The following is a 57,671-nucleotide window of genomic DNA, read 5'->3' as shown; positions in this document are numbered from 1 at the left end:
GAACGAAGCTCGTGTCCAAAATTAAGCAAATTGGACTTGCCTTTGGAAGCGGCCGCATTGATCAGTTCGCACTCAAGCAACGCAATGCGATCTCGCATCTGCTGAGCTTCAGCCAGCCGTATGCTTTTAATCCAACCTAGCCCACGCATATTCAGTCGTCACCGTCCATGCAGCGCGGGGTAGCATCTGAAAACTAACCCCGGCCGATTCGAAAAACTCGAATTTTAACCGTCGCTAAAATTCACCCCTCTGTCGGTCATGTTTGCTCGATGGCTTGTCCGCTACCTTGCTCTTCGAGATAATTTTAATCGACGTGGTGACGGCCTGTTCAGCGCGCATGTCTAAGGAAACGATATGACGCCGCGCACCAAGCGTATTGTAGGTAAATCACTGGTCGTGACGATCATTGCGATCGTCGCGACCTTTGGCCTGTCGTTTACGGCAAGACTTGCCCTGCAGATGCCGATCGACTGGCTGAGTTGGGTGGAATGTACCTTCATTCCCATTCTGATCGGAATGCCGGTCAGTGCCTACATCTTCACCCAGTCGGAAATGATCCAGGATAGTTGTGGCAAGTTGGAGAAGTCCCATGCAGCCCTGACAGAGGCGCATGACCGGCTCAGCTTCGTAACCAGCCATGATCCAATGACGGGACTCCTTAGTCGCGGTGGGTTCATGGCCAGGATGGACAGAAGCCGCGACGAAGAAGAATGTGACACACTTCTTCTGATCGATCCGGATCACTTCTCTTCCATCAACGAGGCATGGACACTCCAAGGGCGACGAGGTTCTGGTTCGGATTGCAAAGGCGCTCGTCTATGCGACGCGCCCAGGGGACTCGGTTGGACGGCTTGGCGGGAAAGAGTTCGGCGTCTTGTTACGCGGCGTGCGCAAGGAGCAGGCAGGTACGATTGCGGAGAACATCCGTCGACTTATTGAAGGCCTTCCTCGGGTCAAAGGGCAACAAGACGGCGTGAAGGTGACTGTCAGTATCGGAGGCGCAGAGGTCGCTCGCGATGCAGACACTCAGGATGTCCTGCGCACTGCCGGACGCTGCCTTTTTGAAGCGAAACAACTCGGGCGGAACCGCGTTTCGTTCGACTATGAAGCAGCCAAGTTGCGGGTCGTGACACCGTAGCCGGCCGCGTGGGGGCAGGCGGAAAATGCACCCGGCAGGCTGTTTGCGCCGACAGTGGGGCGGCTTCTAGTGGCGCGCGGGTGCCGGGAGAGGAAGAGGGCGGGCGGGTTGCGGTGGCGGGTAAAGGTCCGGGAGAGAGTCTTCCGGCGCCCGCCGAGGAGCGACACCCATGACCCAGATGGAAATTCACACGCCAAAGCGCAACGAGCGTGCCGGTTACAAGGTCGACGTCAGCCGCGGCCAGCGCATCGGCCGCGTGTCGTCAGAATGGTTCAACCGGCCGGCGGACGAGCGATAGGAACCAAACGCGAAGGCCGGAGAGGTCCAGGTCGACGATTATTGGCAGCGCGATTGTGCACGTTTGGCAGTTGGCCTCAGAGAGAGCTGTCACTTCTTGTTCGTTGCGCGGCGTTCCGACCTCGGGTCTGAAGGAATTGTTATAGAGCATGCAAGCCGGTCGAAGGGAGATTCGACCACGCCGAAGATAGTGATGCCTGGATCAGTTGTCGTGACTTTGTACAGCCGACGTAGGGTCGGATAACCGTTTGGGATCTCGAATATGTCTTCGATTTTTCCGGCAGCTGGCGCTGCATCGATAATAATACGAGTGTTCACGATTCCGATCGCATGTCGCTCTAGCGCGTCAGTTACGAAACGCTCGCCGAACTCCTCGACGATGGCGTCGTCAATGTCCGACGATAGATAAGTGGCATCATACATAATAGGTAGATTGTCGGCCAGGATCATCTTCCGCACGCAAAGCATGGCTGCGTCGGGCGGGCTAAACACACTCATTGTCGGATCTGATATTCTTTCCCTGGTGATGGACAGCAGCCGCATGCTTGGCGTGAAACCAAGGACGCGAGCGTTGTCCATCGAGGACAACCAGACATCGAGTTCGCGCAGGAATCGTCTTTGTTCCTTAACGAACGTGCCTTTGCCTGCGATTGCGATCAGTGCTCCTGCAGTTTGCAAATCGCGTAACGCCCGCTTGATAGTAATCGGACTGACGCCGAATTGTTCACTAAGCGTCGCCGTGGAGGGGATCGGATCGCCTGACGGGTAAGTGCCATCTTTGATGCGCTTGAGAAGCTCTTGGCGCACCGACTCATGTAGGGACGACGCCCCGCGCAGCCGTAAATTGTTCAAAGCCTTCTCCTTATTGGGGGCCGCCCGAAACTAATACCGTCTGATCCGTCCCGGCTCTTGGCAGCGGCTGACCTTACGTCGGCCATTGACTCACTGGATATACCTAGTATAAGTACCTTTGATTGTCAACTGATGGGGAGGTCGGAATGAGGAGGTCGGAATTCAGCAAAACAACGGCATCGGCTCGCGGCGTGGCCGCTAGGTTCGACGACCAGAGCTCGTGCCCTGAAAGCTGGTAAAGGAGCGAAGTGAATGAGCTTCCTTGACATCATGCGGGGAATATACAGCGGATTTGGAGTTACTCTGAGCGTTACCATTCTCGCGCTCATGTACGCAATCCCATTCGCTCTCGTTGCGGGTGTCCTGCAGCATTTCTCAACCGGTACCTACCGGCGAATCGTTACCGCCATCATCGAATTCTGGCGGAGTTCGCCGGTCATCGTTCTCCTCTACGCGTTTTACTATTCCCTTCCTGCGTTCGATATCTATTTGTCTGGGTTTGCTGTTGGGGCCTTAGTGCTTGGTCTCAACGCCGGCGCGTATGGCAGCCAATCGGTTCGTGCGGCGTTGCAAGCTCTTGATCGTGGGCAAGGTGAGGCTGGATTGGCTCTAGGGCTGAGCCGCTTCGACGTGCTTCGTATGATTGAGTTGCCTCAGGCAATTGTGGCGATGATCCCAACATTTATAAATGAGGCGATCCAACTTATTAAAGGGACATCTCTGGTTTCTCTGTTAACTCTCTCAGATATGACCGACAGAGCAGGAAAGTTGTTTGCACTTACATATGACCCAGTTGGGATTTACGGCGGTCTCTTGCTGGCTTATTTGCTAATATGTTATCCCGTAACTATTCTCGGGCGATATCTGGAACAAACGTTTGCCAAAGGGCGGGGAGCGTCACATGAATTTTGATGTTCATTTCGCGTTGCAGATTGTGCCTCGAATTCTACAGGGCATTGGGATCACAATCACGGTCGCCGTTTTGAGTTTTATCTGCGCGACCTCTTTGGGTTTCATATGGGAGATGCTACGACGTTCTCACCGTCTAGCGCGCCTGCTAACGCAATTTTTGATCGATGGGATACGATCGACACCAGTGTTGGTTCAGGTTTATTTTTTATTTTTCGTTCTGCCTTATTATGGTGTCAAACTGCCAGCGATGTTCGTAGGCATCTTCGGGCTAAGCGTTTACTATTCGGGGTACATCGCTGAGGTCTTTAAAGCCGGGATAGACGCAATACCGTCCGGGCAAAGTGAAGCTGCCCGAAGTCTTGGTCTTAAATGGTTTGATAGGGTGGCGTTCGTGACGGCGCCCCAGATGCTTCGAAACGTAGCAGCACCGCTTGGCGCTTATTCTGTTTCCATCCTAAAGGCCACACCGTTGCTTGCCGTCCTTGGCGTAAGCGAGATGCTAGGCCGCGCGTTTGATGTGGCAGCGGAGACCTATCGTTACGCCGAGCCCACCTTCGTGTCCGGGGTTCTCTTCCTAATTCTAGCGCTGGTCGTTGTGTTTTTCATCGGGCGCCTCGAGCGGTTCCTGGGGATTGGCACTCCGCGGGCGTGATTAGAATATGGAGGTGGTTGCAGCGCCATGCCTACACAATGCAGCTCCATCCCTTGACGCGTAAATCCGCCCCGCTGTCCTTATTTGAAAGCTACCCGAAGTAGGCGGCTGGTAAGTTGATATCTGATCTGTTGGGTAGCACGACAGGGCACAAGACGGGGTCAGGTGGATGGAGTTCGCCGGAGTTTCAGGTGACAATTTAGGAAAAGGTAAACCTCGCTATTGACGGACAAGGTATACATGGTATGGTTGGTAGCTTGTCGCATTTCATGGGAGAGACTAGAATGAATGAAATCACGAGACGAACCATAATCGGTGTTGCCAGCATGATGTTCGCATTTAGTTGGGCCGGGTCGCCTTCCTCTGCCGCCCAGACAACCCTTGAGAGGATTGTGTCTGAGGGGAAGGTCACAGTTGGGATCGTCAACGATAGAACCTGGGGCTACGTGGACGAAAGCGGAAATGTTACCGGGTTTGACCCTGACCTGGTTCGGGCTGCGCTGGAACCGCTGGGGCTCAAGAAGATCGACTTTGTAGTCTCCGAGTTTCCCGCACTTATTTCTTCCCTCCAATCAAAGCGGTTCGATATTATCGGCGCCGGGATGTGGATCACGCCCACCCGCTGCGCGGCGGTCGGCTTTAGTGACCCCGATGTGATCGAAAAGGATGGCCTCCTCGTCATGAAGGGAAATCCACTCAACATTCATAGCTACGCGGATATAGCTGCTAACCCTAAGCTGCTGATAGCGGCCGATCGCGGCAGTGCCGCCATTGAACACGCCAAATCTGCAGGTGTGCCGGATGCCCAGATCTTGCAGCTCACAGACTACAACGCCGCTATAGCTGCTTTGACGGGTGGTCGCGCTAATGGATTGCCGGCAGCAGCGTCTAGTGTAGCAGTAACGGTTAAAGATCCGAACCTTGCGGGCGTAGTCGAGATTGCCTCTCCATTTACTGGATACGTTGCGAAAAATGGAGTCGAGGCAGGTGGCGCGTCCGCGCTAGGATTTCGGCTGGAGGACAAGGACCTCCGCGAGGCTTACAACAAGCGTCTTGCGGAAATGAAGGCCGATGGCACGTTTGAGAAGCTTAAGCAAAAGTATGGTATCGCGACTGAGACGGCGACAGTCACCGCAGAGCAGCTCTGCAGCCTCAAGTAGAGCTTGGCATTGCAAGCGGGCAGCAGCCGTTTGATGGTAGATGGACGTACCGCCCCGCCTCTCGTGGCGTTACAGAACTCGTTCCTCTCCTGATGCCCCTTGCTATGTCTGCGCACAGAATGCGTGAATTGTTTGGGATGGAAGCAAACTTGCGCGTATCGGGCACTTACTAGGAGGCCTGAAAGGATGGAGCCAAAGATGGAGCCCAAGCCCGCGGTGCAGATTAGTCGCCTGTCTAAGTGGTTCGGTGCGTTTCAGGTTCTGAGAGACGTTAGCCTCACGGTCCGGAACGGCGAGCGGATCGTTATCTGCGGTCCATCGGGGTCGGGCAAGTCGACGCTCATCCGCTGCATCAATCATCTCGAGTCGCATCAAGAAGGCAAGGTCGTTGTCAATGGTGTCGAACTGGCGGCCGGTATGCCGAATCTCCCCGCTCTCCGCCGCGACATTGGAATGGTTTTCCAACAGTTCAACCTCTTTCCGCATCTGACTGTTGTTCAGAATTGCACCCTCGCACTTACCCGTGTGAAGAAGATGGACAAAGCGGAAGCGCGGGAGGTCGCCATGCGCAACCTTGAGAAAGTCCGTATTCCCGAGCAAGCTGATAAATATCCGGCGCAGCTTTCGGGCGGTCAGCAGCAGCGCGTGGCGATCGCCCGCGCGCTCTGCATGGCGCCAAAGATCATGCTGTTCGATGAGCCCACATCAGCACTCGATCCAGAGATGATCAAAGAAGTTCTTGATGTGATGTCCCGTCTCGCAAAGGACGGAATGACGATGATCTGCGTCACGCACGAGATGGGCTTCGCCCGCGAGGTAGCCGACAGGGTCATCTTCATGGACGGAGGCGAAATCGTGGAGGAAGCGCCGCCGCAGAAATTCTTTCGCGCACCCGAGGCGGAACGTACCCGCCGCTTCCTCGATCAAATCCTGCATTAAAGAACAGAGCACGTGCACAGGCAGAGCGCGGTTGAAGGACTGCGGACTGTTGGCTGAGAAGCGCCGTGCCACTTTCCATCAGCTACGAGCGAGTGCGGACTGTCGATGGCTATCCGGGCATCGTTGTGACCAGAAGAGCAAGGGAGGTCTCATTGCAAGCCATGCAGGCAGACTCTAGACGCATACTGCGCGAGATCGAGCGGAAGGTTTTGTGGCTATCCTGCTGGCTTATCGCTCAGGCAAACCGGCGTGAGAAGGTGGATGGTGTCAAGGTTGGCGGCCATCAGGCCTCCTGCGCGTCGATGGTCTCGATAATGACCTCGCTCTATTGCGACGTACTGAGACCCGAGGACCGTGTGGCAGTCAAACCGCACGCCTCACCGGTGTTCCACGCGCTGCAATACCTGGCCGGCAATCAAACCCGCGAGAAACTGGACAACTTCCGAGGCTTCGGTGGGGCGCAGTCCTACCCGAGCCGCACCAAGGATGTCGATGACGTCGATTTTTCGACCGGCTCGGTCGGCCTTGGGGTCGGGATCACCGCATTCGCTTCAATCGTGCAGGACTATGTGCATGCAAGGGGCTGGGCAGCGACCGGGCGGCCGAAGGGACGCATGGTGGCATTGGTCGGTGATGCTGAGCTCGACGAGGGCAATATTTATGAATGCCTCCAGGAGGGTTGGAAGCACGATCTTCGCAACACCTGGTGGATCATCGACTATAACCGGCAGAGTCTGGATGGGGTGGTGCGTGAGGGGCTCTATGACCGCATTGAGACGGTATTCAGGGCGTTCGGCTGGGAGGTCGTGACGCTCAAATATGGCGCGCTTCAGCGCGCCGCCTTCGATGAGCCAGGCGGCGCGGCGCTAAAGGGCTGGATCGACCGATGCCCTAACCAACTCTATTCCGCGCTGACGTTTCAGGGCGGCGCGGCTTGGCGCAAGCGTCTGATGGACGAGATCGGCGACCGAGGCGAGGTCAGCGCACTTCTGGACCGGCGCACAGACGAGGAGCTAGGAGCCGTGATGGAGAATCTCGGCGGGCACTGCCTTACGAGCCTGACCGACACGTTCAACGCCATCGACCACGACCGCCCAACCGTCTTCATTGCCTATACGGTCAAGGGCTGGGGAACGCCGCTTGCTGGGCACAAGGACAACCATGCAGGGCTGATGACCGAGCCTCAGATGAAAGCATTCAAAAAACGCATGAACATCCGCGACGGGCATGAGTGGGATCCGGCCGAAGGGCTTCACTTGGACGGGAAAGCGTTGAATGCCTTCATTGCCGGCACACCGTTCTTTGCTGGTGGCCGCCGGCGCCATCGAACTGCACCTGTTGCAGTCCTGCCCGATGCGGTGCCAACGCCGGCAAGCCCGCGCGAGATAATCTCCACACAAACAGCGTTCGGCAAGATTCTGGATGCCATCGGAAAATCGGACAGCGAGCTTGCAAACCACATTGTCACGACCTCTCCGGACGTGACTGTTTCGACCAACCTCGGACCGTGGGTCAACCGGCGGCAATTGTTCGCTCGCACCGAATTGACAGACACATTTCGCGACGAGCGGGTGCCGAGCGCCCAGAAATGGAGTTTCACGCCGCAAGGCCAGCACATCGAACTCGGGATCGCTGAGATGAACCTGTTCTTGTTGCTCGGCGCGATGGGGCTATCTCACTCGCTGTTTGGCGAACGTTTGATCCCGATCGGAACGGTCTATGACCCGTTTGTCTCGCGCGGCCTCGATGCACTCAATTATGCCTGCTACCAAGATGCGCGCTTCATGATCGTCGGCACCCCGTCGGGGGTGACGTTAGCGCCGGAAGGCGGCGCGCACCAGTCGATTGCATCCCCCCTGATCGGCATGAGTCAGGACGGGCTTGCCAGTTTCGAGCCGGCATTCGCCGACGAGTTGGCAGTCATCATGAGCTGGGCGTTCGACTACATGCAACGCGACGGTGAGGGAGATCCCGACGAGCGAACCTGGCTGCGCGACGAGACCGGTGGAGCAGTCTATCTGCGCCTATCGACGCGTCAGCTCGAGCAACCCAATCGGGCGCGCGACGCCGCCTTCGAACAGGGCGTGGTTGACGGGGCCTACTGGCTGCGAAAGCCAGGTCCGAACTGTGACCTTGTCATTGCCTATCAGGGGACAGTAGCAAGTGAGGCGATCGCTGCCGCCGGAATGCTGGCCGATCGGCGCCGCGACCTCGGCGTGCTCGCAGTGACCTCCGCCGATCGGCTCAACGCCGGCTGGCAGGCCGCGATGCGGGCCCGCGCCCGCGGCCAGGTTGGTGCGACCGGCCATATCGAACGGCTGCTGGCGGAGCTGCCACGCCACACGGCGATCGTCACGGTGATCGACGGCCACCCCGCAACGTTGTCATGGCTTGGCGGCGTCATCGGCCACCGCACCCACAGTCTGGGTGTCGAACATTTTGGCCAGACGGGAACCGTCGCCGACCTCTATCGCCATTACGGCCTGGATGCCATAAATATCGCCGAGATCGCTTCAAACCTTACACCTGGGCGCAAAGTCGGTTGGGCTGCGTAGAACTTGCAATTCAGACCGCCATACCCGCGTCGAACACAGATTGCTCCGCGACTCCAAGGCTATTGATGGAGGGGGAAGGTGGATCGGTTACTTCATCGAATGTTGCCGGACAATTGATCCGGCGACGCGGCTATAGGTGGCCTTTCCAAGCACCACAACCGCTCGCTCGATGGAACTACCCTCACACTCTTCCTTGCTACTTGTCTGAGACCGCGCCGAAACTGTCAAATAGCCGCTTACCTGGATATGCGCTTCAGTGCCTAGCCGCGGGGACCCACACTGGCTCCAGAGAAGCGGTGCGCACGGGGACCAGGCATGTATTGACAGACCATGTATGCCTAGCATATCTAGACATAGGAACTATCGGAAGCGAACGCCCCAGGGCTCCGTAATCCCTTGGTGAAAGGTGAACTCGCTGCTGCGCTGCTGCTCGAGACGAGCCGGTTTCCCGGCCCGACGCACGGCTCCCGCGCAGCATAAGCGCGCAATGACTCGGGTCGATCGATAATGAGGAGGGATCAGACCGTGACCAGCGAAAAGCCAGGCAACGCAACTTTCGAGACGCAAGCTCTGCTCAATGAAATCAGAAGCTGGGTCGAAATTGAAACGCCATCGGCCGATGCTGCGGCGGTAAACCGACTGGTCGACAAGATTGAATCCGATGGTAAAGCTGCCGGTGCCAAGACGAAGCGTATCCCAGGTCGCGACGGCTACGGCGACCTGCTCCTTGTTACTTCGCCCTGGGCCGGCGACGAGCCTGGCCTTCTCGTGGTGAGCCATATCGACACAGTGCATCCAGTGGGCACGCTAGCAGGCGATCTCCCCTTCCGGGTCGAGGGCGACGCCGCCTATGGACCCGGCATCTACGACATGAAGGGCGGAGCCGTGATCGCATTCGCCGCTCTTTGCCATCTAATCCGTGCCGGCGGACCAGCGAAGCTCCAGGTTCGCCATCTGTTTGTCTCGGACGAGGAAGTTGGAAGCCCCACCTCGCGCGCACTGATCGAGGAGGAGGCCGGCCGTGCGCGTTACGCATTGGTGACAGAGCCCGCGCGCGACGGCGGCAAGATCGTCACTTCGCGTAAGGGCGGCACGGCGAGCTTCGACCTGCAAGTAACCGGCCGGTCCGCGCACTCACTGGGCCCACAAGACGGACGCAGCGCCGTCCTTGAACTCGCGCGGCAAATTATCGATCTCGAGTCAATGAATGACTACGATAGGGGCCTCACCGTCAACGTTGGAATCGTCGGGGGAGGGACCAGTACAGGTATCGTGCCAGAGAATGCTTTCGCCAAGATCAGCATGAGCTCACCCGACGCGGAGCTCGCCGAGAAAGTCATCGCGCGCGTCCTCGCGCTCAAGTCTTACGACCCGGAGGTGACGATCGAGGTGACCGCCAGGAGGGGTCGCCGTCCTGGTTACGAGAAAACCCCTGAGATCGGGGCGCTCTTTCAGCATGCACACAAGCTTGCGGCCGAAATCGGCTTCGAGCTGGTCGGCGTCAATGGTCCGATTGGCGGGGACGCCAATTTCACGGCCCAGTTTGCACCCACACTCGATGGGATGGGGCCTGACGGCCGGGGAGCACACAGTCATCAGGAGCAAATCGTCATTTCATCCCTCGTCCCACGCGCCACGCTGTTGTTGCGGCTTTTCGAGACGCTAGGGCGGTAGCCACACCCAATGTCACCACCAAGCTGGAGGCTGGTTTAGTAGGACGGACGAATGACGGGACGGCGTTATGCCTTGCAAGCCGGCGACCGTCGGCAGCCCACAACCGCTTCACAAAAGCGCCGAGTGCAACCGCTCGATCGCTTCAGATACGAGAGTTCCGAAATCCAACAGATTAGTAAGACACGGACGCATTCGGCAGATGGAAAACATCCATGCACCCTGAATTAGAGCTGCGCCGCGCGACAGCGGTCGACATTCCATTCGTGATGGCCACCGAGCGAGGCGAAGGTTACGGCGAGTTGGTCGGCCGATGGACCGAGGATCAGCATGCTGCCGCTCTCGCTGACCCGCGTTTCGCTTATTTCGTGGCCTGTTCAGGCGACCAGCCGGTGGGTTTTGCGATACTGAGAGATTGGGCCTCGACCAGTCAAGTCACGTTGGTTTTCCGTGCTGCCGTCGCCCAGCCCGGTTCAGGCTTTGGCAAGGGCATGATGCGTCTTGTAGTGGACGCGGCTTTCCTTGAGACGGATGTCTATCGCTTATGGATCGGCTGTCTTCATGACCATGAGCAGGCCCGGAGAGCCTACGAAGCAGTGGGATTCAGAGCGGAGGGCATCGCACGCGGCAGTTGGGTTATGAACGGGAAGCGCTGCGATGAGCTTGTCCTCGCAATAGTGCGACCCGATTGGGAGTCAGAGCACGCGAAATGAGCCACCCGTCGATGCCATGGGGTAACCATGGACTGCATTGGTCAAACCTTGCTCAAAAAAATCGCGAATTAGGAGGCCGCAAGTGGGGTCTGACGCGAGATCGATCAGGTGCTGATCGCGGCCAACGCCAAAGGAGCGGAGCGCCTGGAGACGGTTTGCGGACGGCCCCGCAGTGTGCTGCGGCCGGATGGTCAACATCCGTTACCTGCCCCACGGTCCGGTCCGGCGAAGTCGGCCCGCCAATATTATGTGAATTATTGAGGCGCCAAGTACATAGCAACTTAACACAAACGTGGCGCTCTTGGTTCATCGCAGGCTAAGGAGCCAATGGTTCAGCCTGGCTATGGGCTAAGCGGCAGGGAAAGCTAATGTCGACAGAAAGAAACTCCGCGTTCGACCATGAAACGAATGCAGCCAACTTGTTTGAACACATTCTATTTCCCCGTGACCCAATTCACGCCCCCGCCGGCCAATTGGCGCGCTTCCTCACTGATCTGCGATATGACAACATCCCTGATGACGTTCAGCATAAGGCCAAACTCATTACCCTTGATACGATTGGTTGTATCATCGCCGGTGCGAACACGTCCCTGGGCGAAAAAATTCTGGATGCATACGAAAGCGGAAACAAGACAAGCGGCTGTTGCGTTCCTGGCACGTCGCGCCAGTTGGCGCCTTCCTTGGCCGCTAAGGTAAACGCCTGGCTGGCTGATGTCCTCGACTATGAGGATGTCGCCGTTGGCCATCCAAGCGCAACCGTCATACCTGCAGCCTTAGCGATGGCGGAAGATCTGAACGCGTCGCCCAAGCAGTTTCTCGCGGGAGTTGTCGCGGGCTATGAGGCGGGTATCCGGGTGCACGATGCAACTCTCGCAAGTCCTGAAGTTTATCGCCGATTCGCTGTCTATCACGCCTGGCATGGTATAGCGGCCGGGGCAGCTGCTATGGTGGTGTCCGGAGGGACCGAAGAGCAATTCCGATCTGCGCTAGGCCATGCAGCCGCCAACACCTCCGTCCCTCTGTGGTACGTTCAGTACGGTCGGCCAGCGCATGCCCTCAAAGCGAATTATGGTCAAATGGCACTAGGCGGAATCGACGCTGCTATTTGCGCTCGTCGAGATATCATTGGTCCTTTTGCGATGGTGAGCGACGCCGAAAGGGGCTTTGCAAGAATAATTGGATCCGACAAGTTTGATCCCACTCAGCTGTCAAACGGCCTAACGCAAGTGTGGCGCACAAGGGAGTCGTCTCTTAAAGCATTTCCATGCTGCGGTTTTCTTCATACGACAATCGACGCTATTTCCACTCTGGTGAGTGCACACGAGATTGACCACGAGAATGTCGATCGGGTCCAGATCCGTTGTTTCGCAAGAATTTCCGAATGGTTTTCTGACAGCGCACCTGCCACCGATATCGATGCTCAGCTTTCAGTCCAATACGTATCAGCTATGGCTCTACTGTCTAAGGAGCCGGGCAGGGAGTGGTACTCGCCCTCATTAATGAAAAGCCCCACTGTAACCGGGTTGGCGAAGAAAATTGAGATCGAGATTGATCCGGTCGCCGAACAAGCATTCTGGAATGATCGACAGTATCTATCTTCAGTCACCGTTCTGATGAATGACGGTCAATCTTACAGTGCGACCGTGATGTTCCCGCCGGGACACTGGCGTAGACCGTTGAACGAATCAGATGTTGAGAAAAAATTCTTGCGAAACGTTCGTGGAACGCCACTCGAAAAAGATGGAACAAACATTGTCGAAATGGCGATGAATATGGAACGGCTGAGCTCTCTAAATGAAATGATTAAGCTACTGAAGTGTCCGTGACCAGCATCGGTGCTTAATATCCGACCTGATTAGCTTGTATTTAGTCAGTAAAAGGTTCGGCGCCCGCTTAGCTTTTTGGCGATACAAGCCATCTTTGGGCCGGATCGTCGAGAGCATCGCCGTCGGCGAGAGCCGCGGCGAACACAGACAAGATAAAAGCGGGCAGGTTCGATCAAGCCTGCACTAGCGCAACCATCAGATCGGAAGTCGAGATCGTTGCCATAGTGAGCACATGAGAAGATGCGCATCCCTGCCTGCGGTGAAGTCGTGTGTTTGCCTAATTGAAACTCAAATCTCTGTGGTAGGTTTCTTATTGCACGCGGGGCGAACACCGCACCATTCTGCCGCGAATAGAGCAATTGTCTTAGTCACCCGTCGCAAAGATGATAGGGACACTCGCTCGTCCACCGCGTGGATGTTCTCCGCGATGGGGCCGTAAACCAGCGACGGAATCCCTGCGTGGACGGCATAGAGGGCCGCATCCAGATAGCAAGCCATGACGTATGTCTTTAAGGGAGGACCTTTGGGTGCGTTGGCAGCAATGTGCGCCTCCGCAAGAACAGATTCCGCTTCCGTTCCGGGCGCAAGAGTATAGCCCGCTTGCACGACGCCGACCCATTGCACAACGGGTTCTGGGCAGCGCTGAACCAATGGATCCCCGGCAGCCACGGTGGCGACAAAGGCTTCGAACTCCTTCATCCGCTCCCGAGGGCTGTCGCCAGGATAAAAGCCGATGCGCCCCTCGAAGCAACAGGATGATGGAACAGACGCAATCCACTCGCCACCTTTGATGGTCCCTATCGTCAGAGCGGCCGGATTTTCCACGTTTCCGAAGAATGGTTTCATCACCCGCTCCCCATTCCAGCGTGCCTCAAGTTTACGCAAGTGATCGATGATCCGGATGGCTGCTTCGAGGGCGCTCACGCCGCTGCTGACTTCGCGCGGATGGGCCGGCTTTCCGTCAACCGCGATGGCAAATTTGATCACCCCGGAATTTGCGCGAACAAGCTTTTCATCGGTCGGCTCTGGAATTAGCACCGCGTCAGCGACAAGTCCGCTCGCCAACGCCATTGCAGCTCCGTTACCGGTGATCTCCTCCTCCACGACGGAATGGATTTGCACGGGCGCTGTCAGTTCAAGGCCCGCAGCGTTAATTGCGTCTATGGCAAAAATCGCTGCAGACAAGCCTGCCTTCATGTCGCCGGAACCGCGGCCGTAAACCCAGTCACCACGTCTGGTTGGTTTGAAGGGTGGCTCTTGCCAACGGTTCGGATCGCCTGTGGGCACAATATCGACATGGGCGTTCAGGATGAGCGACCGTCCCAGTAAGGTTGCCGATGTGTGCGTCCCGATTACATTCCATGAGTCCTCGTAGCTGACCGTTGCAGGGGAAAATGCCGGATGCTGACCTATCAGTGCCGGGTCAATCCGTTGGCGGTTGACCGCATAACCCCGTTCCTGCAGCGCCGCTTCGACCAATGCCTGGATCCCGGCCTCTTGTCCCCGAAGGGAAACACAGCGTACCAGTTCTGACAGGAAGGTAACCTGCCTTTCAAAGGCCTCGTCGACAGCGAGGAGGATACGATTGCGATCGGCCTCAGAAACGGCACTCATTGAGGGGGAGCGCTTGTTGGCAGCTTCATTGGTCATTGTGCGAAACCTTTGGTCGGGAGGGTCGAGCGTTGAAATTATCTACCTTCGTGGTTGTCAAAATCTATCGATACAGTAGTTCCTCAGATCCCATTGGCGTGCATCCCCGAAGGATCCTGAGCCCATACTTGAGCGCGCCCATGTCAGCTCGTTCAATTCCGAAATGCTGACACGATTCAACCGAGCATCCGCTTAACCTCCGAGTGCCCTGGCAGACGCGATATATGTCAATTCGCGATGGCTAAGCTTAATGCGCGAGCGGACGCATCAAACTGAAGAGACAATCACCGCGGCTGGTCAGCGAAGGGAAACGAGTGCAAGCGATACGGCCGGATTGAGGAAAGCGGATCTCTAGTGGCTCCCGCATCGGATCATCAAGCGAGTACAGCCGCCCAGCCAACTCGCCCTTAACGACAGGTTGACCAATCGAAGCCTGAGGCTCGAATATCCCATCCGCGTCAGCGTATACGAAAAAGTCGCGGTTCGGGACTTCCATGAGTTCCGTTCCAGAGCTCGGTGGCACCGGTATGTTTGGCGCGACACCGATGTGCCTAAGGAGGCGCTTTACACCGTTTTCAGCCACATCGAGCCCTGCTAACGACAAAGTGGCGCCGCCTCCGAGCTCTGTGGTGATGATCGGAACGCCGAGTTCTCCAGCGACAGCATTCAGGGTAGTGGCGCCACCGCCGCCATCACCACTGCTGACGAAACTCACGGGTGCCCCAAAAACCTGCATAAGCTCTAAGAGCTTTTGATGCTCTTGAGGTGTTCGCCCGTATCGGATGAGTGCGCACGGAACGTAATTGAGCGAGAACCCGCCGGAATGAAGGTCTATTGCAAGGTCCGCCAGTGGCAGCAGGACCTCGCTGACGTAGTGAGCTATCATCTGGGTTGGAGTACCGGCGGCCTTGCCGGGGAATGACCGATTGAGGTTTCCCTCATCGAGTGGAGAGACCCGTCGCCCTGCCTTTACTGCTGGAAAATTCAGAGACGGAATAATGATCACTCGACCCGAGACATCTTCTTGGCGCAAATCGCGCGCTAGTTTCCTCAGCGCCAGTTGACCTTCATACTCGTCGCCGTGGTTGCCTGCGATCAGCAATGCCGTCGGACCGCCGCCATTTTTGATGCTGACGATTGGAATAGGAACCCAGCCATAGGCCGACTTGTCGGTGGAGTGAGGTAGCCGAAGACAATCGCTAAACTTGCCGTCCCGCTCGTAGTCGATAGGCGTCCAGATTCGCGATGTCATTGTCATGATGCGCTCTCGTTGACTGCTTTGCTACTTGATGACGGGGACGCGCTCAGGCGAAAGCTCGCTCAGGAACTCGACGCCCGCATCCGTTACGAACACGACCTCTTCGAACTGAAAGACTGCGCCGTTTTTCTCGAGCTTCGGCTCCACATGAAAAATCATCCCTGGCTCAATTACAGTCTCATCAGCAGCAGATATCGACGGAGGCTCGGTAACGTCGAGGCCACCGCCGTGCCCAATGCGCGAGACCTGTCCGTAGATTTGGCCGAGATCAGCATCTCTCCACAGGTGCTGGAACTTGTTGTAGATGTCGCAACAGCGAAGCCCAGGTTTGATGCTGTTGGCGAGTTCAATGGTTAACGAGCGGACGCGCTCATATGTACCGATCTCCCAGTCAGTTGGATCGCCGCACCTTGCGATTCGATTGCGATCGGCGGGATAGCCGCCGTAGGTCGCGCGGAAATCTGTCCAAATGTAATGTCCCTCCCTGAGCCTACGCTCCGATGGATGGCGGCCGTAGAAGAAATCGCCATCACTGAACAGCATAGCGATCGGCGGTGCACTCTCAGCGCCGTTAAGATATATTTGCGCCTGCATCATCTGGCAGAGCTCATATTCAGTGATACCGGGATAGGCATTCGCAATAGCCTGATCGAAGGCTCTGTTGACTATATCGAACGCGATCCTTTTCATCTCCGCTTCAAAGGGCGTTTTGATCAACCGCACTTGCCACAGAAGATCCACCGCACTGGTAACACTCCGGTCTGAAGCCATATCGCGAAGGCGATCGATCAAGTGGAGTGAACCGCGTCCAAACATGTCGGGCCCGAAGTCGACCGCAATGCGTCGGCGGCCAGCGGCAGGCATCGTGCCGATCCAGTGGGCAATGGAATCCACAGCCTCAGGTAGGTAGCCATCATACAGAAGAGCTGTAAAGACTCTCGGTGCGCTCTCGATTAGCTTGGATTCGGTGAGGCTTCCCACGATGAGCACATGGTCAGTCGTAACAACGGCAAGTACAGGCCGAGCGTTATACCCCCACGAGAAAGTTCGATAATCTGTGAAGTAGTTAACATTATTTTCGTCCGTCAGAATCATGACATCGGTTGCGCTGCGATTCATCTCCAGCCGCGCGCGGCTGAGCCGCATTTCGAGCTCCGCCAAAGGAACGGATGGTGAAGGCGGCAATGGCCTCGCGTTCAAAGTTATCGTGGATGAGGGGTACAACTTGTTCTTACCGGCAGTAACATTTTTCATGAACTTAAATTCCCCTAGGGACTGGAAGGTGGAATGAGCGACCAGCGGATCGAAAGTTCGACGCTGCCCGGACAAAATCGCTTGAACCTATCGGCCGGATCTCACAGAGATGTCTCGAAGTCGGATCGAGTTGGGTGCCCGGCCGACGCTCTGCTCTCGCGGTGACAGAGGAATCCGAAGACAATTATTAGGGGACCGACTTTGCGTCAGCGGCTGAGAGGTAAATTGCGGTCCACGCTGCGTAAACGCGAACTGCAAGCAATGGATTGGAAGGCCGGAAAGCTGGCTCGAAGCGGAAACGTCATCTGACGATATCTTGGCACTGCCAAGCTTAAGGCTCTTTCGCCAGCCGATCCACCGGACAAGCGATGCACTCCGAGCCAAAAACACTGCTCGGTTGCCGATTGCGGACGCATCCATTGTCGTCCCCCGGTTGACGAAACTATATCAATCATACTAGGTATACCGAACATGTCAACCGTGACGCGTATTGCCTTCTGCATTTTTAGGGTCCGCCAACGGACGCCCGCCTGGTGGATGTGATCCAGGATACCGTCCCAACGCACCGACAAGGATAAGGCTGTGCCCAAGCAGACCAACTTCAGAATCGACGGCATGCAATGCATTCGGTGTCAGGTCATCCATTCCTTGATGGACTATTTCGAAGGGTGCCCCGCTTGTATGGAAGCGGGCACGCCGGCAAGTGTTGCACCGCACTATACAGGGTGGCCATCGTCATTGGACTTTGACACGATTGGCGACTGGCTCGCATACCCAGAGCCCTCCGGTTTGGGGGAAGGCAACACGCCATTGTCAAATCTGCCTCGGCTCGCTGCGGCCCTGGGCATAAGCGCGTTGTGTACTAAGAATGAGTTCGCCAATCCCACTGGTTCCCACAAGGACAGGATGGGAAGGATAGTTGTTCAACGAGCCCTCGATATCGGAGCCAAGACGATCGCCGTCGCCTCAAGTGGAAACGCAGGGGTGTCGATGGCGGCCTACGCCGCGCGAAGCGGCCTTGAATGTGTCGTTGTCACGACGCCGGATATCAGCCCGAACTGGCGGCGGGCCATCGAAATGCTCGGCGCACAGATCGTCGCAACCGAACATTCTGATGATCGATGGGCACTCATCGCCCAGCATGCGAGAACAGGTAATTGGTATCCGGCAACAAATTTCACAATCCCACCCGTTGGGAGTAATCCGTTTGGCGTCGACGCCTATCGTGCCATAGCTCTTGAGCTTCACCTGCAGCTCCAGGCGGTGTCGCCGACAGACATCATTGTGCCGACCGCACGCGGAGACCTGCTCTGGGGGATCGCCAAGGGTTATCAGGATTTGTGGGATTCGGGCCTGGCGCGATCGATACCCAGGATCCATGCAGTGGAGCCCTATCCTCGCATTTCCGGCGCCCTCGCCGGCCACGGCATGGTTGGCTCCTTCTCAGGTGATACCAACATGGATTCGATCGGTGGCAACACTGTCACCCAGCAGTCACTGCGTGCGCTCGAGATCGCAAATGGCTCACCAGTCGCGGTAGATGGTGATGACGTCGCCACCGATCAGGTGGTTCTCGCAAAAGAAGGACTGTATCTCGAGCGGTCAAGCGTCGCCACCCTGACGGGTTTGCGCAAATTGATCAGCGAAAAGAAGGTCGCGTCGGATGCCCGCGTCGTGCTGGTTGCCACGTCCCATGGCTACAAGGAACACGCTCGCTTTCTTGATCGACTGCCGACGAAACCGCTTTCGGCGTCACGGTAGCTGTGTTGAGGATAGGCTAGCCGCATCTGATTTCTCCGGAAGGTACCCATGCGATTGCCCAGGGAGCCTCGCCGCGCCGTGCGGCTGCGATCGGATCCACATACGTCGGGATCGGTTTCTCTTGGTGACACCGCCAAGGCGCGTCACCTAAAACCAAAGCCCTACGCGTTCCCAATGGTCTCAACTCGGGCGGAACCGCGTTTCGTTCGACTATGAAGCAGCCAAGTTGCGGGTCGTGACACCGTAGCCGGCCGCGTGGGGGCAGGCGGAAAATGCACCCGGCAGGCTGTTTGCGCCGACAGTGGGGCGGCTTCTAGTGGCGCGCGGGCGCAGGGAGAGAAAGAGGGCGGGCGGGTTGCGGTGGCGGGTAAAGGTCCGGGAGAGAGTCTTCCGGCGCCCGCCGAGGAGCGACACCCATGACCCAGATGGAAATTCACACGCCAAAGCGCAACGAACGTGCCGGTTACAAGGTCGACGTCAGCCGCGGCCAGCGCATCGGCCGCGTCTCGTCAGAATGGTTCAACCGGCCGGCGGACGAGCGATACCTGTCGCTCACCGACCTCCGGAATTCGGTAAAGAGCCGATCGGAGCGCAGCAAGACCCGCATCGTCGAAAGTGAGCTGATCCGCGTCGAGGCCAGCCGCGACGATCCCGAGCGCCTGAGACTAATGCTGCCCGATGCGCGTGCGCCTGTTGCCCCCACGCATTGGAGTTTTGGCCAACTCGCCAGCCTGGTCGGCGCGCCGGCCACCTATCTGCGCCAGCTACCGGCTCCGCTAGCGGCGATCAATCTACAGCATGGTCTCCTCAACCATCGCGCCGAGCAGGTCAAGACGCTGGAGATCGAGAACGGACGCCTCGAGTTGCGGGCGGTAACAGGCCCTGATTACGGCAGAATATTTGACTCAGAACTGGTGGACGCCGTTCAAAAGATCGCCGGCAACGGAACCGGAGACACGCGCTGGAAGGTCCCCGGAGTGCTCGACTGGTCGACAGGGATCTACAATCCGCACGTCGACATCTCCAGCGACACCACCACGCTCTACGCGTCTGATCGCGATATCTTTGTCTTCCTCGTCGACGATCTGAACCCGATCGAGGCCGGGCGGCTGCCGAATGGGGAACCGGATCTCTATTTCCGCGGCTTCTACTGCTGGAATTCCGAGGTCGGAGCCCGCACCCTCGGGATCGCCAGCTTCTATCTGCGCGCGGTTTGTCAGAATCGCAATCTGTGGGGGGTCGAAGATTTCGAGGAAATCACCATCCGCCATTCAAAATATGCGGCCTCCCGGTTCGCCCTTGAAGCCGAGCCGGCCCTGATCCAGTTTGCCGATTCCTCGCCCATGCCGTTCGTCAACGGCATCAAGACGGCGCGGCAACGGATCGTTGCCAGAGACGACGAAGATCGCCAGGGCTTCCTGCGCAAGCGAGGCTTCTCCAAGTCCGAGACCACGAAGATCATCGATACTGTTCTCATGGAGGAAGGCAGACCGCCAGAAACTATTTTCGATTTCGTGCAGGGCATTACGCGGATCGCGCGCGACAAGCCGCATCAGGACGTCCGCCTGGAAATGGAGGGCAAAGCCAAGAAGCTTCTCGATTTTGCCAACTGATGTCGCAGAGGCCGGCGGCGAAAACTCTCGTCGCCGGCCTCGCCTACGGGCCGTCTCCATCGATCCAAGCGCGGTCTTCGGCGAGCCAAGAGGGCGGCGCCTCTTCGTGGGAGAACCCGGTGAAGCCAACATGCTGGAGGGACGCACCTCCGGCGGCTTGGCCGCGTCGAGGTCTGAGCCGGGGCCGGGTCGGCGTGAGGCCTGGAGGCAGAGGGGGGAGGGGAGGGTTTTTGACGGGCTTGGAGGTTCGGGGAGAGGCCCCGGGCCGCCCGTCATGGAGAACCTGACCATGGCAAAGAACGCCATTCAGAAGATCGCGATGAACGCCGCGGAGAACATTCCCTATGACAAGCTGATGCTGTCGCAGAAAAATGTCCGGCGCATCAAGGACGGCGTGTCGATTGAGCAGCTGGCCGAAGACATCGGACGGCGAAAGCTGATCCAGAGCCTGAATGTCCGTCCCGTGCTCGACGGCGAGGGCGAGGAGACCGGCACGTACGAGGTGCCCGCCGGCGGCCGGCGTTATCTCGCGCTCGGCATCCTCATCAAGCAAAAGCGCCTGGCCAAGAATGAGCCAATCCCCTGCATCGTCAATCGCGGGCAGGAGACCTCGGCCGAGGAGGATTCGCTTGCCGAAAACCTGCGGCGTGCCGACCTTCACCCGCTCGACCAATTCCGGGCCTTCAAGACACTCAGCGATCAGGGTCTCGATCCAGACGAGATCGGCGCCCGCTTCTTCGTATCGCCGGCGACGGTGAGGCAGCGCCTGCGGCTGGCCTCGGTGTCACCGAAACTTCTCGATCTCTACGAGAAGGACGAAATCCGGCTCGAACAGATCATGGCGTTTTCGATCTCGGACGATCACGCGCGCCAGGAACAGGTCTGGGAGCGGATTTCCAGCTCGCACACGCAGGAACCATACTACATCAGGCGCCTGCTGACCGAGACCACGGTTCGCGCCGACGATCGCCGGGCCGTCTATGTCGGCGCCCAAGCCTATGAAGCGGCTGGAGGGGTCATCCTTCGCGACCTGTTCGAGCAGGATTCCGGCGGCTGGTTCCAGGATGCCGCACTCCTCGAGCAGCTTGTCTTCGACAGGCTGAAGGTGGATGCCGAGGCGATCCGCGCTGAAGGCTGGAAATGGGTGGAGGCAGCGATCAGCTTTCCCTATGGCCACACCTCCGGAATGCGGCGCATCTACGCCGAGGGGCAGGAGCTCAGCGCCGAGGAGATCGAACGCTACGACGCGCTGAAGGCCGAATACGACAGACTGGATGCGTACTATGCCAAGGCAGAGGAGACCGACGAAGCAATCGAGGCGAAGCTCGACCAGCTGGGTGCCGAGCTCGATGCGATCGATGATCGTCCTCAAAGCTACGATCCCGCCCAGAAGACCATTGCCGGGGTGTTCGTTACGCTTGCCGCGAACGGTAAGCTCCAGGTCGACGCCGGTTTCGTTCGGTCCGAGGACGAGCCGCGGCCCGAAACCAGCGACGTCGACGAGGGCGAGGAAGGGGGCACCGAGGGCCAAACCCGATCTAATGGCGACGACGACGGCGATGGCGTTGTCGTCAACGGCCAGCCGGTGAACGACGCCTCTGGCGACGACGGCGAGGACGATGGCATCAAGCCACTGCCGGATCGGCTCGTCTTCGACCTGACGGCGCAGCGCACGCTGGCGCTACGCAACGCGCTCGCCGGCGACGTCAATATCGCAATCATCGCCGCACTCCATGCCTTCGTCCTGCAGGTCTTCTATCGCTTCGCGCCGAACACGTGCCTGGAGATCAGCATGAAGAGCGGCAGCTTCAGCCAGGTTGACGGTCTTGCCGAGACCTCCTGGGCCAAGGAGATCGCCGAGCGGCACGAAGCCTGGGACCGCGACTTGCCCGATGAGGCGGAAGGCCTGTGGGACTTCCTTCTCGGCCTCGATGAAGCTAGCCGCAAGGCGCTGTTCGCGCACTGCGTCTCGCTGACCCTCAATGCGGTGGTCGAACCCTGGAACAGGCGAGCGAAAGCGCTTGAGCATGCAGACATGCTTGGCCGCTCGCTCCAGTTCGACATGGTCGACGCCGGCTGGACGCCCACGGTCGAGTTCCTCGGGAGGCTCACCAAGGCGCGGATTCTACAGGCTGTCCGTGAAGCGCGTGGCGCAGACTCCGCGCAGCTGATCGACCACATGAAGAAGGACATCATGGCCCGCGAAGCCGCCCGTTTTCTCGAAGGCTCGAACTGGCTGCCAGAGCCGCTGCGCGTTGAGGTCGATGACGTGTCTGCCGATGCTGGCGACGCGGCCGCCGGCGAGATGTCGGACGAGGCGGCTCTCGACGGCGATGTCGCCGAGCTGCCGGCCTTCCTCGCCGACCATGCGGATCCGTCCTCCGATGAGCCGGTGACCATCGACGGCGACGAAACGGACCACCTCCAGGCCGCCGAATAGTCGGCCTCCCGGTCCCACCGGTCCGGCACCTTCGCCGGACCCTTTTCAGTTCCAACTCACTCAAGCCCGGGATCGCCATAGCGCGCCCGGGCGTTTTTGTTTCATGGAGATCGACATGTTCGACTGGAAAAGATCCTGCTCCTACGACGAGCAGCAGAAGAGACGTTTCCACACCACAGCCCGTTCACGGCTGAAGAAACTCGCCGTCGAACTTGCGCTGCCGCAGGGAAGCTTCGACCTGCGCTCCAACAGGGCAGGCATCGCCGTTTGCGGTGAAATTACCCTGAACCATGACCACGCTACATCCAGGTCGGCCAGTTCGGTTTGTCCTCAGGTCACGGTATCCTGATCCGCACCTGCAAGGGCCGCAAGGACTATACCGGCGGGGCCAACCCGTTTGTTGCGCTCGGCATAGGGGACTCCTCGCGTTTGGACCGCCGCTAAGGGAAGCGGTCTGAAACAGATACCGTCTGGATTCCCAAAAATGTGGTTCAGCCACCGCATGTCGGGTCCGGCTGCGATCCAGAAATTTTGGCGCCCTCCTCCCGGGAGTGAAATGTGATTTGTACCGAAAAACGGAATTATACCCCATTTTACGGGCGAAAAGATTGACTTGGTCATGAAAGCTGATTACCGGTCGGAGATACCGTTTTTCGGAGATCTAAATGGCCGACTATCCGCGCGTTACATACTCCAACATCGGCATCGATTTCTCTCCGGTCCATGCGCATCTCGATGCGCTAGTTCCCAATTTCGAAAAGACTGCACTGGGCCGTGACTGGACCACGCAGTTCGCGACTGGAGTGGTCGCTGGAATAGTCAGTCCCATTGACGGAAAGATCTCCCTAGGCAACTTCCCGAAATCCACGACATCCGATGTGCGAGCCGCGGTAGCTTCCGCTCGTAATGGCGCGAAAATCTGGAATCGCTCTACGTTGGATGACCGGCTGTCATTCGCGGCGCGCTGGCGTGAAGCGTTGATGACGCGGAAGTATGAACTTGGTCTCGCTGCGCTTTACGAGATCGGCAAGTCTCGCTTGGAGGCTGTCGGCGAGGCCGAGGAAAGCGTCGACATGGTCGAGTATTACGCATCTGAATTGAAGGCTAATAACGGCTTTGCACGCCCGATGAAGGAACTGGTCGCGAACGAGACTGCGGTGAGCGTGATGAAGCCGTATGGCGTGTTCGCTGTTATCGCACCTTTCAACTTTCCAGTAGCTTTGTCGGTTGGCATGATCTCAGGCGCCCTACTCACGGGGAATGCGGTTGTCTACAAGCCGTCACCCGGCTGCGCATTGACTGGGCTCTTGATCGCGGAGACGCTTGCTGTGGCTGGTCTGCCTGCGGGTGTATTCAACATTGTCCTAGGTGATGGTGAAGTTGGCCGACTCCTGACTACTGATCCTGGCATTGACGGTGTAGCATTTACGGGCTCTCACAAGACCGGAATGAGCATCTTTCGTCATATGGCGACGTTGCCCCACGCGAAGCCCGTCATCGCAGAGATGGGCGGAAAGAACCCGGCTTATGTCACGAGAAATGCAGACCTTGAGCGAGCAGCTCAGGGGGTGGCCAGATCTGCGTTCGGTCTCCAAGGTCAGAAATGCTCGGCTTGCTCCGTCGTGTATGTAGACGAGAAGGTAAAATCGGATTTCGTCGACGAGCTGGTCAGGTTTGCGGGTAACCTCGTGGTAGGTGATCCGCGCAAGGCCGATACGTTTATGGGGCCCGTCTATGGAGATGCGACGGTAGACTCTTACAAGTCCGCTTTATCTGAGGCCGAGCGCAAGGGCAGGGTGCATGCTGGCGGTTTCGCCACAAACGGATTGACTGAAAACTATATTCTACCGACCATCGTCGAACTCGACCGTCCAGACCGGTTGACGCGGGACGAGCTTTTCATGCCCTTCGTTGTCGTTCGGGGCTTCAATTCGCTCGACCAAGCCATCGAGGAAGGCAACGACATTCCATACGGACTGTGCGCAGGCATCTTTACAAAAGATCCTGCCGAACTGAAGCAATTCTTGGATACTGCAGAAGCCGGCGTCCTCTATGCCAACCGCGCCAGTGGCGCGACGACAGGGGCTTGGCCGGGTGCTCAACCATTCAGCGGCTGGAAAGGCACTGGCGTCAGTGGGAAGGGCGGGCTTGGCCCATGGTTCCTGCCACAATACCTACGCGAGCAAAGCCATACGATCATGACAAAATGATCTCCAGTTCGCAATCCTATTTGCTTTCCAGAACGTCTTCGCGAGTGAGAGACAATGCGCCACTATCCAGACTCCATGCCGAAGTCTCGCGAGATGTTCGAGCGGGCCATGCGGGTCATGCCGGGTGGAAACACCCGGACAACTGTTTTCATTGACCCTTTCCCCATCTACGCCGATCGCGGCGAAGGGCCTCGGGTTTGGGACGTCGACGGCAATGTTTACTATGATTGCATCAACAACTTCACCGCAATGATACACGGTTACGGTCATCCGGACGTGACTGCGGCGGTGATGGATCAATTGCCTCATGGTACGGCATTTGGTGCTCCGACCGAAAGCGAGCTTGATCTCGCAGAGCTGCTGGTCGAGCGCCTTCCTTCAGTCGAACAGATTCGATTTGCGAATTCGGGCACCGAAGCTGTGATGATGGCGATCAAGGCTGCGCGCGCTTTTACCGAGCGACCGAAAATCGTCAAGATCGAAGGAGCCTATCACGGGTCCTATGATTTCGCTGAAGTCAGCCTCGACAGTTCGCCCATGAACTGGGGCGACATGCCGGTGTCGACGGCGTACGCGAAAGGTACACCGAAGGGTATTCTAGAAGACGTCATTGCCGTCCCATTTAACAACATAGAAGCCCTTCGCGCTGTGTTCGACGCCCAGGGCGCTTCGATAGCGGGTGTGTTGATCGATCCGATGCCAAACCGTGCGGGCCTGATACCCGCTCGCAAGGACTACCTAGACGCTATAGTCGAGGTCGCCCACGCGGCCGGTTCTTTGGTTATATTCGATGAGGTTATCTCACTCCGTCTCGGGCTTTCCGGGGCGCAGGGCCTGTGGGACGTCAACCCGGACATTACTGCACTCGGCAAGATCATCGGGGGAGGCTTCCCAGTCGGTGCGGTCGGCGGGCGTGCAGAAGCCATGGCCGTTTTCGATCCAACGCGCGGCAAGCCTGCATTGCCGCACGGAGGCACTTTCACGGCGAACCCAGTTACGATGCGCGCTGGTCTCGCAGCAATGCGCGCGCTGACTCCAGCCAGCTTTTCGCATTTGGACGCAATCGGTAGCCTGATACGCGACGGCATCAATGCGTCTCTTAAGCGCCACAGCCTTACGGGGAAGTGCGTCGGCCTAGGGTCCCTGTTCAAGATCCATTTTACCCCGCTGCCAATTACGGACTATCGGTCGGTATATCCCGGCGTATCGGAACGCAAGAAGCTAGATCGGTTCCACAAGGGGCTGATTGATCGGGGTGTTCTGTCTGCAAGCTATGGGCTGTTCGCCCTCTCAACGCCCATGACGCACGATGACGCGCAAGAGATTCTGTCTGCCATCGATGGAGCAATCGCGGAAATCGCTACGCCAAAGTGATCAATCGCCTTAGGCACCGTATCGGACGGCGCCGACTAGTTCAGACTGAATTCGGACATCAAATGACAGTTTCTCCTCGTGTGGTCATTATCGGCGCTGGAACGCTCGGCATGTGCTCAGCGCACGCGCTGGCCGAGCAGGGCGCCCGCGTCACAGTCATTGATGCGCAGTCGATCGCATCGGGATCAAGCGGCCGCTCAGTGGGCGTCGTCGGTACCCAATTCACTGACCCATTCGAATTGCAGCTGCGGATGCATTCTGTGCAGCTTATCCGCGAATGGGAGAAGCGGCTTGGCTTGCATTTCAACCACATCGGATATCTGCGCCTGGCCAGGACGTCCTCTCAAATGGACCTCTTCGCCAAATCGACGGAGATACAGCGCGATGCTGGGTTCAGGTCGAGCCTTTACCAAGCCAACGAGCTTCAACAACTCATCCCGCATATCAGTTCGGAGGGCCTAGAAGGTGGGATCTTCGGACCCGATGACGGCTTTTTGGATCCCCACGAAATGTGCATGTTGCTGGCCGAGGAGGTGAAGAGGCTCGGTTCTGAAGTCAGACAGTATTGCAAGCTGCTCGGTGTATCACGGGCATGTGGCGGCTACAGGTTGGATACCAGCAAAGGCGCGCTGGAATGCGACTTTATCGTGAATGCAGCCGGCGCTTGGGCCCCCCGTGTTGGTGAGGTGCTTGGTCAAAAGTTGCACGTCCATCCCGAACGCCATGAGGCCCTGGCGATCCACCTAGACGAGCCGCTTTCATACACGATGCCAATGGTGATGGACCTGGTGAACGGGCAAGGTACGGGACTGAACTTCAGGCATGAAAAGGCGGGCGAGTTGATTGCGGAGATCCACAAGGCAAGTTCTCCACTGCCGGAAAATCCCGACAACTACAACGAACAGTGTGAGGAAGCATCCAAGGTGATGTTGGCCGAGTTGTTGCTTGAGCGACTACCGGATCTGCCTGACGCCAGGATTGGTCGAGGATGGGCGGGCCTTTATCCGGTGACGGCTGATCATCGCCCTTTTGTAGGGCCCGCTGACCCATCTGAGCACGGTTTGCTGACGGCCGCCGGTGCGGGAGGCTATGGAATTCAGCTGGCTCCGGTGATTGGTATGATTGTCGCGGACTGGGTCCTTCGGGGATCTCCGGTGTTACTGACGGAAGCGATCTCACTTTCGCCAACAGCAGAGCGCAATATGCCGATGCCGCATGTGGCTGCGGCGTGACAAGTGAAATGCAATGCAGAGGTCGAAGGAGGGCGCCTATCGCGCCAATCGATGCCGGACTTGCAACAGGTCAGGTGACTGTGTTTGGCGGAAGCTGCTGTCCTTAGGTCCCCGGTGCAAGCTGAAACGAGCAGCTCATGAGGGATAGAGTGCTATCTGCCTACCTGTTTCGCATGATTTCGAAGCTCCGAAGATCCGACTTCGGGGCTTCTGGAGCCACAAGTGGTTTGATCTCCAGTGATCGAGGGTGGCCCACCATCCGGGATGCTGCGATGCGTGCCTTATGGCGGACGCCGGGTGCCTTCTGAGACACTCCAGGCTGCCTGAAAACGATGTTTGGCCAAAGCATAGTAGGAATTGTCTCGGGCGGCCCATTGACTCCCGAATGCCGCAAACGTAAACCCGAAAATCAGATCATTAGTCCGAAAAACGGGGTAGCTCTAATGTCTAACACCATCCTTCCGCCGCCAGGCACTCCCGCAGGTGACGAAGAAATCGTTGTGATGACCGCCCGTGGAATGCCGTCACTTGCACCAGCGAGTGGTCGTGATCGCGGCGAAGGACCTTTCGCTCGGATGGTACTTCGGGGTGCCACACTCATTGATGGCACTGGGGCTCCTCCTATGGGGCCGATGGATATCGTTGTTGAGAACGGACGCATCACTCAGATCGTCAGTGTTGGCTTTCCGAAGTTGCCAATTGATCCGGCGCGCCGACCACCGGCCGGAGACTTCGAGATCGATTGCCACGGAAAATGGGTGACGCCAGGGTTCATCGACTCGCATGTTCATATCGGACACTTCCTGCACGCTGCAAACGGCGAGCAGGCCCCTGTGGAATATGTCTATAAGTTGTGGTTGGGGCATGGGATCACGACTGTACGCGATATGTGGTCAGCAAATGGACTTGGCTGGACCTTGCAGCAGAAGGCTGCATCCGACGCGAACAAAATCGTTGCGCCTCGGATCATGGCCTACGCAGGCTTCCCATCCAGCGATGAATTCCTCAACATTATCCATACGCCGGAGGCTGGACGAGATTGGCTCCGGGCGGTTGCGGAGCGCGGAGCTGATGGTATTAAGTTTTACGGCGCGTCACCTGCGATCTTCAAGGCTGCTCTTGAGGAGGCGAAGGCGCTTGGGCTGCGGTCGGGCTGCCACCATCCTCAGATGGCGCTGTCAAGGTTGAACGCCCTGACAACCGCAGGCTGGGGACTGACGAGCACGGAGCACTTCTATGGTGTTCCGGAGGCGATGTTCGAAAAGACCAGCATTCAGCCGTACCCAGCAGACTATGACTTCATGGACGAATATCTGCGCTATAACAGCAGCAGCCAGAACTTCATCCATGCTGCCGAGCCGGGCAGTGCGAAGTGGAATGAGACGCTGGATCGGTTCCTAGAGCTCGACCACACCTTCGTGCCGACGCTGGCTATCCTTGAGGCTAATCGAGATCTCATGCGCGCCAGAAGGGCGGACTGGCACGATCAATATACTCACAAGAACCTCTGGGACTTCTTCGAGCCGCAGCGCCAGAACCACGGATCATACTGGTTCCAGTGGTCGACGCGAAACGAAGTCGAGTGGAAAGAGCATTTCCGCCGTTGGTCCAAATTTGTGCATGACTATTCCAAGAAGGGCGGACGTGTTTGCCCGGCGAGTGATGCGGGCTTCCTCTATCACATCAACGGCTTCTGCTTCATTCGTGAACTTGAATGGTTCCAGGAGGCAGGGTTTCATCCTCTGGAAGTCATCCGCGCAGCCACCCATTCCGCTTCGGAGCTGATGGGCCTTGCTGATGAGATAGGCACAGTTGAAGTCGGCAAATGTGCCGATCTGCTCGTGCATCAGGAGAACCCTCTGGAAGATCTGAAGTACATGTATGGAACGGGCGCGCTTCGACTGAACGACGAGACGGGCAAGTCGGAATGGCGCCGCGGCCTCCAGTACACCATACGCAATGGCGTCGTGTACGATACGGCCGAGCTGCTGGCAGACGTGCGCGAGATCGTGGCGAAGAGCTGGGAAGGCTCGAACATCGATCTCTCCCTTGGGCAGAGGCAATGATGAAACCAGACGGTCAGCATTCCGTCCCGCAAGTTTTTCTTCTGACCGGATTTCTCGGGAGTGGAAAGACGTCTCTGATCCTCGACCATCTGAAAGATCCGCTCACAAAGAATACGGGCGTGATTGTAAATGAAGTTGGTCAGATTGATGTTGACGGTGCGCTGATTTCAACTGGGCGCAATGGCCTGCCGATGGCGTCCTTGGACAACGGTTGTGTCTGCTGTTCCATCAACAGTGACCTTCCGAACGCCATCATGACCCTGATGTCCGAGCGTGGAGCCGCGGGCAGTCAACCCTTAGATCGGATCATCATAGAGGCGAGCGGCTTGTCCAAGCCGTCTCCTATCTTGAGGTCTCTATTGGGCATCGGAATGCCTCTTAGAACGACAGTTCTGGCGACGTTCGACAGCGAACGGGGGATAGATACAAGTGAGAGCTTTGAAGAGTCGGTCGCGCAGCTAGCGGCGGCGCAGACGATCGTTCTAACCAAGGCTGATCGGGTAAAGGCTCCCGCCTTGAAAAAGGCGATTGCTTCCGCTGCCTACCTCAATCCGCTTGCAACTGTGATTGACCAGCGTGAGCGGACCGAAAGAGCGCGGCTAGCATTTGCCCGTCTTCAGAAGCCCCTTCGATCAAGTTTCCCGGTGGTTGCGCGCCGAGCGCCGGCAAACTTCAATCACACACGAATCCAGGTGTTTCTCCTCAAATTCGAGGATGTTGAATGGGAGCAGTTGAGTGAATGGATCGAGAATTTCGTAGGTTTCTGCGGTGACCGTCTGCTGAGGACGAAAGGTTTCGTTCGAGTGGGCGGACGGCGAGTTCTTATTCAAGGGGTCGGCGGCACGTTTGACCCTCCTGGTATTGTCGACGGTCGGTTGGACCGGGAAGACGGTCTCGTGGTCATTGCCCGCGATCTGGATCGGCAGGATTTGTCAAAGATTGATCCGCCCCTCAAGTTTGAAGTTAGTGGAGCTTAGCCCGCCGGGGGGTCGAAAAGTTCCGCCGCTAAACCCACATGCGAAAAGGCCGAAGGCTGGTTCGAAGAAATTTGGACATCAGATGAAAATCACGAAGCTGCGCGTCACACCTGTCAATATTCCGCTTGAAAAGCCGCTTTGGTGGACAGGTGGGCACTATCCAGGCACCTCCAAGGCAATCGTCGAAGTTGAAACGGATGAGGGGTTGATCGGCCTGGGGGAATCGCCTTCGGTGGAAGTCGTTCGGACGATCGAAGCAATGGGTGAGAGGCTGGTCGGTCAGGATCCGCTCGACATTGCAGCCTGCGAGGCAAAAACCCTGCCGCCCTGGCAGATCGTTCAGAATACCGACGACAGTTCGGTAGTGAAGGCATTCGGCGCAATCGAGATCGCCCTGTGGGACCTGCGCGGCAAGGTGTCTGGAGAACCTCTTTACAAGCTTCTGGGTGGCGCGGTTCGCAAAGAAATTCCGTTCACTGAGTATTTTGGCTTCCGGGATGGCGGCGAGATGTCGGCGGACGATGTCGCCGACTACTGCCTGCTTATGCGAGAACAACACGGGTCGACAATGTTCGAGGGGAAGCTAATTCGCGGCGATCCCGAGCTTGAAATTGAGACGGTCAAGGCACTCCGCACCGCGCTCGGTCCGCGTGATATGATCCGCTTGGACAGCAATATGCAGTGGTCTGTGCCGACGGCGATTCACGTTCTGCGAGAGATCGAGCCCTTCAACGTCAGAAACTACGAAGATCCTGTGGCTACGTTCGAAGAGATGGCTATGCTGCGAAAGCATTCGGCTATCCCGTTCTCCAGCCACATACCCGATATCCGTCATGCTGTTCGTGCCGGCGTGCCTGACTTCATCGTCACGAATTTCGCTGTGCTGGGAGGCATCAACCGTGCTGTCAGGTTCATAGGGGCCTGTGAAGCAATGGGGGTCGGGTTCTGGTGCTATTCCGGCGATGCCGGCGTCGCCACGGCTGCCTATCTCCATATGTCAGCGGCGATGCCGTGGATTACTGAACCGTCTCAGTCGCTCTTTCGTTGGCAGATCGGCGACGTGATCGAAAACGGCCCTTTCCGGCAGAAAAACAACGTGGTTGCCGTGCCTGAGGGACCGGGTCTTGGCGTAACGCTGAACCGCGATGCGCTCGCGTTCTGGAACAACCACTTGGTAGAACACGGACCGCTGGACCACTTCTTCGACCCCGCCAAACCCGCACGCTTAAGAAGATTGCCACTCGCCTAACTTGAGGCCGCGGCGCAGCCATGGCGGACAGCCCGAGTCATACACATTTTTGAAAAAGTACGAGAATGCACACGAGGTCCCTCAAAGACGGCCTCTTCGATGTCCGCCTCGACGGCCAAACCAGCGATGCGGCTGCCATCTTTCCGAACTGGGCGCCACACGATCGGTTTGGCATTGTCGTTCATGAGCCGTGGGGTAGCGTCGGGCAAGCCTAACGTTACTCTGCTGCTTACGATGTGCCCTCGCCGGTTCGAGAGGGACGTAGATCTGCCCGACCCTTCTTGAATCCAGGATGGGATGACCCTATCGGCTGATATTGTTCAGCAGCCAGTCAGCTTGAGGGTCAACGCCTTCTGGAAACGAAGTCTCATGGGGAAAATACGCAGCGTTGCCTCGACCATTCATGAAGTCGTTGGCGACGCACCGATGCAGTCAATCACCGGCCTGGCGAAGTTGGCCTCGGCAAGCGGTGCTGGATAGAGCCAGGAGGCCAAATGGAGTGACACCTTTCAAAAGACGCAGGTTCACGTTGTTCGACCGCTTTGCTGCGCTCGTGGTTCCTTAATCAGGCTGCGATCAGCGCCTTTCGAGCGGGGGGATTTTAGAGTTCCTAATCGGCGCGCGTGAACCGGCGGCAAGCGATACGGCGCCGGTGCCGTCAAACTGGGGCCAAGGTATCCCTGGCTATCGCATGCCTACGTCTTCGATCGTCCGTTCGGTGCAAACACGCTGGCGAATTCCGCAGCCGTTTGCCGCAACTTATCGACCAATAAAGGCACCGGCTGCCCTGCCATTCTCTCGGCAGGACCCGTCATTCCTACTGCATAGATGGGTGGTTGCCCTTCAGACAGGATAATTGGACAAGCGATGGTGAATAGCCCGCGCACTTGCTCGCCATCTTCCACCGCGTAGCCCTGCTGCCGGATCTTCTGGTATTCCTGCAAAAGCTGCGTCCTGTCGGTGATGGTACGTTGAGTGAGACCTTTCAGTTCAGTTTGTAGAATGGCGTCTCTCAGACTTGGCTCTTGCATGGCGGTCAAAAGCTTACCAGTTGCGGTGGCATTCGGAGGCAATATGTATCCAGGAGTTACGTAGACCCCGACACTTGCATCGGGAGATTCCATCACGACCGAACGAATTGTTACGCCGTAGAGTCGCGCAATGAAGCAGGTCTCCCCACTTTCCTCGGCCAATGTCTTAAGCAGGCGCTTACTGGCGAGTTCAATCCAACGCGTATCTGCCTGAAGGATATGCGCGAACCGACTACCGAGCGAAAATGCCCCTCTGCGTCTGCCCGGCTCTAAAAGATCGCTCGAAGTCAGAGCCAGAAGAATCCGGTTTATGGTTGTTTTCGGCAAGCCCAACATAGTTTCAAGCTCGCGCGTCGTTAGACCGTCCGGGGAACTCACCACGGTCTCCAACACAGAAACGTAACGCTCCAAAGGTCCGGATTTCGGCTCGCTGGTCTTGCTTATGGGCAAAAGGATCGCTTCCCTCGGTCGATGCTGGACGACACTACACGACTGCCGGGCCACCTGAAAAGTCGGCCATTCCAGCCTTTAGCCACTTGTTTGGATTTAATCCAGTGTGAAACTAGGCGGCTCGTGTTCGGTATGCATAACGGATTCACACCCTTGGAGTTTCCACCACACTCTATACCTTGCAGCTTGCTCCAAGCGAAGGCAGAAAGTTTCCAGTATCGCGAAATCTGCCGCACCCAATAATCGAGTATCTCGTAACAATACCTGCGATGCGAGCTTCTAACGAGTTGACATAGTACCGCAATATATTGCAGTATGCGACCGAAAGACTGGATTCGACGAGAAAACAGACTTAAGCTTCGTCGAATAAAATCGACTTTGACCACGAATGATATCCTCGTGAGGTCGCGGTACACGCAATCCGAGTCGGCTTGACTCCTGAGCGATCGCGGCCCTATACCAAAAAATGGGAAAGAATCCCGAAAAATGGGGAAATAGAGAGTCGAAAGAGGTTACGTTGGCTGTCGAACTCGAAGCTTGGCCGCACGCCTTCTTCTAAGAAGGTTCACACAATTCCTTCTGTCAGTTGAGCGAGGCACACAGAGCTCCGATCCTGCTTCAAGCATTTTGATGTTGGCGCGCAAGGCGACCTCCGTCGGCCACGGGCATCACTAGTGAGCGCATCCGATCGTCCCGGGAGACGGGCTAGAGACGGTTCTGGTGGTGCCTTGGAATACTCTTACGGGCCTCGTGCAGTCGGCGTGCCATTTCGCGAGAGACCGTCCCCTATGAGTTTGGAATAGACTGGCTGAGAGTATGAAAAAGCTTATAAGATTGATAGTAAGTCGGATCGCGTTTGGCGCCGCCACGCTATTCATCATTTCCCTCATTCTGTTTGTTGGCGTGGAAATGCTGCCTGGCGATGCAGCTCACTCCATTCTGGGTAAAGATGCGACCCCCGACAATGTCGCCACGTTGAGGGAGGAGCTTGGGCTAAACCTCCCGCCCACGGAGCGGTACCTCAATTGGCTCGCCGGAGTATTGAAGGGTGATCTTGGCAAGTCTGTAGTGACACAGCGAGAAATTTCGGCCCTGATCGGGCCTCGGATTTGGAACACATTATTTCTAGGCGGGTTCGCAGCGGCAATCGCTGTTCCGCTTGCGCTCGGGTTCGGGATATTGGCTGCGACTTATCGGGATTCAGTGTTCGACCGAACTATCAATTTTACAGCGTCCATATCGATTTCGCTTCCAGAGTTTTTTCTCTGCTACCTTTTGATACTCATATTCAGCGCCCAGTTGGGATTGTTTCCGGGTATCTCGAACGTTCATGCCGACCTGACTTTCGGTGAACGTCTCTATCGTACCGCTCTTCCCGCCCTTGCTCTGACGCTCGGTGTGTTCGCGTACATGATGCGGATGACGCGTGCGGCAATTGTTAATCTTTTGGCACAGCCATACATCCAGATGGCACGCCTAAAAGGAGCCGCTCCCTCAAGTGTGATTGTTCGGCACGCACTTCCCAATGCCTTCGCTCCTATCATCAATGTCGTTGCCCTGAGCCTCGCCTATCTCGTGGTTGGGGTTGTGGTTGTTGAAGTCATTTTTGTTTATCCGGGGGTAGGGCAGCTTCTCGTAGACTCGGTCTCTCGGAGAGATGTTCCGGTAGTACAAGCATGCAGCATGTTCTTCGCTTTAATTTATGTGTCGCTGAACCTCATAGCCGACGTTCTAACGATACTAGCAAACCCCCGTCTTCTGCATCCGCGTTGAATCGAGAGACGTCATGACAGACTTTGCGACATATCGCAGGATCACGCTATGTCTTTTGATATGCTTGACCGGATCGATTTTTCTGGTGTTGGCGTCGGCCGCTTCGTCGCAAGGCAATTGGAGCGCTATCGTTCTTGCATTGGCCGGGATGACCGGCCTGTGTGCGCTACTTCTGAGACGGCCCCACAGCGGAGCCGATCATCTGTGCATCGTTCTTGTCTCAGTCGCTTATGGCGCCGCTGTTGTAATCGCGCATGAACGCTTTCTGGCGTATCCAGGGGCCGCATTGGCTGGGTTGTTTGCCGTCCAGGCAGTGACGTTGCTCGGCTCCACGCAAGCGCATCGCCTGAAACTCGCCCCGGTTCCTGCCCTGATCGGGATCTCGTTGCTGGCAGCATACATTCTTGTTGCGGTGCTAGCGCCCATTCTGGCTCCTTTTCCGGAGGCTCAGATCGTAGGGCCGAAGTACGCTCCAAGAGGAGCAGAGTTCCTGCTGGGGACGGACAATCTCGGCCGCGACATGCTCAGTCGACTAATCTACGCCACAAGGAACACGATCGCGATCTCGTTGCTGGCGACCATCCTCGGCTTTGTCGTGGGCACAGCTACAGGCTTACTCGCAGCGACGATCGGGGGGTGGGTTGAAGGTGCACTCGGGCGTTTTGTCGACATAGCGATGGCAATACCTCAACTCATATTTGCGCTGCTCGTACTCACACTCACTGGTACCTCGATCACCGCGCTGATCTTCGTAATCGGATTCGTCGATTCCACTCGCGTATTTCGCCTCGTTCGATCGGTGTCATCCAGCGTGCTAGCGCTAGATTTTGTAGAGGCTGCGCGGTTACGGGGTGAAGGCTATTTTTGGATAATGCGACGAGAGGTTTTACCTAACGTCGTTGCGCCACTCCTAGCCGAATTTGGCATGCGATTTTGCTATGTGGTCCTTTTCATCAGTAGCTTGTCGTTCCTGGGCTTAGGGATCCAACCTCCTGCCGCAGACTGGGGTAGTATGGTTCGCGAAAATGCCGGGCTCATTAGCTACGGAGAAATCGCTCCGCTTCTGCCTGCAGCAGCCATCGCGCTGTGTGCGATTGCCGTCAACCTGACAGTTGACTGGTTTCTTTATCAAGCAAGTGGACTGAAATCGTGACCGACAAAAGTGCAACTGAAAGTCCATTGCTGCAGATCAAGGGACTCACCGTGGAGGTACGAAGTGGCCAGCAATGGCGCCCCGTCCTCAATGACGTGAATCTGACGTTACAGCGTGGTGAGGTCCTTGGTCTTATCGGCGAATCCGGAGCTGGAAAATCGACAATCGGCCTAGCTTCGCTTGGCTATGCGAGAGATGGGAGCCGTTTTGCAGGCGGTTCCATCCTATTTGATGGCGAGGAATTGGTGGGGGCGTCCGAGCGAAAATTGCGCGCTCTTCGTGGTTCACGTGTTGCGTATGTAGCCCAAAGCGCCTCAGCATCGTTCAACCCAGCTTGGAACCTTTTCAGCCAGTATTCCGAAATCCCCGTCAAACGCGGCCTTAGGACGAAGGGCCAGGCCAAAGCCGACGCCCAAACCATGTTCAGGACGCTGCTTCTCCCCAATCCTAATGAAATTGGCTTTCGCTATCCTCACCAAGTGTCGGGTGGTCAGCTTCAGCGCGCAATGATCGCCATGGCAATGGCGTGTCAGCCCGAGTTGATCGTATTCGATGAACCGACTACTGCGCTGGATGTGACCACACAAGTGGAAGTTCTCGCTGCAATAAAGATAATTGTGGAGCGCTTTGGTACAGCGGCGCTTTATATTACGCACGATCTTGCGGTTGTAACTCAGGTTGCGGATCGCATTATTGTGTTGAGAAGTGGCGCAAAGGTAGAAGAGGGCGAGACTCGGCAGATAATCGACGCTCCGCGCGAACCTTACACAAAAGCGCTATTCGGTCGGAAGGTGGAGCATCGGCCGTCGACACCTTCCACCGGTGAACCTCTTTTGCGTGTCGAGAACGTCTGCGCTGCCTATGCACAAGGGCCGAACATACTTGAGAATGTCTCGCTCGAAGTTGGACGCCAACAGACGGTCGCAGTTGTCGGCGAATCGGGGAGCGGAAAGAGTTCGCTCGCACGAGCGATTACAGGTCTTTTGACACCGTCCAAAGGCACTATCAGGCTTGATGGGAAGCTGCTGTCTGGCCAACTGCATAAGCGATCGCGCGCCGACTTGAAGCGTATCCAGATGATCTACCAGTCGCCCGACACCGCGCTCAACCCGCGGCAGCAAATAAGCGAGGTGTTGGGTCGGCCCCTTGAATTCTACCGAGGAATCCGAGGCAAATCACAAGAAAAACACGTTGCAAATCTCCTGGAAATGATCGATCTGAACGAGGGATTTGCAACTCGTTTTCCCGGTGACCTATCTGGCGGCGAGAAGCAGCGAGTTTGCATTGCCCGGGCATTGGCAGCAGAGCCTGGGCTGATAATCTGCGACGAGGTGACATCCGCACTCGATCAACTGGTCGCACACGAAATATTGAGTCTGCTTCGGCGTTTGCAACAAGAGCTCTCGACGTCCTTTCTATTCATCACTCACGATTTGGCTACGGTAAAAGCAATCGCTGACGAAATTGTCGTCATGCGGAACGGCGTAGTTGTGGACAGCGGGCCGCGTGACGCGGTCCTCGCGCCACCTCTGCACCCCTATACCGATCTTCTTCTGTCGTCCGAACCCAAACTGGATCCCAGTTGGCTGACGCAGTTGCTCGCCCGCCGCGCAGACATAGCGATATAGCGAGCACTTTAGCTCCTCAAACTTAGCTTTCGAACTTCGGACCGAACGACTGTTTTTCGGTTCGAGAAGTATCGTCTGGCGCCGGGACGTCAGTCCATCCAGGACGATGACGCAACCCATTTGGGTAGGTGCTGCGATCAAGCCCCCGCGCTGTTGTCCGCTCTCCGAATGGACCGACATTGACATTCCAATGCATTTGAGGTTGAGTATCGAAAAAAGGGACATTGTCCCGAAAAACGGAACTCGGTCGATCGTCGATCGTGATGGTGGGAACTGGAGGTTGCAATGGAATTTCTGCGTCAGCTTGGGGCGGACGGGCGGCTGGATCGCCGGTCATTTTTGAAGGGCGCTTCGGCACTAGGGATCGCGTCTGTCTTGTCGATACCGGGTGCCAGCCGAGCATTTGCCCAGGAGGCGAAAAACGGTGGGCACTTCCGCGTGGCGACCTACGGCGGTTCCACGACAGATTCATACGATCCGAGCAAATATACGGGGAGCCTGCGTAAGGTATCATTCGCCGTTTGCAACTATCTTATGGAAATCGATAGCAAGGGCGAAGCGGTCCCTGAACTTGCCGAAAGTGTTGAGACACTAGACGGAGGAACGCGGTTCGTCATCAAACTCCGTAAAGGTATCGAGTTTCACAACGGGAAATCATTTTCGGCCGAAGACGTGATATCTTCGTATAACCATCATCGGGGAGAGAAATCTACGTCGGCTGTGAAAGGTCTCATGGCGCAGGTGTCCGATATTAAGGCTGACGGTTCAAATACTGTGATCCTCACGCTTTCAGCGCCAAACGCCGACTTTCCCCCGATCCTAGCGGACTATCACTTACCGATCTTCGCGGCTGATGGCGACAGCATTGACACCAGTAAGATGGTAGGAACAGGCGGTTATACGATCTCCTCGTTCGACCCTGGCGTGCGTGCAACGCTGGAACGCAATCCCAAGTTCTGGCGTGAGGATCGGGGCCACTTCGACACAGCAGAGGTTCTTTGGATTGAAGATGTGGTGGCGAGGACTAATGCGCTCACCTCAGGTGAGGTGGACGCCATTGAAAGTGTCGATGTTAGCACCGCACAGATGCTTGCGGGACGAGGAGGAGTTAAACTTCTGGAGGTAACAGGTAGGCAGTACAACTCTATTCTTATGTTCACGGATGTCGCACCTTTCAATGATAAGAACGTCAGGCTGGCACTAAAGTACGCGATCGACCGTGAGGCCATCGTAAAGACCGTGCTAAATGGTTACGGCAAGGTCGGGAATGACAATCCGATCACCCCAGCTTATCGCTTTTACAACGACCGGCTGGAGCAGCGGGTTTACGACCCGGAGAAAGCAAAATTCCTGCTCAAGAAGGCTGGTCACGAAAGCATCAATGTTCAGCTCTCGACGGCTGATGCAGCCTTTACCGGCGCCGTCGATACCGCCGTTTTGTTCAAGGATAACGCTTCGAAAGCGGGGATCAATATTGACGTTAAGCGTGAGCCGAACGACGGGTATTGGGAAAGTGTCTGGCAGAAGAAGCCGTTCGTGATGGGCTACATGGGCGGCCGAGCGACCGCTGATTGGATGTTCTCAACATCATTTGCATCTGATGCGCCTTGGAATGATACGCATTGGCAGAACGAACGCTTCAATTTCCTTCTGAAGGAGGCCAGAAAGGAAGTTGATGTGCCAAAGCGGCAGGAGATGTACTTTGAGATGCAAAAGATCGTGAACGAAGACGGTGGCACAATTGTGCACTCGCTCCCCAGCATCGTCGATGCGGCATCTGACAAAGTTCAGCATGGTACGCTAGCGGGCAATCTGCCGCTCGATGGCGACAGGTGCATTGAGCGCTGGTGGTTTGCTTGATCTAGCGTAGGACTCATTGGAGGCCCGGCATGTGCCGGGCCTCCAATGGCAGAAGCGCCGCGATGCCGATGCCGCCGTCGTCTCGAAGGACGAGCACCCGCGCGCCTGCACGACAATCAAATCATAGAACTGTGTGCCCGGCTCAGCCTGACGCCCGGACAGTCCGACGTCATCAAGCTAAATGAACTTTTTTGCCTCCCAAGGCATCGCCGTGCTCCGCGCCCCTCGAAGTCAATGGGGACGCGGAACACGTAAATCCCACTGACGGGGTGATCGCCCCTTGGCGATCCGGTCGGCATTTCGGGCGTCGTATATCCTGGCCACAGGCGCGCCGCGACGCCAGCCGATGCGCATCCGAAGCAACCGGTGCCGTCCAACTTCCCGATCGAGAACCTCCAATGCTTTTCGGCCATAATCGTTCGCGGACTGCAGGGCTGTGATCGGCCAGTAGCATGCGTAGCGCTTTGGCGGTATCCGGCCCGCAGTGTGCCGCTGCTTCTTGCGGTTATTGGCTTGCGAGAACCGCCGGCCTATCAACTTGACGAACATCGACACTGCATCGTCAGCGAGGTTCTGGCCGAGCTGATAATCTGCGCCACGATCAGCGCGTGTCGACGGTTGGCATTGAAGTCGTTGGCCAGCCATGCTGGTGTGGCGTTGCCCTTACGGATCATCTGATCCCACCGTCCAGATGATATACGCATCTTCATCTGCAATTTCGGATCGATTTCTAGCTTGCGCAGGAATGCCCACCTGCTTCCGAAGGGGCTTAACCCTGTTGTGAATGTAAGCTGTCGCAATCCGCCTATAGCGAGCTAGGGTGGCCGGCAGCCCTGTCGCGTCCAAAAAAATTCCGTGCCGGCGACCGACATTGTTCGATCAGTGCGTCGCCGCCGGCCTGCGCATTTTCACGCTATTGGGGCCAGCATCGATGAGGGTGCATGTAGCAAGCGAGCCACGTATCGGGTCCAAACACCGACTCGGATGATCCTGGTCGCCTGACCACGGTGGGTATTGCCCATAGCAAGGCCGTGTGGCCCATTGGCTCGACGCTGTGATGGACCAGTCAGCGCCCAAAACTTCGGATCAGGACCTCCTGCGCGGGATGTATCCGGCATTGCGCAACTCGCCGATGAAGAGGCTGGCCGGGCCGGCGATACTCGTTCTGGCCTGCATGGGCAGCGGCAGAGTGGCCCAGTCCTCCAAGGGAGCGATAAAGCTGGAGAAAGTGCCATTGACCATGAAATGGCTGATGGCCGAGCCCTGCTTGTCCAGCGCAAGAATGCCTGTCTGGCTGCTTGGATATCGGACGGCGGCGATCCGCTGCATTTCCAAGTCGCCATCGATGCGCAAATCAAAAATCAGGACGCCGTGGCTTCTGATGGCAATTTCTGCGACTTTTTCTGTGAAGCCAAGAGGAAGCGCACGAACGCTTTCCACCGCCATCCCGAAAACAATCGCGTCCAGCTCATCCGCCGCCATGAGAAGATTTGCTCCCAAGAAAATCAGGATTGCAATCGATGCAGTGGGTTGTGCACAGTCATCGGATGCGGACGGCTGTTAGTCCATTGTACGTTTGCCCGGCGCAACGGGTGATGGCGTAGGCGGCGCTCGATGCGGGGAGGGGCTCTTCACCGAACCTGGAGCATGCGAGCCTCATCAGCGTGTCGAAATTTGTCAGCTGCCGGTGGATCGAGCGAAGTGGTGCCTATGGATGGCGCGCATGGATACGGTCTGAAGGTCGCGTCAAATGAGACCTCGGCGCGCAATAGCCTGCTTGCGTCCCCGTGATCGAGCAGTCCCCGAGGTCAGTGAGACCTCGCTTGCTCGTAGCTGGCCTTCTCGGATAAAGCTCGGCAAGAGCGATAAGATGCCTAGGCGCAGGATACTCGCTGACGCAACACAGCGACTTGGCCTGCAAGTCGTCCTCACATCAAGGAACAGACTATGAAGCGCCAGATCCGGCCATTTATCGTGGAAGTAAAACAGAAGCGCGACCTGCAAAAGCCAAGCCATTCGATCTGGGGCGATCTTGACCTGTCCAAAATTGCCACTGAGATGACACAGCCGGACTATGCTGCTCAGCTGCCAAATTCGCAGGTCATTGACTTCAGTATAAGATCCCTTGATGCTGAAGAAGGAGATGAACCACAAGCGGAGTATATGATGGCCGATATTCAGGACGCTCAGACTGTTCAGACGACAGTTGCCCCAGCCAAAGTGGAAGTGCCTGAATCGAAGAAGAAAGTTCGGCGAGCAAAGAAAGCGAAAGCAGAGCTCGTCAAGCCGGCCCGCAAGAATGGAGCGAAACCTGCGCCCGCGGCCGCAGAAGCTCCCGTGGCAGCGAAGACCGCCCGCAAGACATATTCCGAAAAGGAACGCGCCCAGAAGCTTGCCCAGATCGAGAAATCGATCGCTGCCGGCGCGACCAGCAAGATTGCAGTCGGCCAGGCCGGCATATCGGAGCAGACCTACTATTATTGGAAGAGGGCTGCCGCACCTTCTTCAGACAGCGGCGATCTTCGCGATCTTGTCGCGCTCGAAGAAGAAAACAAGCGCCTCAAGAGCCTGCTTGCCGAGCGTCTGCGCAAGGAAAATGCCGAGCTCAAGAAGAAGCTGGGCTTGGCCTAAGGCATCGTGAGCATCGCTGGAAAATCGCCCAACGACGCTCAAAGGGGTAGCGGTGGCATATCGCCTTCGCCGACCCGCCACACCCAGGAGCCGATCTCCGGTCGCGCGGCGATCATTTCGTCGAGCGACGCTTCGTAGTTTTCCTCCGCTCCGGCCGGAACGACAAAGAGCGCGATCGGCTCGTCCCTGTTCTGAAGCAACGCATTGGCGATCGGCTGGTCGGGTTGCAGGTCAAAGCGCAATCCCTTCACGCTCTTCTCGCGAAGGCGGGCGAGCCCATCGACGAGCCTTTTCTCCGGGACCGTCTCGTAGGGAATCCAGTTCTCGGAGACCACCATCAACGCGACCTCCTCGACAATGGCGAGGCCGGCCGGGTTCAGTCCGAACGTCGCGATCGTCATGAGATGCGAGCTGGAATCCGCTGCCCACAGGGATAATTCTTTTTCAAAACGCGCCTGCAAGCGGCGATGCAATGCATCGTCGATGATGAAGGGAAAACCGGGCAAATGCCTGATGACGATTTTCTGACCGGAGCGGGCAGGAACAATCTCTTTCACCTCACCGACCAGGACAAGCAACTTTCGTGGACCGGATTTCGGCGGGTGCGCCGTGCCGAGAACCGCGTTGCGACGCTGCTCGATGGCTTGCTTGTTCTCGGCGCGAAATGGCTCGGGCACGAACAGGATATCCGCGAGCCGTCCGCCCCTCACTGTCATTTGCCCGGCAGCCTCGAGCAGATGCCAGCGGACATTCCACCAATGTCGCTTGCCGGCCCACCTCGATGTCCAAACCGTCAATTCGGCCTCGTGCCAGAGATAATGAAGCAGGCCACGCAGCGACATCCGCCTGGGATCGGCCGTTACGCTGGCGGAACTTTGCCCGGCAGGCACGGACGGCGCCCGGCTCCCCGTCTTCGACAGGCTGAAGTCCAACTTGAGGGCCGCCATGCCGCTTTGCGGATCGAGTTGTATCGCGCTGCCCATCAAGGCGCCCAGGCCGGACAGTTCGTAAGGCGATTCATATGAATCACAGGATGGATCATGCCCGCCGCCGCTAAGCGGCATGCGCTTGATCAGGTGAAGGTCGCCGATGCGAGCGATGTACATCGGGCAGCCCGGCTCGCGGCACAGGCACAGCGGACGCTCGGTGCGGGCATAGGCGCTCGCAAGCGCCGCCTGCAGGTCAGGCGCTGCCTCCTCGTAGACCGCACTGCCAATTCTGAACCGTCGCATCACCTCCACAGCTCCAGGTCGCCGCCGCATCCCTGTGCGCGCATTCAAGTCATGGCTTTGCGCAGAGCGCAACCCCTTTGGTGCATCGGCGCCAGAGGCAGAGGGGAGCCGGGAGGAGTGTGGCCCGGCTGGCGCGCTGAGAGTGTGGGCGCGGGCGCCTCTCCCCTCTCGCGAAGGACATTTCCATGAACATTGTTTCGACCACACCGGCCGTTGCCCAGACTGCTGCTCCCCTCGACGCGCCGACGCCGGCCTCCATCAACAACGCTCAAGCGATCTATCAAGCGGCAATGCTGCTTCTGCCTTTCCTCGAGCAGGGCGAGCCTGTCACCACCGCCGCACTGCGCACCGCCATGATGACCAGTTTTGGCGGCAGCGATGCGCAAGGGTTCTGGGTTTGGAAGGACGCCTATGAGGCGCTCGAAGTCGCCCAGGTGCTGTTCTTGCGCCGGTTCGGCCCTGCGATCCTGTCCCGGTCCACCTCGCCGCAGGCAACGCTGGCGATGATCAAGCGCATCGTCGGACTTCTTCCCACCCACACGCGACGGTCCGACGAGAGCCAGGCCATGCAGCAGCTCTCCACGCCACTGCCGCTGGCCTTCGTCACGGCGCACGCCGCGGCGATCGCATCTTGCGACCTGGTTCTCGAACCCTCGGCCGGCACCGGTCTGCTCGCCGTCCACGCCGAGTTGGCGCGCGCCTCGATCGCCCTCAATGAGCTTGGAGCGACGCGGGCCGATCTCCTCGGCCTGCTGTTTCCACGGTTTTCCGTCTCGCGGCAGGACGCCGCCCATATCGATGATCATCTCGACGCGGCCATCGAGCCGTCCGTCGTGCTGATGAATCCACCGTTCAGCGTCGGCGCCTATGTCGACGGCCACGTCACTGACGCGGCATGGCGGCATCTCTCTTCCGCATTCGCACGCCTGCGCGCCGGCGGGCGCCTAGTCGCCATCACCGGCACCGGGCTGTCTCCGGAACACCCCAAATGGCGGCCCGCCTTCGAACGGCTGCAGGAGCAGGGAACCGTCATCTTCACCGCGGCGATCGACGGCGGGGTCTATGCCCGCCATGGGACAACGGCCGAGACCCGCCTGACAATTATCGACAAGGTACCGGCCACCGATCCGAAAAGCTTCATCCGGTCACCCGGCAAGGCCAAGGATGTCGAAACGCTGCTCGCCTGGATCACGGCTCTGCCGCCCCGGCTACCGGGCGGCTTTCCGGACTCGATCGGCGCGGTGTCCAACGTCATCCCGCGCAATGCCGCCATGCACATGGCTGCCCGATCGGGGACAAGAGCCGCACCCCTAACAATCTCAACTTTTGCTCCGAAGGCCATCCAATCGGTCCGTCCGATTGCGCGGTCGAAACCCGCCCGCCAGGTCAAGGCAAACAGCACGCCGGCGGTCCCCCTGGCCTATGAGCTACGCGACTGGATGCCGGAGGACGGCGGCCGGCTCACCGACACGATTTACGAACCCTACGCGCTTCAGTCGATCGACATTCCCCGCGCAAAACCGCATCCGACGCCGCTCGTGCAGTCGGCCGCAATGGCCGCCGTCGCGCCACCAAAACCTTCCTATCGGCCACTTCTGCATGATGCGATCATCGACGAGGGCCTGCTGTCGGACGCCCAGCTAGAAAGCGTCATCTATGCTGGCGAAGCCCATTGCGGCCATCTCGCCGGCACCTGGACGGTTGACGAGACCTGCGATGTCGTCTCGGCCGCGCCAGAAGGGGCTGCGAACGCTGTCCGCTTCCGCCGTGGATGGTTTTTGGGCGACGGAACCGGCTGCGGCAAGGGACGGCAAGTCGCCGGCATCATCCTTGACAACTGGCTGCAGGGCCGCCGCCGTGCGATCTGGATTTCCAAGTCGGACAAGCTACTGGAAGATGCCCAGCGCGATTGGGCGGCACTTGGTCAGGAAAAACTTCTCGTCCAGCCGCTGTCGCGCTATCGGCAGGGCACGCCGATCCGCCTTGCCGAGGGCATCCTGTTCACAACCTACGCGACGCTGCGCTCGCAGGAACGGGAAGGCAAGAAATCCCGGATTGCCCAGATCCTCGACTGGGTGGGCCAAGAGGCGGGGAGGGCCGGAGGCCCGACAGGGAACGGAGAAGAGTCGGCAGGGAGGGCCGAAAGCCAGACAGGAATTGGAGAAAACCCGTCGGCGGCGAAAAAATCGTTCGATGGCGTCATCGTCTTCGACGAGGCCCACGCCATGGCCAACGCCGCTGGCGGCAAAAGCGAGCGTGGCGACGTCGCCCCGTCGCAGCAGGGAAGGGCGGGACTGCGGCTGCAGCACGCCCTTCCCGATGCCCGCATCGTCTATGTCTCGGCAACCGGGGCCACGGCGGTCGAGAACCTCGCCTATGCGCAGCGTCTCGGCATCTGGGGCAGCGAGGATTTTCCCTTCGCCAACCGCGCCGAATTCGTCGCCGCGATCGAGGATGGCGGTGTCGCGGCGATGGAAGTGCTCGCCCGCGATCTCAAATCGCTCGGCCTCTATGCGGCGCGTTCGCTCTCTTATGACGGGGTTGAATACGACCTGCTCGAGCATGCGCTGAGCGACGAACAGATCCGCATCTACAACGCCTATGCCGATGCATTCCAGGTCATTCACAACAACCTGACTGCCGCACTCGAGGCGACCAACATCACCAGGGAGGCCGGCACGCTGAACCGCGACGCAAAATCGGCGGCGCGTTCAGCCTTCGAGAGCACCAAGCAGCGCTTCTTCAGCCATCTCATCACCTCAATGATGACGCCGACCCTGATCGGCGCGATAGAGCAGGACCGCGCCGACGGTCATTCGGCGGTCGTGCAGATCGTCTCGACCGGCGAGGCGCTGATGGAACGACGCCTTGCCGAAATCCCCACCGAGGAATGGTCGGACCTGCATGTCGACGTCACGCCGCGCGAGTACGTCGGCGGCTACTTGATGCACTCCTTCCCAACCCAATTGTTCGAGGAATATTCGGACGCGGAAGGGAACGTCTATTCGCGGCCTGTCCACGACGAAGATGGCAATCCGGTTCAATGCCGGGAGGCCGTTCGCCGGCGCGACGAGATGGTCGAAAAACTCGCATCGCTGCCGCCGGTCGGCAGCGCGCTCGACCAGATCATCCACCACTTTGGCACCGACACCGTCGCCGAGGTGACCGGCCGGTCGCGCCGCATCGTGAAGAAGACCGGCCGCGACGGCATCGACCGGCTGGCCGTGGAAAACCGCCCGGCCTCGGCGAATCTCGCCGAGACCCAGAGTTTTATGGATGACGACAAGAGCGTTCTGATTTTTTCCGACGCCGGCGGCACGGGCCGCTCGTACCACGCCGATCTCGGGGTCAGGAACCAGAGGCTGCGCAAGCACTATCTGCTTGAGGCCGGCTGGCGCGCCGACAACGCCATCCAGGGTCTCGGGCGGACCCACCGCACAAATCAGAAGCAACCGCCGCTGTTTCGGCCCATGGCCGCGAACGTGAAAGCCGGCAAGCGCTTCCTGTCGACGATCGCACGACGGCTCGACACGCTAGGTGCGATCACGCGCGGCCAGCGCCAGACCGGCGGAGCAGGGTTGTTCCGCGCCGAGGACAATCTCGAAAGCCCCTACGCGCGGGCCGCACTTCGCCAATTTTACCTGCTGCTGCATCAGGGCAGGATCGAAGGTTGTTCGCTCACCACCTTCGAAACCGTGACCGGGCTGTCGCTGACGACCGACGAGGGCGGGCTGCTCGACGAACTGCCGCCGATCACGACCTGGCTCAATCGCCTGCTGGCGTTGCGGATCGAGACCCAAAACCTGCTGTTCGAAGTATTCGAACAACTGATGGCGGCCAAGATCGAAGGCGCCATCGCCGCCGGCAACTACGATAGGGGACTGGAGACGATCACGGCGGAGAGTATCGTCGTCACCGATCGCCGCACCGTCTACGCGCACCCAGTCTCGGGCGCGCAGTCGCATGTGCTGACCGTCGCACGCAAGGATCGGATTCGGCCGCGCAGCCTCGTCGACGCGCTGGCCATCGTCCGGGCGGAACCGCAATCGGTTCTGTTGGTCAACACGCGGTCGAACCGTGCGGCGATACAGCTGCCGACAGCGAGCCTGATGCTCGACGACGGCGCGATAGAGCAGCGAGTGCGCCTGCTGCGGCCGACGGACGAACTGCGCTTCGGTCTCGATGCCCTTGCCGAGACCCACTGGCAGCCGGCCGACCGAAAATTGTTCTGCGACCTATGGCAGGAAGAAGTCGCCGCCGTCCCGGAGTTCACCACCARCACCTTTCACATCGTGACGGGTCTGATGTTGCCGATCTGGCGTCGGCTGCCGGACCATGATTGCCAGGTCTACCGGATCCAGACCGATGCCGGCGAACGCATCATCGGGCGTCACATCGCGCCGACCCTTGTCGCGACCATGTTGCGCAATCTAGGGCTCGATCATGTGCCGGCGCTCGTCCCGCAAGATGCCTGGACCGGGCTCGTGGAAGGCAGGATCGGACTGCAACTCGCCGATGGCCTGATCCTGCGCCGCAGTCGGGTCATGAACGACCACCGTATCGAGCTGGTCGGCTTTACCGACGCTTTTGTTCCCCGGCTGAAGGCGCTGGGGCTGATCTCCGAAATCATCTCATGGAAGCTCCGACTGTTCATCCCGACGAGCGAGAAAGGGCCGTTCATCCTCGCCGCGCTGCTCGACCGCCACACACTGGTCGGCGTCACCGACCGCGCGGCAGCGGCGTGAGGGGAGACGATCATGACCGTCTCGGCCTCCGAGCTGGCGCGCCGCCTTGGCGAGCATGCCGAGGCGGTGTGCCGCGAATATCTCTCCAATGGCCATCGCTCCGGCAACTACTGGATGATCGGCGATGTCCGCAATACGCGCGGCCGCTCCATGCATGTGCGGCTCAAAGCGGTGGGCGGCAAGGCAGCCGGAAAGTGGGTCGACGAGTCGTCGGGGGAACATGGCGACCTGCTCGACGTCATCGAGCAGTGTTGTGGTCTGGTCGACTTCCGCGAGGTCGCGGATGAAGCACGTCGCTTCCTCTCCATGCCGCTGCCACCGCCCCAGCCCGCGCTCCAGCCCCTTGGCGCGCAGCGCCAGCCTGCCGCGGCACGCGGCTCCCCCGACGCGGCGCGTCGCCTGTTCGCCATGTCGCAGCCGATCGCCGGCACGCTGGCCGAACGATACCTCGCCGGCCGCGGCATTCTGCTCTCCGCGCATGAGCGTGCCCTGCGCTTCCATCCCGGCTGCTACTACCGGGATTTCGTGACCGGCGAGACGCAGACGCTCCCTGCCCTGATTGCCGCTGTCACCAGCTTCGACGGGCAGATCACCGGCCTGCAACGCACCTGGCTTGATCCCTCGGGTCAGGGCAAGGCGCAACTCGCCGATCCACGCCGCTCACTGGGTCATCTCCTGGCCAACGCCATCTGGCTTGGCCTTGAGCCCGATGCGCTCGCCCCGGTCATGGCCGCCGGCGAGGGCCTCGAGACGATGGCGTCGCTCCGGACGGTGATGCCGGCGCTGCCGGTCGCAGCCGCCACCTCGGCCAATCACCTCGCCGGCCTGATCTTCCCGCCTGGCTGCCGTCGCCTCTACATCGCGGCCGATGCCGACGCAGCCGGCCGGCGCGGCATCGAGCGTCTCAGCCAGCGAGCCGGCGAAGCCGGAATCCTCGCCCTGGTGTTGCGGCCGAAGCTTGGCGATTTCAACGACGACCTGCGTCATCTCAGGCCCGCCCGTCTCGCGGCGTGGCTCAGCGATCAGCTCGTCCCGAAGGATACCCGTCTCTTCCTGCCGCCCGGATGAACGCGTCGGGCCGGCACGCGGGCCGGCTCGGCGTCGCCGGACAGCCTGCAGACATGGCGGCGCTCCACCAGAGAGGCCGCGCCCGCGGCCTGCCTGAGAGGCGACCCCTGCCACCCCCCGGTCACGGCCGCAACGGCTGCGCCGTCCTTCGCTCGCGCTCCGGCCTTCGGTGCGGCCGCGCCTGGGGCGCGGCCGGGATGCGCTGTCAGGCCGCGATGGGCGCGGCCATAACCGATGGAGACACGCCATGACCTACGAGCTTCCCTTCGACGACGCCTACGAGCCCTACCACGCCTCCTCGCCGACCGACCGCGTCATCCTCGAACTGCAGATGTACGGCCATCGCCCGCATCAGGACGAACCTGATCCTCGGCCACTTCCCGACGACGAAGTGATCCGGGCCGGCCTCGCCGGGATCGTGGAAACCTTCGCCGGCATGCTTGGTGACACCAGGCTCGAACCCGATCTCGACGACCTGCTCTGGTCCTTCGCAAACGTCTTCCACCGTGCCGCCGAGCGAGTCGCCCGCAGCCTCGATCGCAATGAGGAGGCCCAGCGTTCAAGCCAGCAGGAGCAGGACGGCTCCGAGGTGAAGTCGGTCGAGCTCGAACGGCTCACGGCCGAGGGCATCACCTATATCGAGCGCCGCAACGTGCTCGAAATCATGCGCGACGAAGCCGCCGACCTCTACGAGGCGCAGACAGGATCAGCATGGCGCCCGCGCACCGGCTCCAAGGTTTCCCATCAGGCGATGACGGCGGCGGTGATCGACTCCCGCGACTTCCTCGCCGCCCGTCGCCACGCCGAAACCGAGGTGCTCGTTCCAGCCGGGACCAAGATCGCCTTCGCGGGCGGCCTCGACTGCAATGATCACGACCGGATCTGGGACGCGCTCGACAAGGCCCGCGAAAAACATCCCGATATGGTTCTGCTCCACGGCGGCAGCCCGCGCGGTGCCGAACGCATCGCCGCTTGCTGGGCCGAGAACCGGAAGGTCACCCAGATCGCCTTCAAGCCGGACTGGAGCAGGCACGCCAAGGCAGCCCCGTTCCGCCGCAACGACCAGCTTCTCTCGGTGGTGCCCTACGGCCTGATCGTCTTTCCCGGCTCCGGCATCACCGACAACCTCGCCGACAAGGCGCGTCGGCTGGGCATCCCCGTCTGGCGGTTCGCGGAGGGAGGCGCGTGAGCGCCGTTTTCTTGCAAATCCAGAAAATCCAGATAATATGGAGACCGATCAAGGAGTCCAGCCATGCGCCAGTTCACGACGGGGGATCTCAACAAGCAGGTCGGCGACGTCACCGACGTTGCCAGCCGCGAACCCGTTATTCTCACCAAGCACCGGAAACCCCGGTTCGTGCTGATGAGCTACGAGCACTATGAACGGATGCGCATCGGCGGCGATCCCCGCCGCGCATACCATGTCTCCGAGATGCCGGAGGAACACACGGAACTCTTCGCCGCCGAGATCGACCGCTTGGCGCGCGGGGAAGGATACGATGATGAGCGGTAGATTTCTTCCTGGTCAGGTGATCTCCTACCCGTATCTTTGGGCATGGCAACACGAGCGCGGCGAAACGGAAGGCCGCAAGAGCCGACCGACCTGCGTGGTCATCGCTGTCCGTGGCGCAAGAGATCGCTTGACCCATCTCGCGCTCCTGGCGATAACCACCCAGCCACCGACCAGCGATCGGATCGGTTTGGAAGTCTCCGCTATCGAGTGTCGGCGCGCCGGTCTGACCGATCTCAAACGCTGCTGGATCGTGGTTGACGAATACAACTACGATATTGCCGAACGCTCCTGGTATATCGAAGCCGACGGCAAGCCCCTCGGTCGGTTCAGCAAGGCATTCATGATGAAGATCGCAGGCGCCTTTATCGAAGCGCGCAGCGAGGGCCGCCGCGTCAGCCGTCTGGATTGACGTTCCATTTTCGCGGCCATGCGCTCGATCCAGGACGTGAGCCTCTGGCTGGCCAACAAAGACAACTAGCTCCAAGCGCGAAGCGCCACTAGCCAGATGCACGTAGCGCCTCCGGCAGCGGCAAGGTCCGGGCGCGCCGGCCTGCGGCCGGCCGGGCCCTAGTCGCGGCGTCCCGCCACTTCCCGAGCCGGCTTGGCCGTCTCGACCTTCGGGTGAGATCCCTCGCGCAGGGCCAGCGGGAGAGGGCGGCTAGCGCGGGGCGGGGGACGCTGGAGAGAAGGAAAGTCACCATGTCGATGATATTCATAGGTGGATCAAGCGAGATATTCGAACTGCCGGAACCTGCCATCACTCGCATCGGCGCAATCGTTGCTGCCGAGCACGGCGTGCTGATTGGCGACGCCTCGGGAGCCGATGCCGAGGCGCAGGGCCTGCTCGCGGGCTACAAGTACGAGCATGTCGGCGTCTTCCATGCCGGCAAGGAGCCCCGCAATAATCTGGGCGACTGGGCCGCCTACCATGTTCCTTCTCCTGACGATGCCACAGGGGACTTTGTCCACGCCGCCAAAGACCGGGAGATGGCGCGGCGCGCTGACTTTGGGATGATGGTCTGGGACGGCGCATCACCCGGCACGGCCGTCAACGTGCTTCGGCTCGCCATCGCGAACAAGCCGTGCGTCATTTACGATCTGGCCAGGGGCAGCGTGGCGACCACGTACAATGTGGAAGACTGGTGCGCCATGCTCCGCCATGCCGGTCCCGACATTCGCCGCCAAGCCGAAGCCCGCATGACGCCGGATGAGCGTCTGGCGCTGCCAGGATGATATGGGCGCGGTCCGCCGACAGCCCGGCGGGTCCGATCCGATATGTTGGTCCGGCTTCTCGTCGCCTAATCCACTTGTATGAGCGGACGGAGCTGGCCCCTTTCGAAACCGGTCCACGCGCAGAGCTGCGGGGCGTTGTGCGGATGATCATCTTGACCCGTCTCGCCTCTGAAGCGGGTGCAAGCGTGCCGAACAACATGCTGGCTTGCCGGGTCATCCAACCTGACTGCGCGGTATCATCCCCGAGGGGGCGTGAAGGCCGCTGCCAGCCGGCCCCGATCTCGAAACCGCTATGCCGCCATACCGAACACGCAAGGCGGTCACGCGCCAGGCTGTTTTTCGATGTGTTGGCAATGCCGACGACATGACCCGAGAGGCTGCAGCATGTTCCTGCGATCCGGCAGCGTGGCGTCGGCGGTCAAGCGATGGCGGCCTGGGTTCTTGTCCATCTGCCGCATCCGGGGCCATTCCCGTTTCATGTCGCCTTTGTAGACGACCGCCTGCTTTGTGCGGTCAACCCCCGTTGGGGGTACACTCAGCGAATATTCAGGAAAATTCGATTTCTGTTTTTGGTCTGCGGGCAGGCGAAGGGCCTGCCCGCAATTTTTCGGCAAATAGAATTTTCCAGAATTTTCGCCGAGATGACCGCAGCAGGACGGCCCTCTCCTTTGGCGCCATCGGGAATGGTCCCGATGCAACCGAAGGAGAACTACCATGGCTACCACGATCGCAAACCTCACCACCAAGGCCGACGGCTCGATGGAAGGCGTCTTTGCCACGCTCCGGGTCAACGCTCCGATCACCCTTATCCCGAACACCAACAAGTCGCGCGAGGACGCCCCCGACTACCGGATCGTCAACAAGCGCACGGGCTTCGAGATCGGAGCCGGCTGGCACCGCATCTCCCAGCGTTCGGGCGAGGGATACCTCTCGGTCAAGCTGGAAGCCCCCGAGATCGGCGTCATCTTCGGCAACCTCGCTCCCGCCCCCGGCGGCGAGGAAAACAAGAAGGTCATCCTCTGGAACAACCCCCAGTGAGGCATCGGAAGCCGGCCCCTTCGAGGGGCCGGCTTCCCAACCGGCAAAAGGAGGTTGCAATGAGCCGCTACACCATCACTGTCACTGGCATCGTCACCGGACAGGGCCGCTCGGACCCAGACGCTGTCATCGGCTACGACCCGCCACTTCGAACCTACTTCCTTCAAGCGTTCCCGCACGAAGAAACCGACGAGCCCGGTCTTTGGCTCGGCACCCACGATCGCGCTTTCGAAACGCTTGAGGATCTTCACCGCGCTGCCATCTCACACGGCTACGACTTCATCCCGCTGTCGGCCAAACTGGCCGCAAAGCTGGTCGACGACAAAGCGGCAGCCAGCGGGCGTCCGGTGCGAGACACAATCCTCGGCCAATGAAACACCTCAACCAACCCAAGTAGGCAACACGTCTCAGGGCCCGCGACGGAGTGTTCCGTCGCGGGCCCTTTTTTTGCGCGTCGCAAAAGAGCCACGAACATCACCCGCTACAGCAAGAGACAGCGACTCCAAACCGCCGATTATTCCTTCGGCAGTTTGTGCTTATGAATGCGGATATAGTCCTGGACAGCCTTTCGCAGCAGTTCGGTCATGCTGTGCCCGTTGCTAATCGCCAGCAACTTGAACTGGCGCTGCTCCGCAGCCGTCAAATAGTAGCCGCAGCGGATCATCTCCTCCTCGCGAATCTTCTTTCCGGCGATGGGGTCCTTTTTCTGACCCTGCCGCAACAGCTTGCGGAAATCGGGCCCGACTGCCGGTGACGGATTTGTCGATTCCTGCATCAGTGGCGCAGCTTGCTCCTTGTTCCCTGACGGCTCGGCCTTCGGTGGGATGAACATGCTGGGCAGCGCCGGCGGCTGCGTGGAGATCGCCTTCATCATGCGGGCTTTCTTGTCGTCACCGGGTTTCGGTGCGGTTTCTTCACTCATGCCGCATTCCTTGTGGCTTCGATGAAGGTTTGCAGAAGGTCGTCGAAAACCCCTTCGCTCTCGGCAATCGCCTTGGCGTCAGGCTCCGCGGGGCTGTAAAGGGTCTGCCCGGTCTGAAGGTCGCGGTAGGCAACACGATTGTGCAGGACGTGTTCTGCAATCGGCGTGCCGTTGGCCTGGATGATGGCGCGCAGTTCGGTCAGGGCTCGCGCCCTGCCATCGATGATGGTCTGCTTGGTCAGCACGAATATCGCAGGCAGCGGTCTCCCCCGGCTCTCGACCGCCAGCGGAATGTAGTGGTCGGTGATCTGGATGGCGGCGGTCACATCGTCGAGGGCAAAATAGACCGGCACGACGACAATATCGGCGGCGAAGAGCCCGGCCATGAGGTTGTCGTTTGTGGTGCCTTCCGTATCGATCAAGACGACCGAGCGTTCCCCGTTGTGAGTGGCTGCCGCGCGAAGGATTTCCTGTGGGGTCATCGCGCTCACCATCTGGAGCCTGTCAGGACGATTGCCAGCTTCGCCCAGCATCTGGAACCAGCGGTTCATGTTCTGCCGCCGGTCGCCGTCGATGAGAGTGACCAAATAGCCCCTATTTAGCGCGACGGATGCGAGGGCACGCAGCATCGTCGATTTGCCAGTGCCGCCCTTGGGGATCGCAGAGGAGATGATCATGGGGGCCTCTTTCCGGCGTTGTCTCCTTGTTTCCATGTTAACATGGAAACAAGTCATCATGGACACATGAAACAAAATCACGGTCGAAACATGATGACATAGTCAACGGGGAAGACTGGCTTGGCAACCCAGGCGCGCATAGATAAGGGCTCGCTAAAGTTGCAGTTTTTGCGCAGCTGCTATCTTCAGGAAAGAAGGGGTCCGGTGGCCCATCGACTGCGCATTTCCGACTACGCTTTTCCGACTAGGCATCAGAGGGCTGATGTTTCCATGTTAACATGGAAACAAGTCGTCAGCGCATCATAGACACATCGCATCAAACCACGATGGGAACGTTTCGCCCGCGCCGCTGCCGCTGGAAACTGGGCTGGTGAGAAGACGCGCGCCCGTAATTTTCAATCCTCTGCTTTCTCTTTTATTTGGCAGGATAGCCTATTTTGTGATACACACAAAATAGGCGGCGCGGCCCTGGTGGGCCTTAGCGCCCGCAAGCGGGCTTGAGATATATGGATGCAGATGCCCAAAAAGGAGCGGTCAAGAGTGCGTCACGACGCTATGGCGAGGTCACGCACATCCGGTTTTCGGCTGACGAGCTGGCCAGCCTCAAAGCCTGTGCGGAGCGGGAGGGCGCAACCGTCAGTGAGGTCGTCCGGCGTCTGGTGCGGGCAGAGGTCGGGCATCTGCCTATCGCGTCAGAGGCGTTGCGGCCGGCGATCTTGGACATGACCGATCAGCTGCGGCGTGTCGGCATCAATTTCAATCAGGCCGTGCGCGCCATGAACGACGGCCGTGTTGCCCATGATGAGGATCTTGAACAGGCGTTGATCGCCGTGGGCGACCTCGTGCGGCAGTTCCGCGAGGAACTGAAGGCGATGACCGGCGGGTCCCGCAAGGCGAGGCAGGCCAGGCCATGAGCGGTCGTCTTGCTGGCTACGCAGCCGAAATCGAACGCTATCTGCGGGGCGCTGCCGGCGTGAAGCATGAGGAGCTGGACGACGACAAGTCCGCGACGAGCGCCCGAGGCGAGGCGAGCGAATTCCAGGCCATGAAGAGTTCTGAGCGGACCGTTGGCGGCGGACGCCTCGGGCAAGGACAAACCGGCGCGACAGGTGGGCGCAGGAACGCCCCTCGTTCGTCGCCGGGAGGATTGGGGGCGGCGGGGAGCTCCATGTCCAGCAGGGCATCGAAGTCCGCGGCGGCTGCGAGCTCGCCCAAGACCGTTAGCGCGCCGATCATGGTCTATGGCATCACGCTCGCCGGTTTCCGGCCGGAAGAGGAGGAGGAAGACTGGAAGCGGCGGAGCGGCGGCGGCCGTGGTGCGGCTCACGCGAGCGGTACAGGACGGGCGGCGCGGGTCGCCTATCAGGCGCGGGCCGTCGCGGCACGGGCGGGCTATGCGGCGGGCGCGCAGCCTGCGGTGTTCAAGGTCATGGCGAATCCGCCATCGACCAAGGAAGCCGCCGCTCGGCTGCTCAATTACATCGGGAGGCGCGAGGATGAAAACGGCGAGAAACACGACATCGAAATTTTTGACGAGGATGGGCAGGTCCTTGCGACAGGTGCCGCACGAAAAGCGTTCCTGGAAACATTTTGCCAGACGTTTGAACCGCCCCTGGAAAACACCAATTTTATCGAGGTTCGGTTCGAGCTGGCCGGCGAGGTTACCGATGCCGCCTTGAGCGAAGCGTTGAACAAGGCCTTCGGTGCAAAACCGTTCATCTATGCTCAGGACGGTCAGACGGTGGAGGCTTACGCGCACACGGATGAGCGGGCCGGACCGCTTGCCAGAGTCCTGGCCGGTGGTCGGGAGAATTCGCGCAGCAAGGCGCTCGACAAGATCGAGGCGCGCTTGTCTGAGGCGATGAGCGCGGCGGGGGTGGTAGCTAACGCAGAGGTAACGGCGGCCGTCAGCCGTGAACCCAAAGCGAAATACTTTTTGCAAAAGTTCATCCGTACAAACAAAGACGTCCGCACTGCGAACGGCGAGCCAATCCGGGGCGCGAGGAACCCCGCCAAGGCGGCGGCCTCGGTCTATGAACAATGGCGCCCGCAGTTTTCGGGACGTGAACGCCGCAATGCCTATCACCTGCTTTTCTCGGCAAAGGCCGGCACCGATGCCAACGCGGTCATGGCCGCGGCGCGCGCGGTGCTTGAGGAGCGCGCGCCAGGATACAAGTTCGTCCTGGCGCATCACAAGGACACCAAGCACGTCCATATCCATGCGATGTTGCAGGCGCGCTCTGCCGACGGCGAGCGCCTGAAATTCTACAAGCCAGATCTGGCAGCTTGGCGCGAGACATTTGCGGAAAAAGCACGCGAGAACGGCATTGCGATGGTGGCGACGCGGCGCATGGATCATGCGATGACGCGGCCCTTCACGAAGGAGCATGCCGGAGCCTACAGCCGCGCCCAGACCGATCCGCGCTACCAGGTCAGCGCCCGGACGATCGAGCGGGTGGAGGCCAAACGGCAACGGCGTTTGGATGGACAATCCGTTGTCGTGAACGGCGATGCAATCGCTGCCGCATGGCAAAAGACTGTGACCACGATGCGGACCGCGGGCGTAGTCGGTCAGGCTCTCACGGCAGCGGAGTCGATCGGCAACAATTTTCTGCAGTTCCGTCGCGATCGGACAGGGGAGGGGCAACCAGGTCCCGGCGCGCGTCGCGAGACGGATCAATTGGGGCAGAAGTCTTTCCTGTCCCATCCCGGTATGAGAGAATTGAGTGCACTGATAGGAGATTTGAACATGGCGCAAACCCCCTTGGAAATGCGGCGTCAGATGGCCCGCGTCAATCAGGCTCTGGACAACATGCGCGAGACGCTGCCGCCAGCACATCAAGGACAGTTCGAACAGTATCGTGAAGAGGTCAACGACAAGATGCACGACCGTCTCGCTCGGCTGCAATTCGAGCGGC

The 57,671-nt window shown here is 58.8% G+C and carries 44 protein-coding genes and 1 pseudogene (1 of these 45 only partly in view); 35 read left to right on the top strand and 10 right to left on the bottom strand.

Features of this window, described 5'->3' with window-relative positions; genetic code table 11:
- Positions 1-733: 733 nt before the first annotated feature.
- Positions 734-1,138 (top strand): GGDEF domain-containing protein, encoded by a 405-nt coding sequence (locus tag AC1D10_RS32570; RefSeq protein WP_477279076.1) that lies wholly within the window; start codon positions 734-736, stop codon positions 1,136-1,138.
- A 169-nt stretch (positions 1,139-1,307) separates the two neighbouring features.
- Entirely contained in the window at positions 1,308-1,436 is a 129-nt protein-coding gene (locus AC1D10_RS32565) for a hypothetical protein (protein ID WP_477279083.1), read from the top strand.
- An 89-nt stretch (positions 1,437-1,525) separates the two neighbouring features.
- Here AC1D10_RS32565 and AC1D10_RS32560 read toward each other — a convergent pair whose 3' ends face one another.
- The gene (locus tag AC1D10_RS32560) at positions 1,526-2,287 is read right to left on the bottom strand and encodes a GntR family transcriptional regulator (RefSeq protein ID WP_477278951.1); all 762 of its coding nucleotides are present in this window, start codon (positions 2,285-2,287) and stop codon (positions 1,526-1,528) included.
- A gap of 252 nt (positions 2,288-2,539) precedes the next feature.
- On the opposite strand from AC1D10_RS32560, the gene AC1D10_RS32555 reads away from it, so the two are divergent.
- From AC1D10_RS32555 to AC1D10_RS32520, 8 genes are all read left to right on the top strand, one after another.
- The gene (locus tag AC1D10_RS32555; protein WP_477278949.1) at positions 2,540-3,199 is read left to right on the top strand and encodes an amino acid ABC transporter permease; all 660 of its coding nucleotides are present in this window, start codon (positions 2,540-2,542) and stop codon (positions 3,197-3,199) included.
- Complete coding sequence (locus AC1D10_RS32550) at positions 3,189-3,851, top strand: amino acid ABC transporter permease (RefSeq protein ID WP_477278947.1); 663 nt, start codon at positions 3,189-3,191, stop codon at positions 3,849-3,851. Before AC1D10_RS32555 ends, AC1D10_RS32550 begins: the two co-directional genes overlap by 11 nt.
- Positions 3,852-4,135: 284 nt before the next feature.
- Positions 4,136-5,011 (top strand): ectoine/hydroxyectoine ABC transporter substrate-binding protein EhuB, encoded by an 876-nt coding sequence (gene ehuB, locus AC1D10_RS32545; protein WP_477278945.1) that lies wholly within the window; start codon positions 4,136-4,138, stop codon positions 5,009-5,011.
- Between the two features lie 198 nt (positions 5,012-5,209).
- Positions 5,210-5,950 (top strand): amino acid ABC transporter ATP-binding protein, encoded by a 741-nt coding sequence (locus AC1D10_RS32540; protein ID WP_477278943.1) that lies wholly within the window; start codon positions 5,210-5,212, stop codon positions 5,948-5,950.
- A 161-nt stretch (positions 5,951-6,111) separates the two neighbouring features.
- A complete protein-coding gene (locus AC1D10_RS32535; RefSeq protein ID WP_477279074.1) occupies positions 6,112-8,505 on the top strand; it encodes a transketolase-like TK C-terminal-containing protein in 2,394 nt (797 codons plus the stop codon).
- Positions 8,506-9,012: 507 nt separating this feature from the next.
- Entirely contained in the window at positions 9,013-10,179 is a 1,167-nt protein-coding gene (locus tag AC1D10_RS32530) for a M20 family metallopeptidase (RefSeq protein WP_477278941.1), read from the top strand.
- Positions 10,180-10,391: 212 nt separating this feature from the next.
- A complete protein-coding gene (locus tag AC1D10_RS32525) occupies positions 10,392-10,889 on the top strand; it encodes a GNAT family N-acetyltransferase (protein ID WP_477278939.1) in 498 nt (165 codons plus the stop codon).
- Between the two features lie 368 nt (positions 10,890-11,257).
- Positions 11,258-12,715 carry an MmgE/PrpD family protein gene (locus tag AC1D10_RS32520; RefSeq protein WP_477278937.1) on the top strand — a complete coding sequence of 486 codons (1,458 nt, stop codon included), beginning with the start codon at positions 11,258-11,260 and terminating at the stop codon, positions 12,713-12,715.
- Positions 12,716-13,003: 288 nt separating this feature from the next.
- Here AC1D10_RS32520 and AC1D10_RS32515 read toward each other — a convergent pair whose 3' ends face one another.
- From AC1D10_RS32515 to AC1D10_RS32505, 3 genes are all read right to left on the bottom strand, one after another.
- Positions 13,004-14,365 carry an ArgE/DapE family deacylase gene (locus tag AC1D10_RS32515; RefSeq protein WP_477278935.1) on the bottom strand — a complete coding sequence of 454 codons (1,362 nt, stop codon included), beginning with the start codon at positions 14,363-14,365 and terminating at the stop codon, positions 13,004-13,006.
- 247 nt (positions 14,366-14,612) lie between these two features.
- Positions 14,613-15,623 (bottom strand): succinylglutamate desuccinylase/aspartoacylase family protein, encoded by a 1,011-nt coding sequence (locus AC1D10_RS32510; RefSeq protein ID WP_477278933.1) that lies wholly within the window; start codon positions 15,621-15,623, stop codon positions 14,613-14,615.
- A gap of 24 nt (positions 15,624-15,647) precedes the next feature.
- Positions 15,648-16,769: a M24 family metallopeptidase gene (locus tag AC1D10_RS32505; protein WP_477278931.1), complete on the bottom strand. Its 1,122-nt coding sequence runs from the start codon at positions 16,767-16,769 to the stop codon at positions 15,648-15,650.
- A 690-nt stretch (positions 16,770-17,459) separates the two neighbouring features.
- Here AC1D10_RS32505 and AC1D10_RS32500 point away from each other — a divergent pair.
- The 10 genes from AC1D10_RS32500 (at position 17,460) to AC1D10_RS32455 (ending at position 31,799) form a co-directional block, all read left to right on the top strand.
- On the top strand, positions 17,460-18,638 hold the full coding sequence (locus AC1D10_RS32500) for a threonine synthase (protein WP_477278929.1): 1,179 nt from the start codon (positions 17,460-17,462) through the stop codon (positions 18,636-18,638).
- Positions 18,639-19,054: 416 nt separating this feature from the next.
- The gene (locus AC1D10_RS32495; protein ID WP_477278927.1) at positions 19,055-20,251 is read left to right on the top strand and encodes a DUF932 domain-containing protein; all 1,197 of its coding nucleotides are present in this window, start codon (positions 19,055-19,057) and stop codon (positions 20,249-20,251) included.
- Between the two features lie 289 nt (positions 20,252-20,540).
- Positions 20,541-22,691 (top strand): ParB/RepB/Spo0J family partition protein, encoded by a 2,151-nt coding sequence (locus tag AC1D10_RS32490; protein WP_477278925.1) that lies wholly within the window; start codon positions 20,541-20,543, stop codon positions 22,689-22,691.
- A gap of 115 nt (positions 22,692-22,806) precedes the next feature.
- Positions 22,807-23,040 (top strand): hypothetical protein, encoded by a 234-nt coding sequence (locus AC1D10_RS32485; protein WP_477278923.1) that lies wholly within the window; start codon positions 22,807-22,809, stop codon positions 23,038-23,040.
- A gap of 316 nt (positions 23,041-23,356) precedes the next feature.
- Positions 23,357-24,901: an aldehyde dehydrogenase family protein gene (locus AC1D10_RS32480; RefSeq protein ID WP_477278921.1), complete on the top strand. Its 1,545-nt coding sequence runs from the start codon at positions 23,357-23,359 to the stop codon at positions 24,899-24,901.
- A 54-nt stretch (positions 24,902-24,955) separates the two neighbouring features.
- The gene (locus AC1D10_RS32475) at positions 24,956-26,275 is read left to right on the top strand and encodes an aspartate aminotransferase family protein (RefSeq protein ID WP_477278919.1); all 1,320 of its coding nucleotides are present in this window, start codon (positions 24,956-24,958) and stop codon (positions 26,273-26,275) included.
- 62 nt (positions 26,276-26,337) lie between these two features.
- Entirely contained in the window at positions 26,338-27,507 is a 1,170-nt protein-coding gene (locus AC1D10_RS32470; protein WP_477278917.1) for an NAD(P)/FAD-dependent oxidoreductase, read from the top strand.
- A gap of 632 nt (positions 27,508-28,139) precedes the next feature.
- Positions 28,140-29,573, top strand: a complete 1,434-nt coding sequence (locus tag AC1D10_RS32465; protein WP_477278915.1) for an amidohydrolase family protein — start codon at positions 28,140-28,142, stop codon at positions 29,571-29,573.
- Positions 29,570-30,550 carry a CobW family GTP-binding protein gene (locus AC1D10_RS32460; protein WP_477278913.1) on the top strand — a complete coding sequence of 327 codons (981 nt, stop codon included), beginning with the start codon at positions 29,570-29,572 and terminating at the stop codon, positions 30,548-30,550. The genes AC1D10_RS32465 and AC1D10_RS32460 overlap by 4 nt, the downstream gene beginning before the upstream one ends.
- A gap of 82 nt (positions 30,551-30,632) precedes the next feature.
- On the top strand, positions 30,633-31,799 hold the full coding sequence (locus tag AC1D10_RS32455; RefSeq protein WP_477278911.1) for a mandelate racemase/muconate lactonizing enzyme family protein: 1,167 nt from the start codon (positions 30,633-30,635) through the stop codon (positions 31,797-31,799).
- Positions 31,800-32,494: 695 nt separating this feature from the next.
- Here the strand turns inward: AC1D10_RS32455 and AC1D10_RS32450 are convergent.
- Positions 32,495-33,334 (bottom strand): IclR family transcriptional regulator, encoded by an 840-nt coding sequence (locus AC1D10_RS32450; RefSeq protein WP_477278909.1) that lies wholly within the window; start codon positions 33,332-33,334, stop codon positions 32,495-32,497.
- A 762-nt stretch (positions 33,335-34,096) separates the two neighbouring features.
- On the opposite strand from AC1D10_RS32450, the gene AC1D10_RS32445 reads away from it, so the two are divergent.
- The 4 genes from AC1D10_RS32445 to AC1D10_RS32430 all read left to right on the top strand — a co-directional run bounded on the left by AC1D10_RS32445 (position 34,097) and on the right by AC1D10_RS32430 (position 39,694).
- Positions 34,097-35,053, top strand: coding sequence for an ABC transporter permease (locus tag AC1D10_RS32445; RefSeq protein ID WP_477278906.1), 957 nt, complete (start codon positions 34,097-34,099; stop codon positions 35,051-35,053).
- Between the two features lie 13 nt (positions 35,054-35,066).
- The gene (locus AC1D10_RS32440; RefSeq protein WP_477278904.1) at positions 35,067-36,206 is read left to right on the top strand and encodes an ABC transporter permease; all 1,140 of its coding nucleotides are present in this window, start codon (positions 35,067-35,069) and stop codon (positions 36,204-36,206) included.
- The gene (locus tag AC1D10_RS32435) at positions 36,203-37,834 is read left to right on the top strand and encodes an ABC transporter ATP-binding protein (protein ID WP_477278902.1); all 1,632 of its coding nucleotides are present in this window, start codon (positions 36,203-36,205) and stop codon (positions 37,832-37,834) included. The genes AC1D10_RS32440 and AC1D10_RS32435 overlap by 4 nt, the downstream gene beginning before the upstream one ends.
- A 285-nt stretch (positions 37,835-38,119) precedes the next feature.
- Positions 38,120-39,694 (top strand): ABC transporter substrate-binding protein, encoded by a 1,575-nt coding sequence (locus tag AC1D10_RS32430; RefSeq protein WP_477278900.1) that lies wholly within the window; start codon positions 38,120-38,122, stop codon positions 39,692-39,694.
- Positions 39,695-40,042: 348 nt separating this feature from the next.
- Here the strand turns inward: AC1D10_RS32430 and AC1D10_RS32425 are convergent.
- Positions 40,043-40,449, bottom strand: a pseudogene (locus AC1D10_RS32425) (Tn3 family transposase); the annotation flags it as partial.
- Positions 40,450-40,780: 331 nt separating this feature from the next.
- On the bottom strand, positions 40,781-41,176 hold the full coding sequence (locus AC1D10_RS32420) for a hypothetical protein (protein WP_477278898.1): 396 nt from the start codon (positions 41,174-41,176) through the stop codon (positions 40,781-40,783).
- Positions 41,177-41,641: 465 nt separating this feature from the next.
- Between AC1D10_RS32420 and AC1D10_RS32415 the strand changes: the two genes are divergently transcribed.
- Positions 41,642-42,325, top strand: coding sequence for a transposase (locus AC1D10_RS32415; protein ID WP_477278896.1), 684 nt, complete (start codon positions 41,642-41,644; stop codon positions 42,323-42,325).
- 38 nt (positions 42,326-42,363) lie between these two features.
- On the opposite strand, the gene AC1D10_RS32410 is transcribed toward AC1D10_RS32415, so the two are convergent.
- The gene (locus AC1D10_RS32410) at positions 42,364-43,557 is read right to left on the bottom strand and encodes a DUF1173 domain-containing protein (RefSeq protein ID WP_477279072.1); all 1,194 of its coding nucleotides are present in this window, start codon (positions 43,555-43,557) and stop codon (positions 42,364-42,366) included.
- Positions 43,558-43,742: 185 nt separating this feature from the next.
- On the opposite strand from AC1D10_RS32410, the gene AC1D10_RS32405 reads away from it, so the two are divergent.
- From AC1D10_RS32405 to AC1D10_RS32370, 8 genes are all read left to right on the top strand, one after another.
- Positions 43,743-48,302, top strand: coding sequence for a strawberry notch-like NTP hydrolase domain-containing protein (locus tag AC1D10_RS32405; RefSeq protein ID WP_477278894.1), 4,560 nt, complete (start codon positions 43,743-43,745; stop codon positions 48,300-48,302).
- Between the two features lie 12 nt (positions 48,303-48,314).
- A complete protein-coding gene (locus tag AC1D10_RS32400) occupies positions 48,315-49,370 on the top strand; it encodes a DUF7146 domain-containing protein (protein ID WP_477278892.1) in 1,056 nt (351 codons plus the stop codon).
- 247 nt (positions 49,371-49,617) lie between these two features.
- Positions 49,618-50,559, top strand: a complete 942-nt coding sequence (locus AC1D10_RS32395) for a DUF2493 domain-containing protein (protein WP_477278890.1) — start codon at positions 49,618-49,620, stop codon at positions 50,557-50,559.
- Positions 50,560-50,622: 63 nt separating this feature from the next.
- Entirely contained in the window at positions 50,623-50,883 is a 261-nt protein-coding gene (locus AC1D10_RS32390) for a type II toxin-antitoxin system prevent-host-death family antitoxin (RefSeq protein ID WP_057143280.1), read from the top strand.
- Positions 50,873-51,292, top strand: a complete 420-nt coding sequence (locus AC1D10_RS32385) for a hypothetical protein (RefSeq protein WP_477278887.1) — start codon at positions 50,873-50,875, stop codon at positions 51,290-51,292. Before AC1D10_RS32390 ends, AC1D10_RS32385 begins: the two co-directional genes overlap by 11 nt.
- Positions 51,293-51,582: 290 nt before the next feature.
- Entirely contained in the window at positions 51,583-52,116 is a 534-nt protein-coding gene (locus AC1D10_RS32380) for a hypothetical protein (protein WP_477278885.1), read from the top strand.
- Positions 52,117-52,830: 714 nt separating this feature from the next.
- A complete protein-coding gene (locus tag AC1D10_RS32375; RefSeq protein ID WP_477278883.1) occupies positions 52,831-53,154 on the top strand; it encodes a DUF736 domain-containing protein in 324 nt (107 codons plus the stop codon).
- Positions 53,155-53,213: 59 nt separating this feature from the next.
- Positions 53,214-53,528, top strand: coding sequence for a hypothetical protein (locus AC1D10_RS32370; RefSeq protein WP_477278881.1), 315 nt, complete (start codon positions 53,214-53,216; stop codon positions 53,526-53,528).
- 140 nt (positions 53,529-53,668) lie between these two features.
- Here AC1D10_RS32370 and AC1D10_RS32365 read toward each other — a convergent pair whose 3' ends face one another.
- Entirely contained in the window at positions 53,669-54,076 is a 408-nt protein-coding gene (locus AC1D10_RS32365; protein ID WP_477278879.1) for a hypothetical protein, read from the bottom strand.
- A complete protein-coding gene (locus AC1D10_RS32360; RefSeq protein ID WP_477279070.1) occupies positions 54,073-54,753 on the bottom strand; it encodes a nucleotide-binding protein in 681 nt (226 codons plus the stop codon). Before AC1D10_RS32360 ends, AC1D10_RS32365 begins: the two co-directional genes overlap by 4 nt.
- 506 nt (positions 54,754-55,259) lie before the next feature.
- Here AC1D10_RS32360 and AC1D10_RS32355 point away from each other — a divergent pair.
- Together AC1D10_RS32355 and AC1D10_RS32350 are read left to right on the top strand one after the other, a co-directional pair.
- The gene (locus AC1D10_RS32355) at positions 55,260-55,667 is read left to right on the top strand and encodes a plasmid mobilization protein (RefSeq protein WP_477278877.1); all 408 of its coding nucleotides are present in this window, start codon (positions 55,260-55,262) and stop codon (positions 55,665-55,667) included.
- Positions 55,664-57,671: the 5' portion of a relaxase/mobilization nuclease domain-containing protein gene (locus AC1D10_RS32350; RefSeq protein WP_477278875.1), read on the top strand. The gene runs 230 nt beyond the window's last position; the window shows 2,008 of its 2,238 coding nt (coding positions 1-2,008); the start codon lies at positions 55,664-55,666; the stop codon falls past the right edge of the window. Before AC1D10_RS32355 ends, AC1D10_RS32350 begins: the two co-directional genes overlap by 4 nt.

Source organism: Mesorhizobium sp. P2_A8, from assembly GCF_056404935.1.
This window is presented reverse-complemented; position numbering and strand designations above follow the sequence as displayed.

Excerpts from the sequence above, each read along its gene's own strand:
- AC1D10_RS32555 (WP_477278949.1), top strand. The coding sequence starts at position 2,540 with ATGAGCTTCCTTGACATCATGCGGGGAATATACAGCGGATTTGGAGTT.
- AC1D10_RS32515 (WP_477278935.1), bottom strand. The coding sequence starts at position 14,365 with ATGACCAATGAAGCTGCCAACAAGCGCTCCCCCTCAATGAGTGCCGTT.
- AC1D10_RS32445 (WP_477278906.1), top strand. The coding sequence starts at position 34,097 with ATGAAAAAGCTTATAAGATTGATAGTAAGTCGGATCGCGTTTGGCGCC.
- AC1D10_RS32490 (WP_477278925.1), top strand. The coding sequence starts at position 20,541 with ATGGCAAAGAACGCCATTCAGAAGATCGCGATGAACGCCGCGGAGAAC.
- AC1D10_RS32505 (WP_477278931.1), bottom strand. The coding sequence starts at position 16,769 with ATGCGGCTCAGCCGCGCGCGGCTGGAGATGAATCGCAGCGCAACCGAT.
- AC1D10_RS32520 (WP_477278937.1), top strand. The coding sequence starts at position 11,258 with ATGTCGACAGAAAGAAACTCCGCGTTCGACCATGAAACGAATGCAGCC.
- AC1D10_RS32420 (WP_477278898.1), bottom strand. The coding sequence starts at position 41,176 with ATGGCGGCGGATGAGCTGGACGCGATTGTTTTCGGGATGGCGGTGGAA.
- AC1D10_RS32535 (WP_477279074.1), top strand. The coding sequence starts at position 6,112 with ATGCAGGCAGACTCTAGACGCATACTGCGCGAGATCGAGCGGAAGGTT.
- AC1D10_RS32510 (WP_477278933.1), bottom strand. The coding sequence starts at position 15,623 with ATGACAATGACATCGCGAATCTGGACGCCTATCGACTACGAGCGGGAC.
- AC1D10_RS32400 (WP_477278892.1), top strand. The coding sequence starts at position 48,315 with ATGACCGTCTCGGCCTCCGAGCTGGCGCGCCGCCTTGGCGAGCATGCC.
- AC1D10_RS32365 (WP_477278879.1), bottom strand. The coding sequence starts at position 54,076 with ATGAGTGAAGAAACCGCACCGAAACCCGGTGACGACAAGAAAGCCCGC.
- AC1D10_RS32460 (WP_477278913.1), top strand. The coding sequence starts at position 29,570 with ATGATGAAACCAGACGGTCAGCATTCCGTCCCGCAAGTTTTTCTTCTG.
- AC1D10_RS32390 (WP_057143280.1), top strand. The coding sequence starts at position 50,623 with ATGCGCCAGTTCACGACGGGGGATCTCAACAAGCAGGTCGGCGACGTC.
- AC1D10_RS32375 (WP_477278883.1), top strand. The coding sequence starts at position 52,831 with ATGGCTACCACGATCGCAAACCTCACCACCAAGGCCGACGGCTCGATG.
- AC1D10_RS32465 (WP_477278915.1), top strand. The coding sequence starts at position 28,140 with ATGGATATCGTTGTTGAGAACGGACGCATCACTCAGATCGTCAGTGTT.
- AC1D10_RS32455 (WP_477278911.1), top strand. The coding sequence starts at position 30,633 with ATGAAAATCACGAAGCTGCGCGTCACACCTGTCAATATTCCGCTTGAA.
- AC1D10_RS32355 (WP_477278877.1), top strand. The coding sequence starts at position 55,260 with ATGGATGCAGATGCCCAAAAAGGAGCGGTCAAGAGTGCGTCACGACGC.
- AC1D10_RS32440 (WP_477278904.1), top strand. The coding sequence starts at position 35,067 with ATGACAGACTTTGCGACATATCGCAGGATCACGCTATGTCTTTTGATA.
- AC1D10_RS32470 (WP_477278917.1), top strand. The coding sequence starts at position 26,338 with ATGACAGTTTCTCCTCGTGTGGTCATTATCGGCGCTGGAACGCTCGGC.
- AC1D10_RS32540 (WP_477278943.1), top strand. The coding sequence starts at position 5,210 with ATGGAGCCCAAGCCCGCGGTGCAGATTAGTCGCCTGTCTAAGTGGTTC.
- AC1D10_RS32385 (WP_477278887.1), top strand. The coding sequence starts at position 50,873 with ATGAGCGGTAGATTTCTTCCTGGTCAGGTGATCTCCTACCCGTATCTT.
- AC1D10_RS32430 (WP_477278900.1), top strand. The coding sequence starts at position 38,120 with ATGGAATTTCTGCGTCAGCTTGGGGCGGACGGGCGGCTGGATCGCCGG.
- AC1D10_RS32370 (WP_477278881.1), top strand. The coding sequence starts at position 53,214 with ATGAGCCGCTACACCATCACTGTCACTGGCATCGTCACCGGACAGGGC.
- AC1D10_RS32565 (WP_477279083.1), top strand. The coding sequence starts at position 1,308 with ATGACCCAGATGGAAATTCACACGCCAAAGCGCAACGAGCGTGCCGGT.
- AC1D10_RS32380 (WP_477278885.1), top strand. The coding sequence starts at position 51,583 with ATGTCGATGATATTCATAGGTGGATCAAGCGAGATATTCGAACTGCCG.
- AC1D10_RS32475 (WP_477278919.1), top strand. The coding sequence starts at position 24,956 with ATGCGCCACTATCCAGACTCCATGCCGAAGTCTCGCGAGATGTTCGAG.
- AC1D10_RS32415 (WP_477278896.1), top strand. The coding sequence starts at position 41,642 with ATGAAGCGCCAGATCCGGCCATTTATCGTGGAAGTAAAACAGAAGCGC.
- AC1D10_RS32395 (WP_477278890.1), top strand. The coding sequence starts at position 49,618 with ATGACCTACGAGCTTCCCTTCGACGACGCCTACGAGCCCTACCACGCC.
- AC1D10_RS32550 (WP_477278947.1), top strand. The coding sequence starts at position 3,189 with ATGAATTTTGATGTTCATTTCGCGTTGCAGATTGTGCCTCGAATTCTA.
- AC1D10_RS32530 (WP_477278941.1), top strand. The coding sequence starts at position 9,013 with ATGAGGAGGGATCAGACCGTGACCAGCGAAAAGCCAGGCAACGCAACT.
- AC1D10_RS32485 (WP_477278923.1), top strand. The coding sequence starts at position 22,807 with ATGTTCGACTGGAAAAGATCCTGCTCCTACGACGAGCAGCAGAAGAGA.
- AC1D10_RS32480 (WP_477278921.1), top strand. The coding sequence starts at position 23,357 with ATGGCCGACTATCCGCGCGTTACATACTCCAACATCGGCATCGATTTC.
- AC1D10_RS32525 (WP_477278939.1), top strand. The coding sequence starts at position 10,392 with ATGCACCCTGAATTAGAGCTGCGCCGCGCGACAGCGGTCGACATTCCA.
- ehuB (WP_477278945.1), top strand. The coding sequence starts at position 4,136 with ATGAATGAAATCACGAGACGAACCATAATCGGTGTTGCCAGCATGATG.
- AC1D10_RS32360 (WP_477279070.1), bottom strand. The coding sequence starts at position 54,753 with ATGATCATCTCCTCTGCGATCCCCAAGGGCGGCACTGGCAAATCGACG.
- AC1D10_RS32495 (WP_477278927.1), top strand. The coding sequence starts at position 19,055 with ATGACCCAGATGGAAATTCACACGCCAAAGCGCAACGAACGTGCCGGT.
- AC1D10_RS32410 (WP_477279072.1), bottom strand. The coding sequence starts at position 43,557 with ATGCGACGGTTCAGAATTGGCAGTGCGGTCTACGAGGAGGCAGCGCCT.